We start from the raw sequence: 54,697 nt of genomic DNA, 5'->3' as shown, positions 1-54,697 counted from the left end.
GAATACGATCTCAGCCGCCTGGTCCAGGCGCTCGCGCAACGGGAGCGCACGGTAGTCGGCCTGATGAGTTCGCTGCCGATGACCGGGCAGGCGCCCACCGACGGGCAGTCGGGCAGCAGGCCGTGGGCGATGATGGACAAGCTCTACCAACAGTTCGACATCCGCACCCTGGGGCTCGCCTCGACGGAAATCCCCGCCGACATCTCGGTGTTGATGCTGGTGCACCCCAGGCAATTGTCCGAACAGACCCAATACGCCATCGACCAGTTCGTCCTGCGCGGCGGCAAGCTGCTGGCCTTCGTCGATCCTCTGAGTCTCGCCGATGCGGACGGCGGGAAAGGCTCCGACCTGGCCCCGTTGCTGCGTTCCTGGGGCGTCCAGTTGCGGCCGGATACCCTGCTGGCGGATGCCTCGTTCGCCATGATCAAACCCAACGCCGAACGTCGCCCGGAGCGCAATCCGACCTGGCTGCACCTCCCCGGCGACACGTTCCCCCACGACAACGTGCTGACCACCGGCCTGGAAAGCCTCAACCTCGCCAGCGTCGGCCTGCTCGAACCTCTCGGCGGAGCCTCGACGCGCTTCATTCCGTTGCTGCACAGCTCGGCGCACAGCATGCCGCTGTCGCTGGAGCGCTTCCGCCAATCCTCGACGGAGCAGCTCAACGCCACCCTGGTCCCGACCGGAGAACGCTACGTGCTGGCCGCCAAGGTCGAGGGGCCGGCGACGAGTGCCTTCCCCGCGGACCGCGGGAAGCAAGGCGAAGGCCTGACCGACAGCGCGAACATCCATGTGCTGTTGGTCGCCGATACGGACCTGCTGAGCAATCCGCTCTGGCTCCAGGAACAGCCCGGCCACAACGAGCCGCAGGTATGGGCGGACAACGACCTGTTCGTCGGCAATGCCCTCGACTACCTCTCCGGTTCGGACGCGCTGATCGACCTGCGCTCGCGAGGCCATACGAAGCGCCCGTTCACCCGCGTGGAAGCGCTCCGCCGCGAAGCCGGGATGCGCGCCCAGGAACAGCTCAACGCGCTGCAGCAGAGCCTCAACGATACCGACAAGAACCTGCGGGCCCTGCAGCAATCGATGGACGACGGCGGCCAGGAGGTGACTCCGGAAATGGAAGCGACGCTGCGCCGCTTCATTGATGACAAATTGCGCATCCGCCAGCAACTGCGTCAATTGCAGTTCCAACTGAATGCCGATGTCGAGCGCCTGGCGGAACAGGTGAAACTGGCCAATACGGTCCTGCTGCCGGCGCTCCTCACCCTGCTCCTCCTGCTGCATTGGACCTGGCGCAGCATGCGCCGGAGGAGGGGCTGACATGCGCCTGGGTAGCATAGCGGGACTCGCTCTCGCCCTGGCGCTGTTCGCCGGAACCTTGGGCTGGCTCCACGAACGGCAGCAACCGCCCGCGCAACCGCCTGCGAGCCGCGCCTGGCTGCCAGGGCTGAAACCGCACCAGGTGACCGCGCTGTGCATCGCCACCCCCGGCCAACCGACGATCCGCGCCAGGCGCGATGGCAAGGACTGGACGCTCGCCAGCAAGGACGGCTATCCCGCCTCGGGGGAAACCATCAGGCAGCTGTTGCGCAGCCTGGCCGACGCGCGCCTGCTGGAGGAAAAGAGCGCCTCGCCGGAAAACCGCGAGCGCATGGGACTCTCCGACCAGGGCAAGGGCCAGGCCAGCCGGATCACCCTGGAGCGCGGCGACGCGCCGCCGCTGGTTCTGTTGCTGGGCAAGCGCACCTCGCAGGGCGGGCAGTTGGTCAGGCAGGCCGACGATGAGCGGGCCTGGCTGATCGACCGAACGGTCGGCCTGCCGGTCAACGACCTGGCCCTGCTCGACCCTCGGTTGACCGACCTGCCATTCGAACAGTTGCGCGAGCTGACCCTGTCCTATGGCAACGGTGTACGGCTGAACATTTCCCGAGCCAGCGAAAAGGACGATGGCATCCGCCTGCGACAGTTCCCATCCAGGCCACAGTTGATGGGCGAGGCGGAAGCCGAGCAGGCCGCACGCCTGTTCGCTGCGCTCAGGCTGCTGGAGGTCGCGCCGGCCAAGGCCTCGCGGCAAAAACCGCTGCTGACCTTCACGCTCAAGAGTTTCGCCGGCGGCACGCTGCAGGGCCAGCTTCTGGAACTGGAGCGCCAGTACTGGTTGCAACTGACCGACAGCAAGGGCTTCGCCGACGGGCAGGTCTCAGCCGTCAAGGGTTGGCGCTACCGCGTGGAGGGTCTGAGTCCGGATACCGCTCCCGCGCCCCAGCTACCCAAGGCATCGCCGGTGAAGAAAAGCAAGCCGGCCAAGCCCTCGTCGCCCAAGTGCTGAGCGCTCTCGCCAGGCGCCGCTCGCAGCCGGCGAAATAGAGCCCCGCGGGATGCTGGGCAGGACCGGCCGAGTTTGCTAGAGTAGCGCCTCCTTCACGAGCCCTCGGCTCGTCGATGCAGAATTCCTAAGGCAGGCGCGGCTTATCAGAAGTAAGCCAACCCCACCCCAGAAAAGCCGGCCACAAGCCGGCTTTTTTAATGCCTCCGCACAACCCCAGCCAATCACCGTTCTCTAGGCCTCCAGAAGCTTGCGGAACAGCCCGGCAAGTGTCGCCTGGCGCTCGAAGCCGATACCAGGCGACTGTGGCAATCCCGCCAGTCCCGAGGAAAACGGCAGGGCACCGGCGAAATCGTCGAATGGCCGGAAAGCCGACGGCGTAGCCTCGGCCCAGCCCAGGCGCAGGGCCGCCACCAGGTGCAGGCTGAACAGGTAGCCGGCGTGCGGGCGGAAGGCCGCGCGCGGCCAACCCCGGGCGCACAGGTGGTCGAGTATCGCCAGGTAGCCCGGCAGGCCATAGCAATGCACGGGGTCGAAGACCAGCACGTCGCGCTCCCGCCGCAAGCCGCCGTAGAGGTCCAGCAGGCGAGCCTCGGCCAGGGAGAACAAGGCCTCGCCGGCACCGATGGGGCCCGGATAGATATCCGCTACTTCGGCCTGGGTAGGGAAATCGTGGGGGTCGCAGATGTCCTCGAACCACCACAACCCCAGCGGCGCCAGGGCTTTCGCTGCGTCGACGGCGCCCCCCGCGTCGTAGCGGTTCATCGCGTCGACCGCCAGCCGCGAAGCGTCGCCGAGAACCCGCAGCGCCCTGTCGATACGGCGCCGGTCTTGGTCCAGCCCGGCCGCGCCGATCTTGATCTTGGCGTGGGTGTAGCCGAGATCGACGAAGCGCCGCAGCTCCTCTTCCAGGCGTCCCAGGTCGTCGTGCGGATAGGGGTAGCCGCCGCCGGCGTAGATCGGTACGCGCTGCGGATAGTCTTCCGCCAGCCCCAGGCGTCGCGCCAGGAAGCGATGCAGCGGCAGGCCGGCGGCCTTGGCCGCGGCATCCCACAGGGCCATGTCCAGGGCGCCCACCGCGACGCAGCGTTCGCCGTGGCCGCCGGGCTTCTCGTCGCGCATCATCAGGTCCCAGGCACGCAACGGATCGATGCCACTGCCGTCGTCGCTCGCCAGGCTGTCCGCCGGAGCCCCCAGCAGGCGCGGGGCGAAACGCTCGCGGATCAGCCCGCCCTGGGCGTAGCGCCCTACCGAGGCGTGGCCGTAGCCGACCACACGCCGACCGTCGCGCACGGTATCGGTGAGCACCGCCACCAGGCTGGTGCTCAAACCACCGGTGGCAGCCGCCACGCCGGCGTAACGGGAAAGGGGAATACTGCGTTCCCGGACCTCCTGGATGCGCATCGCCTGTCGGCTCCTCCTCGCTGGACCTCTCTCCACCTTAGCCAATGCCGCCGCCATGGTCGTCCCGATCGGTCGTAGCGACCTTCCGCCGATTTGCCCGGCCCCCGCCCCTCTGCTAGTGTCGCGGGGTTTTGTACACCTCGCCGAGACTCCCCCGATGGCCCGCAAGAAAACCCTCGATTTCGAACAGTCCCTCACCGAGCTGCAAACCCTGGTGGAACGCCTGGAAAGCGGCGAGCTGTCGCTGGAAGAGTCGCTGGGCGCCTTCGAGCAGGGCATCCGCCTGACCCGCGAATGCCAGACGTCGCTGAGCCAGGCCGAACAGAAGGTACAGATCCTCCTCGAACGCGACGGCGAGCTCAGCGAAGCGCCGTTCGATGCGGAAGGCGACGAGGCATGATCGCGGCCTACCAGGCGCGCTGCCAGGCGCGCGTCGATGCCGCCCTGGACGCCCTGTTCGTCGCTCCCCGCGAAGAACTGCAACGCCTCTACGAGGCCATGCGCTACAGCGTGATGAACGGTGGCAAGCGGGTTCGCCCGCTGCTCGCCTACGCCGCCTGCGAGGCCCTCGGCGGTGCGCCGCAGCGCGCCGACGCCGCGGCCTGCGCGGTGGAGCTGATCCATGCCTACTCGCTGGTCCACGACGACCTGCCGGCGATGGACGACGACGACCTGCGCCGTGGCCAGCCGACCACCCACCGGGCCTTCGACGAGGCCACCGCGATCCTCGCCGCCGACGGCTTGCAGGCGCTGGCCTTCGAAGTGCTCGCCGACACCCGGCGCAATCCGCAGGAACATGCCGTCTGTCTGGAAATGCTCACCCGCCTGGCGCGCGCCGCAGGCTCCGCCGGCATGGTCGGCGGCCAGGCGATCGACCTCGGCTCGGTCGGCGTGGCCCTCGACCAGGCGGCCCTGGAAGTCATGCACCGGCACAAGACCGGCGCGCTGATCGAAGCCAGCGTGCGCCTCGGCGCCCTCGCCAGCGGTCGCGCCGAGCCCGCCGCGCTGGCCGTCCTGGAGCGCTACGCCGAGGCGATCGGCCTGGCCTTCCAGGTGCAGGACGACATCCTCGACGTGGAAAGCGACACCGCCACCCTCGGCAAGACCCAGGGCAAGGACCAGGCGCACAACAAGCCGACCTATCCCGCCCTGCTCGGCCTGGAGGCCGCCAAAGGCTATGCCCTGGAGCTGCGCGACCAGGCCCTGGCCGCCCTCGACGGTTTTCCGCCGAGCGCCGACCCGCTGCGCCAACTGGCCCGCTACATCGTCGAGCGACGCAACTGACCGACGGGTCGTCGGAAGTCCCCGGCAAAGGTAGGGGCTCCCTTGCTTGGGCGCGGCCGGTGCATCAGGTAAACTGCTGGCCTCTCCGGATTGCATAACGACAGCCTGATGCCCAAGACGCTCCATGAGATTCCCCGCGAGCGCCCCGCCACGCCCCTGCTCGACCGCGCCTCTTCGCCGGCCGAACTGCGCCGGCTGGGCGAGGCGGACCTGGAAACCCTGGCCGACGAGCTGCGCCAGTACCTGCTGTATACCGTCGGCCAGACCGGCGGTCATTTCGGCGCCGGCCTCGGCGTGGTCGAGCTGACCATCGCCCTGCACTACGTCTTCGACACTCCGGACGACCGCCTGGTCTGGGACGTCGGCCACCAGGCCTATCCGCACAAGATCCTCACCGAACGCCGCGAGCTGATGGGCACCCTGCGCCAGAAGAACGGCCTGGCGGCCTTCCCGCGCCGCGCAGAGAGCGAGTACGACACCTTCGGCGTCGGCCACTCCAGCACCTCCATCAGCGCCGCCCTGGGCATGGCCATCGCCGCCCGCCTGCAAGGCAAGGAGCGCAAGTCGGTGGCCGTGATCGGTGACGGTGCGCTGACCGCCGGCATGGCCTTCGAGGCACTCAACCACGCCTCGGAAGTCGATGCCGACATGCTGGTGATCCTCAACGACAACGACATGTCGATCTCGCACAACGTCGGCGGGCTCTCCAACTACCTGGCGAAGATCCTCTCCAGCCGCACCTATAGCAGCATGCGCGAGGGCAGCAAGAAGGTACTCTCGCGCCTGCCCGGGGCCTGGGAGATCGCCCGGCGCACCGAGGAATACGCCAAGGGCATGCTGGTCCCCGGCACCCTGTTCGAGGAACTCGGCTGGAACTACATCGGCCCGATCGACGGCCACGACCTGCCGACCCTGGTGGCTACCCTGCGCAACATGCGCGACATGAAGGGCCCGCAGTTCCTCCATGTGGTGACCAAGAAAGGCAAGGGCTTCGCCCCGGCCGAACTGGATCCGATCGGCTACCACGCGATCACCAAGCTGGAAGCTCCCGGCAGTGCGCCGAAGAAGACCGGCGGACCCAAGTATTCCAGCGTCTTCGGCCAGTGGCTGTGCGACATGGCCGCCCAGGACGCGCGCCTGCTCGGCATCACCCCGGCGATGAAGGAAGGTTCCGACCTGGTGGCCTTCAGCGAACGCTACCCGGAACGCTACTTCGACGTCGCCATCGCCGAACAGCATGCCGTGACCCTGGCCGCCGGCATGGCCTGCGAGGGCATGAAGCCGGTGGTGGCGATCTACTCGACCTTCCTCCAGCGCGCCTACGACCAGTTGATCCATGACGTCGCCGTGCAGCACCTCGACGTGCTGTTCGCCATCGACCGCGCCGGCCTGGTCGGCGAGGACGGCCCGACCCACGCCGGCAGCTTCGACATCTCCTACCTGCGCTGCATCCCCGGCATGCTGGTGATGACCCCCAGCGACGAGGACGAGCTGCGCAAGCTGCTCACCACCGGCTATCTGTTCGATGGCCCGGCCGCGGTACGCTATCCACGCGGCAGCGGCCCCAACCATCCGATCGATCCGGACCTGCAACCGGTGGAGATCGGCAAGGGCGTGGTCCGTCGGCGCGGCGGCAGGGTCGCACTGCTGGTCTTCGGCGTGCAGTTGGCGGAAGCGATGAAGGTCGCCGAAAGCCTCGACGCCACGGTCGTCGACATGCGTTTCGTCAAACCCCTCGACGAAGCCCTGGTACGCGAATTGGCGGGCAGCCACGAACTGCTGGTGACCATCGAGGAAAACGCCGTGATGGGCGGCGCCGGCTCGGCGGTCGGCGAGTTCCTCGCCAGCGAGGGCCTCGAAGTCCCGCTGCTGCAACTGGGCCTGCCCGACTACTACGTCGAACACGCCAAGCCCAGCGAGATGCTCGCCGAATGCGGCCTGGATGCCGCGGGCATCGAAAAGGCGGTACGCCAGCGTCTCGACCGGCAATAGCGCCAAACCCAGCGACAACGGCGGATAACCGCGTTGCGGTTATTCGCCCTACCCCCCAATTGCCGTAGGGCGAATAACGCCACCGGCGTTATCCGCCGATACACCACCATACCGACATGCCCCGCCGACTGGCAGCGATAACCGCGTTGCGGTTATTCGCCCTCCCCCCCAATTGCCGTAGGGCGAATAACGCCGCCGGCGTTATCCGCCGATACAGCGCGCGATACCGGCAAGCATTCAGCGCGCCCCGGCGAGCGAGCGGCAGAGTTTCTCGGTCGCCGCCAGCATGGCGAAGCTCGGCCGCTCGAGGTTCTTGTCTTCGATCCGGTACAGCTGTCCGCGCCGCGTCGCCGCCAGCGCCGGCCATTGCCGCCAGAGTTCGAGCTGGGCGTGACTGCCGGCGACGATGACCGCCGGATCGCGCGCCAGAACCGCCTCGACGCTGACCTGCGGCGCCGGCTGCGGCAGGTCGCCGAATAGGTTCTCGGCGCCGCAGACGCGCAGCGCATCGCTGATCACCTGGCGTCCGCCAATGGTGTACAGCGGCCGGTCCCAGACCTGGTAGAACACTTTCAGCGGCTTGTCCCGCCGGTAGCGCTCGGCCAGGCGCCGCATGCCTTCGCGGAACCTGGCCGACAACCGCTGGCCGGCCTCGGCCTCGCCCAATGCCTCGCCCAGCGCAGCCAGTTGCAGGGCCAGTTCGTCGAGGCTGTGCGGTTCGGCGATGAAGAGGGCGATGCCGAAGTCCCGCAGGCGCTGCAACTGCGCCTCGGGCACGCTGCCGGGCCAGACCAGGATCAGGTCGGGCTGCAGTTCCAGCAGGCGTTCGAGATTGACCTGGCCGTAGCGGCCGACGGAAGGCAGGTCGCCAATCGCCGCCGGACGCTCGCCGCCATCCAGCACGCCGACCAGGCGGCGCGCTGCGCCGAGTTCGAGGACGCTGTCGGTCAGCGAAGGCGCCAGGCTGACCACCCGCTGCGCCGCCCCGGCGGAAAGGCTGAGGAGCAGGCAGGCGAGCAGCCAGAACGAGCGCATCAACCGAGTTGACGCGGAATACGGTAGAGCCAGAACAGCACCAGGCTGGTGATCCCGAGCAGGATCAGCGCAACGCCGTTGAGCCCGGCGAACACACCCGGCACGCCGATCCAGGCCGGCAGGCTGGCGCCGAACAGGGCCTTGCGGCGCACCTGCGCCAGGCGGGTCCAGGCGGCGGCTTCCTCCGCCGTATCCAGCGCTTTCTGGGTGGCGATGAGACCACGCTTGTAGGCACCGAACAGCGGCAGATTGACGAACATCGACAGCAGCGCGGCGATGAACAGCGGCATCGCCAGGCCATGGGGAAGGGGTTGCAGTTCGCCGAGGAAGAACTCGACCAGGATCAGCGGCAACAGCGCCAACGCCAGTTGCAACCACCAGGCGCGTCCCAGCGCGCCGCGGGCTTGCTGGCGACTCACGTGGTTTCCGCCTCGCCCTGGTGCAGGCTGCCGAGCATGTGCCCGAGCTTGCCGGCCTTGGTCGCCAGGTAGCGCCTGTTGTGCTTGTTCAGGCCCTTTTGCAGCGGCACGCGCTCCGCCACGGTGATGGCGTAGCTTTCCAGTGCCTTGACCTTGCGCGGATTGTTGGTCATCAGGCGCAGGGAGGAAACGCCCAGGTGCGCGAGCATCGGCTGGCACATGGCGTAGTCGCGCTGGTCAGCGCCGAAACCCAGTTGCAGGTTCGCCTCGACGGTGTCGGCGCCGGCATCTTGCAGCTCGTAGGCGCGGATCTTGTTCAGCAGGCCAATGCCGCGACCTTCCTGGCGCAGGTAGAGGAGCACGCCACGGCCCTCCTCGGCGATGGCGGCAAGCGCGCCTTCCAGCTGGAAACCGCAATCGCAGCGCAGGCTGAACAGCGCGTCGCCGGTCAGGCATTCGGAATGCAGGCGGCCAAGCACCGGCGCGCCATCGGCGATGTCGCCCATGCTCAGGGCTACATGTTCCTTGCCGCTCTCCTCGTCGAGGAAGCCATGCATGGTGAATTCGCCGAAGGGAGTCGGCAGTTTGGAGGCGGCGACGAACACGACGGACACCGGGGAACTCCTAGGGAAACGGAAGTCCGCCATTGTACCAGCAGCGTCCGGCGCCCGGTCAGCTCGAAATGCCGCAAATACCTATCGAGATGGACGATGAATAGAACCCGGGGTTATGAGCGAGCGACATTCAATGCTTGGCCTCGATAAGCAGCATCCCCTGTTCCTCGCGCCAGCGCACCCGGTTGAGGAAACTCATGCCGAGCAGGGCTTCGGTCGGATAGCCACCCTCGATCACCGCCGCCTCGACGCCCAGCAACTCGATACCGCCGATCTTCACCCGGTCCAGGGTCACCCGCCAGCCGCGCGAGGTGCCGCTGGCGGTGGAGGCGACCATCGGCTTGCCGTCCACCCGGTAATCGATACCCAGGCGGCGCGCCTCGTTCTCGTTCATGGCGATGCTGGTGGCGCCGGTATCCACCAGGAACTGCATGTTCTGCCCGTTCACCGAACCGGCCACCCAATAGTGCCCGCCGGTGCCGCGAGCGATGCTGAAGCTTTGCCGCTGCGGCGCCGAATAGCCCGCCTCGTTGTATTCGCGGCTCAGTTCGTAGGTGCGCTCGACGCCATCGATCCGCAGCACCGCCTTGCGACTGTCGGCGCTGACCACCTGGACGCCCTGTGGGCCGGTCTGGCCGACCCTGACCAGCTTGCGCTGGCCGTCGACGTTGAGTACCGCCGCGCCGGGGAACAGGCCGACCACGAACACCTGGGGCGCGGCCAGCGAGGGCAACGCGAGAACGCTGGAAAACAGGGCGACGCACAGCCGCAGCATGATCACTCCTTGGGTGGCAGGATTGCCTTCAACGGCGCATAGGGCCAGTTCCAGCGGGCGAAGATCCGTTCCAGCTCGCCGCTGGCATGCAGCTGCCGCATGCGCCGGTCGAACAGCGCCAGCAGCTCACGGCCCCTGGGGGAATCGGAGAAGCCAAGATACAGCGGCAACCGAGTGACGTCGGTGATGCGGTACTCAGCCGCCAGCGCTCCGGCCCCTGCGAGCATTTCCTCCAGTTCCGGACGCGAATCGATGAAATAGTCGACCCGGTGGTTGAGCAGCATCGGCAGCGCCGAGGTGCGGCGCTGCAACTCGCTGTGCGGGGTCAGGGTAGGGAAATAGCGGGCGAAGGCGTAGCCACGCATCCATGACAGGCGGAACCGGCTCAGGCCCTCCAGCGGCGGCGGCGGATTGTCCTTCAGGGAAAGCACGGCGATCGGATCGACGTCATAGGGCCAGCGAGGGTAAAGCGCTTCGTCGATTTCCCCGCGGTAGGCGCCGACCCAGGCGTCGGCCTCGCCGCGCAGGACCAGGCCGACCGCCCGGGTATAGGGCTCGTTGGCGATCCGCAGGCGTACCCCGGCCGGCTCGTAGACGGCCCGCAGCAGGTCCCAGGCCACCCCGCGACCGTCCTCCTGGGTGTAGCGCGTCCAGGTTTCGCTGACCACGCGGATCTCGCCCACGGAGGGTTCGGCGGAAGCGACGCCGGGCAGCAGCCACAGGCAGCAGAACAGGACGAGCAGACGCATGGGAGGCCTCAGACCAGCCAGTGTACCCATCCCCAGACTAGACCCTGCATGACCAGCCAGGCGAATACCCCGGCCAGGACGTCGTCGAGCATGATCCCGACGCCGCCGTGCACGTTGCGGTCCACCCAACTGATCGGCCAGGGTTTGAGAATATCCACGATGCGGAACACGACGAAGCCGATCAGCAGCCACCACCAGCCCTCCGGCACCAGCCAGAGGGTTATCCACATGCCGACCATCTCGTCCCAGACGATGCCTTCGTGGTCGTGCACGCGCAGGTCGTCGGCGACCTTGCCGCACAGCCAGAAGCCGAACAGCATGGTCACTCCCAGCATCAGCCAGTAGCCCCAGTCCGGCAGCATCTGCCACAGCGGGATGAACGGGATGGCCACCAGCGACCCCCAGGTGCCCGGCGCCTTGGGCAGGGTGCCGGAGCCGAAGCCGAAGGCGAGGAAATGCCAGGGATTGCGCCAGACCGACGGCGGCACCGGCTGCGCCGGCGCCTGATCAGGATGCTCAGTCACGTTGGGTTCCGAAATGTTGGTAGCCGGCCACGGCCGGTATGAGTTCCTTTCCATCGGCGTCGAGCAGGTGCACCCCCTGCCCCGCCTCGACCCGGCCGATGACGGCCATGGCCGGCCACGCGGCGCGAATCTCGTCAAGGTACGCAGGCGGCAGGGTGAAGGCCAGCACGTAGTCGTCGCCGGCGGCCAGTTGCTGGCGCAAGGCTTCCTCGCCGGCGAGCAGGCCGCTCAACGCGGCGCTTGCCTGCAAGCGCTGGCATTCGACCAGCAGGGCGACGCCGGAAGCGCGGGCGATATGCCCGCAGTCGGCGAGCAGCCCGTCGGAGATGTCCAGGGCGGCGCTGGCCTTGCCGCGCAGGGCGAGGCCCAGACCGAATTGCGGGGCCGGCGTCCAGTAGCGCGCCAGCAGCGGTTCGGCCACCTCGGCGGGCGCCGATCTTCGCTCCAGCACCAGTTCCAGCGCCGCTCCAGCCTCGCCGAGCGGGCCCCCGACGCAGAGCAGGTCGCCCGGGCGCGCACCGGCGCGGGTCAGCGCCTGGCCGGCCGGCACCCTGCCGAATACGGTCAGGGTCATGCTCAGCGGGCCGCGCGTGGTGTCGCCGCCGACCAGGGCCAGGCCGCACTGCCGGGCCATGGCGTCGAGGCCGCGGGCGAAGCCCTGCAACCACTCGGCTTCGGCCTTCGGCAAGGTCAGGGCCAGGGTGAAGGCCAGGGGCGCGGCGCCCATCGCCGCCAGGTCGCTGGCGGAGACCGCCAGGGCGCGCTGGGCAAGAAGGAAAGGGTCGCAACCGGCGGGAAAATGCACACCTTCCACCAGGGTGTCGGTGGAGACCGCCAGCTGTTCGCCGGCAGGCGGCGCCAGCAGGGCACAGTCGTCGCCGATGCCGAGGGCCACCTCCGTCGCCGGCGCCGCGCAGGCGGCCGCGGCGAAGAAGCGGCGGATCAGCTCGAACTCACCCATGACGCCGCCGGCGCGGGATCAGCGCTTGCCGCCGCGCAGCTCGGCGGCGCGCAGGCGCGGCGCCAGCTTGTCGAGCACGCCGTTGACGAACTTGTGGCCGTCGGTGGCGCCGAAGGTCTTGGCCAGCTCGATGCCCTCGTTGATCACTACCTTGTAGGGCACGTCGATGCGGTTGCGCAGCTCGTAGGTGGACAGCCGCAGGATGGCCAGCTCGACCGGGTCGATCTCGGCCAGCGGGCGGTCCAGGCAGGGCTCGAAGGTGGAGTCCAGCTCGCTCTTCTGCCGCGGCACGCCGTGCAGGATCTCGTGGAAGTAGGCGCCGTCGACCTCGGAGAAGTCGTTGTCGGTGCGGAACTGCGCCTCGATCTCGTGCAGGGGCTGGCCGGCGATCTGCCAGGAGTACAGGGCCTGGACGGCCAGGCTGCGGGCCTTGCGGCGAGCGGCGGTCTTGCCTTTCGGCGGCTTGGCTGCCGGGTTGCCGCTGTCTTGATTGCTCACTTGGCCTCCAACTGCGCCAGCAGGCTGACCATTTCCAGGGCCGACAGCGCGGCTTCGGCGCCCTTGTTGCCGGCCTTGGTGCCGGAGCGCTCGATGGCCTGCTCGATGGAGTCGACGGTGAGGACGCCGAAGGCGACCGGGATGCCGAACTGCAGGGACACCTGGGCCAGGCCCTTGGTGCACTCGCCGGCCACGTATTCGAAGTGCGGGGTGCCGCCACGGATCACCGCGCCGAGGGCGATGATGGCGTCGAAGCCGCCTTGCTGGGCGACCTTCTGGGTCACCAGCGGGATCTCGAAGGCACCCGGGGCGCGGATGATGGTGATCTCGCTTTCAGCCACGCCGTGGCGGACCAGGGCGTCGACGGCGCCGCTGACCAGGCTTTCCACGACGAAGCTGTTGAAGCGGCCGACCACCAGGGCGTAGCGGCCTTTGGGAGCAATGAAGGTACCTTCGATGGTCTTCAGGGTCATGAGCAGGTCTCATCTGTTAAAGAGCCGGGGCGCCGTTGCGCCCCGAGCGAAAAGGGTCGAAAGGTCGGTCCAGCATAGCGCCCGCCGCGATCTTGCACGCGGCGGGCGGGACAGGCCTTATTCGGCGGGCAGGTATTCTACAACTTCCAGGTCGAAACCGGATATCGCATTGAAGCGCATCGGCGCACTCAGCAGGCGCATCTTGCGCACGCCGAGGTCGCGCAGGATCTGCGAACCGGCACCAACGGTGCTGTAGGTGGTGGTGGCCTTGGGCGCCGGGGCCGGCGCCGAAGCGATCTCGCGGACATGGGCGAGCAGGTCGTCGCCGCCGATCTGGTGGCCGAGCAGCAGCACCACGCCGCTGCCCGCCTCGGCGACCTTGGTCATCGCCGCGCGCAGGCTCCAGCGGCCCGGCTGGTTGACCTGCAGCAGGTCGCGCAGCGGGTCCATGCTGTGCACGCGGACCAGGGTCGGCTCTTCCGCACAGACCTTGCCGAGGGTCAGCGCCAGGTGCACGTCGCCCTCCACCGAGTCGCGGTAGGTGATCAGGTTGAAGTGGCCCAGTTCGCTGTCCAGCGGCTGCTCGGCGATGCGCTCGACGGTGCGCTCGTGGATCAGCCGGTAGTGGATCAGGTCGGCGATGGTGCCGATCTTGATCCCGTGCTCGGCGGCGAACGCCTCCAGTTCGGGCCGGCGAGCCATGCTGCCGTCGTCGTTCATCACCTCACAGATCACCCCGGACGGCTCGAACCCGGCCATCCGCGCCAGGTCGCAGGCCGCCTCGGTGTGCCCGGCGCGAGCCAGGGTACCGCCTGGCTGGGCCATCAGCGGGAAGATGTGGCCGGGGCTGACGATGTCGGCGGCCACGGCGTTCTTCGCCGCCGCAGCCTGCACGGTGCGGGCGCGGTCCGCGGCGGAGATGCCGGTGGTGACGCCCTCGGCGGCCTCGATGGAGACAGTGAACTTGGTGCCGAAGCCGGAGCCGTTGCGCTGCACCATCAGCGGCAGGCCGAGGCGCTCGCAACGCTCGCGGGTCATCGGCATGCAGACCAGGCCGCGGGCATGCTTGACCATGAAGTTGATGTCTTCGGTGCGGACGCATTCGGCGGCCATGATCACGTCGCCTTCGTTCTCGCGGTCCTCGTCATCCATCAGGATGACCATCTTGCCTTGGCGGATGTCTTCGATCAGTTCGTCGATCGTGTTGAGTGCCATGGGCACCCCCTTATGCAATTCGTGGGTTACTTGAGAAAACCGTTCTCGGCGAGAAACGCTTCGCTGATGCCGGAGGCGCTGGGCTCGGCGGCCTTGTCGCCAAGCAGCAGGCGCTCCAGGTAACGGGCCAGCAGGTCGACCTCGAGGTTGACCCGGCGTCCGGGCTGGTACTCGGCCATGATGGTTTCGCTGAGCGTATGCGGGACGATGGTCAGCTCGAACTCCGCGCCGTTCACCGCGTTCACCGTGAGGCTGGTGCCGTCGACGGTGATCGAGCCCTTGTGCGCGATGTACCTGGCCAGTTCGCGCGGGGCGCGTACGGTGAACTGGATGGCGCGGGCGTTCTCCTCGCGCTTGAGCACCTCGCCGACACCGTCGACGTGGCCGCTCACCAGGTGTCCGCCGAGGCGGGTGGTCGGCGTCAGGGCCTTTTCCAGGTTCACCCGGCTGCCCACCTTCAGGTGCTGGAAGGCGGTGCGCGCCAGGCTCTCGCGGCTGACGTCGGCCCAGAAGCCATCGCCGGGCAGTTCCACCGCGGTCAGGCAGACGCCGTTGACCGCGATGCTGTCGCCGAGCTTGACGTCGCCCAGGTCGAGCTTGCCGGTGGCGATGTAGACCCGCAGGTCGCCGCCCTTGGGCGTCATCGCGCGGACGCTGCCGATCGACTCGATTATGCCGGTGAACATGCGACCTCCCGTTTTTCCGCCGCACAGGCGCGCAGCATGGCCGGCGCGACGCCGAGCGGCCTGCGTGCCATAACGCGGGTATTCCAAGATGAAGACATATGACGAACTCCTGTTTCGTGAAAAACAGGGCTTTTTGGATCGAAGGGGATCTTGCGGGCGCACAGGGTACGCCCAGGCAGGCAATCCCGTTCTCTCTTTATCCGGACTATGACCGTCGGCCCCGGAATCGCACCGGGTCTGCTGACCTTGTCGTCCGGCGGTGGCCGGTCCGGCAAGCGCTCGCGGGCTAGGCGCCTTGCGCGCCATTACCGCCGGTGGGGACTTTCACCCCGCCCTGAGAACGTTACGGCCACCGAGATGGCCGTGTGGCGTTTTACCACAGTTGCGCAGCTTGTGCATCGTCCGCCGCGTCGTCGCGCAGCGAAGTTCAGGCGTCCTGCGGGCGGGGCCGCGCGGTGACCAGCCAGTCGTCGCCCACCGCGCGGATGTCGTCGATCCGCAACTGCGCCGCATCGGCCATCCGCGCCAGCGGCCAATCGAGCAAAGGGCGGGCGCTGGAGCCGAGGAACTTCGGCGCGACGAACAGCCGGTACTCATCCACCAGCCCCAGCCGGGCGAAGGCGCCGGCCAGGCGCGGGCCGGCCTCCACCAGCACTTCGTTGGCGCCGCGCGCTGCCAGTTCCACGAGCAGCTTGTGCAGGTCGACATGCCCCTCGGCGGAGGGCAGCGCCAGCAGTTCGTGACCGGCGTCCTGGAAGCGTTCGCGCGCCGAGGCGGCGGCGCAGGTCGCCACCAGTGCCGGACCGGCCTGGTAGAACGCCGATTCCAGCGGCACCCGCAGGCGCCCGTCGACCAGCACCCGCAACGGCTGGCGAGCCGCGGCGAGCGCGGTAAGCTCGGCGTTCAGGCCCAGTTCGTCGGGGCGAACGTTGAGCCGCGCATCGTCCGCCAGCAGCGTATCGGCGCCGGACAGCACCACGCTGGAGCGAGCGCGCAAGCGCTGCACCGCCGAACGCGCGGCGGGGCCGGTGATCCACTGGCTTTCCCCGCTGGCCATGGCGGTGCGCCCGTCCAGGCTCATCGCCAGCTTGACCCGGACGAACGGCAGGCCATGCTCCATGCGCTTGATGAAACCGATGTTGAGTTCCCGCGCCTCGGCCTCGAGGACCCCGCTCTGCACCGCGATACCGGCCTGCATCAGACGCAGCAGGCCGCGACCGGCGACCTCGGGGTTGGGATCCTGCATCGCCGCGACCACCCGCGCCACCCCGGCACCCACCAGCGCGTCGGCGCACGGCGGGGTGCGGCCGAAATGACTGCAGGGCTCGAGGGTCACGTAGGCGGTGGCGCCGCGTGCATTCTCGCCGGCCTGGCGCAGGGCATGGACCTCGGCGTGCGGCTCGCCGGCGCGGACGTGCCAGCCCTCGCCGACCACCTGGCCGTCCTTGACCAGCACGCAGCCGACGCGCGGATTCGGATGGGTGGAGTACAGCCCCTGGCGCGCCAGTTCCAGGGCGCGGGCCATGTACAGCGGGTCGGCGGCGTTCATTCCTTGGTCGGCTCGCGGGCGAGGCGTTCGATCTCCTCGCGGAATTCGTTGAGGTCCTGGAAGCGCCGGTAAACCGAGGCGAAGCGGATGTAGGCGACTTCGTCGAGCTTCTGCAGCTCGGCCATCACCAGTTCGCCCAGCACCCGCGACTTGATCTCGCGCTCGCCGGTGGCGCGCAACTGATGTTTGATGTGGCCGATGGCCGCTTCCAGGCGCTCGACGCTGACCGGACGCTTCTCCAGGGCGCGCTGCATGCCGGCGCGCAGCTTGTCCTCGTCGAACGGCTGGCGGCTGCCGTCCTGCTTGATCAGGCGCGGCATGACCAGCTCGGCGGTCTCGAAGGTGGTGAAGCGTTCGCCGCAGGCCAGGCACTCGCGGCGCCGGCGCACCTGATCGCCCTCGGCGACCAGTCGCGAGTCAATCACTTTGGTGTCATGGGCACCGCAGAAGGGACAATGCATGGTGCTGATACAGGCGTAGCTGAAGGAAGCCGCATGGTAGCGCATCCGCGCCCGACCGAGCACCCGCAGAATCGACCGGCGCCGGCACGATGGGAGAGGCGGGAAGAATCGGACGTTGCGGCCTACGCGAAGCGCGACAAGAATCACACTTTGCGCTATACAAGCGCCGCCCGGATTCCACCGCTATGGAGCAGCCCATGACCCTGCGCTCGATCGCCCTGCTGGCCGTCCTTCTCCTCGCCGCTTGTTCCAGCGACAAGCCGAAGCCTGCGCCAACGCCGCAAGCTTCGCGCAGCGTGACCATGGTCGAGCCGGTGCTGCCGGCCCACCTGCGCGAGCTGAGCGGAACGCTGAGCAGCATCCAGGGCAGCCTGCCACGCGGCAGCGAGGTGCAGATGGCACTGCTGGTGATCGACGAGCGCGACCGCCCACAGCGGCTGCTGGCCAGCGAGACGGTGCTGGCCACCGGCGAACTCATGCCCTTCCGCCTGCCGTTCAACCCCGAGTCCTTCCCGCCGGCTGGCGGCGCGCTGCGCGTCGAACTGCACGCGCGGGTGATCCAGTCCGGCCAGTTGGCCTGGCGCCTGCATCCGTTGCGGATCGCCCAGCCGACCACCCAGTCCCTCGGCGAACTGCGCCTGGTACGCGCGCCGTGACGGCACCGCAAGCCCTGACCCAGGCGCTGGGCGAGCTGCTCGGCGACGCCCGGCTCAGCGCCACCGCGCTGCCCGGCACCGACCTGCGCCTGTGGCTGATCGACGCGCAGAACATGGACCGCCAGTTCAGCCCGGAGGAGACCCGCCGCATCCTCGAGGAGCCGCCGTACTGGTGCTTCTGCTGGGCCAGCGGGCTGGTCCTGGCGCGCTGGCTGGCGGCGCGCCCGCAGTGGGTCCGCGGCAAGCGCGTGCTGGACTTCGGCAGCGGCTCCGGGGTGGCGGCGATCGCCGCGGCCCGCGCCGGCGCCGCCGAGGTGGTGGCTTGCGACCTGGATCCCCTGGCGCTGGCAGCGAGCCGAGCGAACGCCGAACTGAACGGAGTGGAGCTGAGCTATTCGGCGGACTTCTTCGCCGAGGACGATCGCTTCGACCTGATCCTGGTGGCCGACGTGCTCTACGACCGCGCCAACCTGCCGCTGCTCGACCAGTTCCTCAGCCGCGGCCGCCAGGCGCTGGTCGCCGACTCGCGGGTCCGTGACTTCCGTCATCCGCTGTACCGGCGCCTGGACGTGCTCGACGCCTGTACCTGGCCGGACCTCGCCGAACCCGCCGAATTCCGCCTGGTCAGCCTGTATCACGCCGAACGCGGGCAAGCCTGAGGCACGGGCTTGTTTGCGCGCGGCGCGCCCCCACTTATAGTGGTCACCACCTTGCGTTTCCGAGAATCGACATGAGCGATACGCCCTACATCTTCGACGTCACCGGCGCCAACTTCGAGCAGTTGGTCATCGAGAACTCGTTCCACAAGCCGGTCCTGGTGGACTTCTGGGCCGACTGGTGCGCCCCGTGCAAGGCGTTGATGCCGCTGCTGGCGCAGATCGCCGAGTCCTACCAGGGCGAATTGCTGCTGGCCAAGGTCAACTGCGACGTCGAGCAGGACATCGTGATGCGCTTCGGCATCCGCAGCCTGCCGACCGTGGTCCTGTTCAAGGATGGCCAGCCGGTCGACGGTTTCGCCGGCGCCCAGCCCGAATCGCAGATCCGCGCCCTGCTGGAACCCCATGTGAAAGCACCGGCGCTGCCCGACGAAGACCCGCTGGAAGTGGCCCAGGCGCTGTTCGTCGAAGGCCGCATCGGCGACGCCGAAGCGACCCTGAAAGCCCTGCTGGCGGAGAACAACGACAACCCCGCGGCGCTGATCCTCTACGCCCGCTGCCTGGCCGAGCGCGGCGAACTGGAAGAGGCGCAGGCCATCCTCGACGCGGTGAAGAGCGACGAGCACAAGCAGGCCCTGGCCGGCGCCCGCGCGCAACTGACCTTCCTGCGCCAGGCTGCCGACCTGCCCGACAGCGCAGAGCTGAAGAGCCGTCTGGCGGCCGATGCCGACGACGACGAGGCGGCCTACCAGTTGGCCGTCCAGCAGCTCGCCCGGCAGCAGTACGAGGCGGCCCTGGACGGCCTGCTCAAGCTGTTCCTGCGCAACCGCGACTACCAGGACGACCTGCCGCGCAAGACCCTGGTGCAGGTCTTCGACCTGCTCGGCAACGACCACCCACTGGTCACCGCCTACCGCCGCAAGCTGTACCAGGCGCTCTACTGAGTCGCCGAGCCCCGTCCGCGGGGCTCAGTCCTCCAGCCAGACGAACACCTGGGTGCCGTCGACCACCTCGACCTTGACCCGGGCGTCGTGCCGCAGGCGCACCAGCAGTTGCTTGGCGGCGCCGGCGTTGCCGCTGAACGCCTCCAGCTCCGCCAGCAACTGTGGCCCCTCGATCCGCCCGCTGCCGCGCAGCAGGTCCTGGGCGGTCTGCCACAGGCGATCCACTGGCGCTGCCGGCGCCCTGGCCGCCGCGATCTGCGGCTCGCCCAGCGGCGGCGGGGGCACGTGTTGCGCCAGCTGGCGCCAATCCTCGGCGTCCAGTTCCAGGGTCAGGTCCACCGGCCAGTCGCCGATGCTTCCGCGAATCCGCACCATCTCGTTTCTCCACAAGCGAATCGCGCCATGCTCCCACGTCGGCGCGTAGGGGCCAAATCGGCCAGGCTAGGCAGGCGGAAAAATTCGTTATAACGTAACAAACTCTTTTCCTTCCTTGCCGGAGTCCCGTTCATGCGCCCACTGCTGTTAGCCCTCGTCTTGCTGCCGTTCGCCGCCCATGCCCATGACGACCACGACCATGACCACGCCCACGGCAGCCTGGGCAAGCACGAGCACGGCGTCGCCCAGTTGAACGTGGCGCTGGACGGCAAGACCCTCGAACTGGAGCTGGACAGCCCGGCGATGAACCTGGTCGGTTTCGAACACGCCGCCAGCACCGACGCGGACAAGGCCGCCGTGGCCAAGGCCCGCGCGCAGCTGGAAAAACCGCTGGAGCTGTTCGCCCTGCCGGTCACCGCCGGCTGCTCGGTGGCCAGCCAGGAACTGCGGAGTCCGCTGTTCGGCGACAAGGCGCCGGCCCACGCGCACAAGGAGAAGGCAGGCCACGAACACGAACACGGTCATGCCGATATCCACGCCCATTACCAGCTCAGTTGCGAGAAGCCCGAGCTGCTCAAGCTGCTGACCCTCGCCGAGTTCTTCAAGCGCTTCCCCGCCACCCAGAAAATTCAGGTACAACTGATCGGTCCCGACGGCCAGAAAGGCGCCGACCTGGCCCCGGCCAGCGCCGAGCTGAAGCTGTAGGATCGTTCCGGAAGCGCCGCGAGGGATTCGGCGCGGCGCCCCTCCATCCATTCTCGAGGCTCCGGCGGAGCGTTCCGCCCCTACCCCCATGAGCGCACTGATCACCCTGACCAACCTCGGCTTCGCCTGGCCCGGCCAGGCGGAGTTGCTGGACATTCCCAGCTTCCATCTCGAACGCGGCGAGAGCCTGTTCCTCAAGGGGCCTTCCGGCAGCGGCAAGACCACCCTGCTCGGCCTCCTCGGCGGCGTGCAGAAGCCCGGCCGCGGCAGCATCCGCCTGCTCGGCGAGGACCTGGAAAAGCTGTCCGCCGCGCGCCGCGACCATTTCCGCGTCGACCACACCGGCTACATCTTCCAGCAGTTCAACCTGCTGCCATTCCTCTCGGTACGCGAGAACGTCGAGCTGCCCTGTCACTTTTCCGCGTTGCGCCGTCAGCGCGCCCGCGAACGCCACGGTAGCCCGGCGCAGGCCGCCAGCCATCTGCTCGGCCAGCTCGGCCTCGGCGGCGAACTGCACGAACGCCGCGCCGACAGCCTGTCCATCGGCCAGCAGCAGCGGGTCGCCGCCGCCCGCGCGCTGATCGGCCAGCCGGAGCTGGTGATCGCCGACGAGCCGACCTCGGCGCTCGACGCCGACAGCCGCGAGGCGTTTCTCCAGTTGCTCTTCGCCGAATGCCGCGAGGCCGGCGCCAGCCTGCTGTTCGTCAGCCACGACCAGAGCCTGGCCGGGCTGTTCGACCGCAGCCTGTCCCTTTCCGATCTCAACCGCGCCGCCCGGCCGGCAGGACTCTGAGCATGTATCTCTTCCGACTGGCACTGGCCAGCCTGGCCAACCGCCGTTTCACCGCCCTGCTGACGATCTTCGCCATCGCCCTCTCCGCCTGCCTGCTGCTGGCGGTGGAGCGGGTCCGCACCGAGGCCAAGGCCAGCTTCGCCAGTACCATTTCCGGAACCGACCTGATCGTCGGCGCGCGCTCCGGCTCGGTGAACCTGCTGCTCTACTCGGTATTCCGCATCGGCAACGCGACCAACAACATCCGCTGGGACAGCTACCGGCACTTCGCCGAAAACCCGCGGGTGAAGTGGGCGATCCCGATCTCCCTCGGCGACTCGCACCGCGGCTACCGGGTAATGGGCACCGATGCCGGCTATTTCGAGCACTACCGCTACGGCCGCGGCCAGGACCTGCAACTGGCCGAGGGCCGCGCCTTCGGCCAGGACCTGTTCGACGTGGTGCTCGGCGCCGAGGTGGCCGAAGCCCTGCACTACAGGCTCGGCGAGAAGATCGTGCTGGCCCATGGGGTGAGCACGGTGAGCCTGGTCAAGCACGACGACAAGCCGTTCACCGTGGTCGGCATCCTCCAGCGCACCGGTACCCCGGTGGACCGCACCCTGCACATATCCCTCGCCGGCATGGAGGCGCTGCACGTCGACTGGCGCAACGGGGTGCCGGCGATGGGCGCCGGGCGCGTCAGTGCCGAACAGGCGCGGCACATGGACCTGCAACCACAGGCGATCACCGCGTTCCTGGTCGGCCTGAAGAGCAAGGTGGCGACCTTCGCCCTGCAACGCGAGGTCAACGACTATCCCGGCGAACCGCTGATGGCGATCCTCCCCGGTGTCGCCCTGCAGGAACTGTGGGGCCTGATGGGCACCGCCGAGAAGGCACTGTTCGTGGTCTCGCTGTTCGTCGTCCTCACCGGCCTGATCGGCATGCTCACGGCGATCCTCACCAGCCTCAACGAGCGCCGCCGGGAGATGGCCATCCTGCGCTCGGTGGGCGCGCGCCCCTGGCACATCTTCGGCCTGCTGCTGGCCGAGGCCTTCAGCCTGGCGCTGGCCGGCGTCGCCCTCGGCCTCGGCCTGCTCTACCTCGGCATCGCCGCCAGCCAGGGCTACGTCCAGGCCAACTACGGCATCTACCTGCCGCTGGCCTGGCCGAGCGACTATGAGTGGAGCCTGCTCGGGGCTATCCTGGCGGCCGCCGTGCTGATCGGCTGCGTGCCGGCCTGGCGCGCCTACCGCCAGTCCCTGGCCGATGGCCTGTCGATCCGCCTATGACCCGGAGATATTCCCCGATGCTGCGCTCCCTGACCGTCCTCCTGCTGGCTTTCGCCCTGCTCCTGGGCAGTGCCGTGGCGCGCGCCGCGCCGCGCGAACTGACCTGGTCGCAACTGATCCCGGCCGGCGCCCCGCCCGCCCCGGCGCCGCTGCCGATCCACGACCTCGCCAACGCCCTCAGCGAAGCCGGCCCGGCGGCCAGCCAGCAGAGCCCCAACGCCCCGGTGGTGAAGGCACTGGACGGCATCGAGGCCAAGCTGCCGGGCTACATCGTGCCGCTGGAAATCAGCGAGGCCGGGCTGGTCACCGAGTTCCTCCTGGTGCCCTACTACGGCGCCTGCATCCACGTACCGCCGCCGCCGTCGAACCAGATCGTCTACGTGAAGACCGCCAAGGGCGTGCAGATGGACGAGTTGTACCAGCCGTTCTGGGTCGAGGGCACCTTCAAGGTGGAGAACGCCAGCAGCGAGCTGGCGGCGGCCGGCTACCGCATGCAGGCGAGCAAGGTGACGCCCTACGAATACGAAGGTAGCTGAACGACATGCGACAATCCGCCGCGCCGTTTACGTTGCGGCGGTCACATTTGCTCCTAGGATTGATTGAGCTGTGTCAAGGAAGGCAACTGTTAGCTGGCTGACCATTAGCAGCACCAACACTTTCTAATACAAGGAATGGAGCTCATCATGCGTAAGTCCTGGCTTACCGCTTCCCTGCTGGCCCTCACCGTCGCCTCCCCGTTCGCCGCTGCGGATATTCAAGGACACAAGGCCGGTGACTTCATCATCCGTGGCGGCTTCGCCACCGTCGATCCCGACGACAGCAGTTCCGACATCAAGCTGGACGGCGCCAAGCAGCGCGGTACCAAGGCGACCGTCGACAGCGACACCCAGCTCGGCCTGACCTTCACCTACATGTTTGCCGACAAGTGGGGCGTGGAACTGGTCGCCGCCACTCCGTTCAACCACCAGGTCGACGTCAAGGGCCTCGGCCCGGGCCTGGACGGCAAGCTGGCCGACATCAAGCAACTGCCGCCGACCCTGCTGCTCCAGTACTACCCCATGGGCGGTACCAACAGCGCCTTCCAGCCTTACGGCGGCCTGGGCGTGAACTACACCACCTTCTTCGACGAAGACCTCGCCAGCAACCGCAAGGCGCAGGGTTTCAGCAGCATGAAGCTGCAGGACTCCTGGGGCCTGGCCGGCGAACTGGGCTTCGACTACATGCTCAACGAGCACGCGCTGTTCAACATGGCCGTCTGGTACATGGACATCGACACCAAGGCCAGCATCAACGGCCCGAGCGCCCTGGGCGTGAACAAGACCAAGGTCGACGTGGACGTCGATCCGTGGGTCTACATGATCGGTTTCGGCTACAAGTTCTGAGTCGTAGACTGTCGCGGGGCTTGCGCCCCCAACGGAAAAAGGCGCCTTCGGGCGCCTTTTCTCATCCTGCGGAAACGGGCCCATGTACCTCTGGCTGAAGACCCTGCACATCACCTTCGCCCTCAGCAGCGCCGCCCTGTTCGTCTGGCGCCTGGCCTGGAACTGGTCGGGGCGCAAGGCCAGCGGCATCCGCCGCTGGGGACCGCACCTGGTGGACACCCTGCTGCTGCTCACCGCGCTCGGCCTGGTGCACCTGGCGATGCCCTGGCCGCTACCGCTCTGGCTGCTGGCGAAGCTGGGGCTGTTGCTGGGCTACATCATCTGCGCGGCGTTCGCCCTGCGGATGGCGCGGGGCCCCGGCAAGGGCCTGCTCAGCGTCCTCAGCCTCGCCCTGCTGGGCGGGATCTTCTACCTGGCGCTGAACAAGCCCTGGTGGTGATCAGCGGCCGAGCAGGCGCGCCAGGCCCACGCCCATCGGCGTCGGCTGGTCGAAGCGGAAACGCCGCAGCAGGCGCTCGTTGTTCGCCCGCGAATGCCTGATGTCACCGGCTCGCGCGTCGGCGTGGGTCACCGGCGGCAGGCCACCGAGCACCTGGCCGATCTCTGCCAGCAACTGCTTCAGGCTGATGCTGCGATTCAGGCCGACGTTCACCGCCCCGGGCTCCACTGCCGTCGCCTCCAGCGCCTGGACCAGGAAATCGACCAGGTCGGCGACGTAGATGAAGTCGCGGGTCTGCTCGCCGTCGCCGAACACGGTGATCGGCGTCCCCTTCAGGGCGCGCTCGGTGAATATGCTGATCACCCCGGAATAGGGCGAGGACGGGTCCTGGCGCGGCCCGTAGACGTTGAAGAAGCGGAAGATCGCCGGCTCCAGCCCATGCTGGCGGCGATAGAAATCGAGGTAGTACTCGCTGGCCAGCTTGTCCGACGCGTAGGGCGTCAGCGGCGACTTCGGGGTGTCTTCGTCGATCGCCGTGCCTTCGCCGTTCTGCCCGTAGACCGCTGCGCTGGAAGCGAACACCACGCGCTTCACGCCCTGCTCGCGCATCGCTTCGCAGAGGTTCAGGGTGGCGATGAAATTGCTCTGGTGGGTGGCGACCGGGTCGTCCACCGAGGCCTGTACCGAGGCGACCGCGGCCAGGTGGGCGACCGCCGCGCAGCCCTTCAGGGCGGCCGCCAGGGTCGCCGCGTCGGCGGCGTCGCCTTCGAGCAGCTCGACCCGTTCGTCGTCCAGGGGCAGGTTGTCGCGCTTGCCGGTGGACAGGTTGTCCAGCACACGCACGCGGTAGCCGCGCGCCAGCAGCGCGTCGGTCAGGTGGGAGCCGATGAAACCGGCGCCGCCGGTGATCAGGATGGGGCGTTCAAACATGCCTGTAGTACCTGTCCAATAGAGCCGGCAAACCTGCGCGCCAGGCGCGCGGCTTGATGCCGAAGGTGTGGAGGATCTTCTTGCAGACCATCACCGCGTGCTGCGGTTCGTCGAGCGCGTCCGGGCGCGCGGCATGGGCCTCCGCCGAAGGCTCCTGGATCAGGTTGGAGCGATAGGTACGCGCCTCGTTGAGGATCACCTGCCCCAGCGCCAGGGTGGTGGTCGCTTCCAGTCCGCCGTAGTGGTAGGTGCCCCACAGCGGCGCCTGGCAGTCGAGCTGCTTGAGCACCGAGAGCACCACCCGCGCGGCGTCGTCCACCGGCGTCGGGTTGCCGCGCCGGTCGTCGGCGAGGAACAGCGGCTGCGGTTGTTCGGCGCGGCTGAGGAAACGTCCCAGCAAGCCGTTCGGGCTTTCGTCCAGCAGCCAGCCGAAGCGGATCAGCACATGTCGCGGGCAGGCCGCGCGCACGCTCTGCTCCATGCGCCAGAGCGCCTGGCCACGCAGGCCCAGCGGAAGGGTCTCGTCCTTCTCGCTGTAGGCGGTGGCGCGGGCGCCGTCGAAGACCCGGTAGCTGGACGGCTGGACCAGCAGGATCTCGTAGTGCTGGCAGAGTTCCGCGAGGCGCTCGACGGCGCGCTCCTGGGCGCCCAGGCGCTCCGCCTCGACCTGCTCGGCCTGGAACCAGTCGTGGTAGAAGGCGAGGTTGATCACCGCGTCGGGGCGCGTTTCGTCCAGCAGGGTGGTGAGGCTGGCGGCATCCCAGCCCTGCTCGGGTGGTCTGGGCGCGAGGAAACCGATGTCTTCCTCCGCCCCTAGGCGGATCAGCGCCTGTCCAAGGGCATTACCGCCGCCCAAAAGCATCAGGCGCATTCGCATGGTGTAGGGGGGCACTCGAAATCTGATAGTGAATAGCGACGCGGCGCACGCCCCAAGGCAATGACATCCTGCGCCTCGCTGGCGACATGAAAGGTGCGGGCATCGGGTGCTGCTTGTCGCGGCAGGTACCCCGGACAGCGCCGCCGTTATTTTCATGCAACCTGACACGCCGCATTCTTGCTGTGCCTCCGGTGAAGCGTCAAGCATTCACCGGGCCAGCTCCGCCAGCGGCGCGGATCGGCGGGACGAATGGCAGTGCGCGGCGGCGTCAGGCCGGCAGCGCGCCGGCCCGATAGTCCTTGGGCGAAACCTCGAACTGCTTCTTGAACGCCCGGCTGAAATGCGCCGAGTCGCTGAAACCCCACTTGAAGGCGATGGAGGTGATCGATTCGCCGCGCAGCCGTGGGTTGCCGAGGTCGGCGGCGCTGCGGCTGAGGCGCTGGCGGAGAATGTAGCGGCAGACGCTGTCGCCCTGCTCCTCGAACAACCGGTACAACTGGCGCACCGAGATGCGCAGGCGGCCGGCGAGCATGTCCGGACTCAGGCGCGGCTCCTGCAGGGATTGCTCGATCAGACGCTCCGCGTGCCGGCGCAGACTGTAGCCATAGAGCCCGGCCAGCGGTCCCTCCAATTCCTCGCCGGCGTGCTGTAGCGCCGGCCCGAGCAGGGCGATCAGCGCCTCCTGCAACGCCCCGCCCTCGTCCGCCACCGCCCACGGCTGCAGTTCTCCGGCGCACACCTGCTGCACCAGCAGGCCGAGCAGGCGACCGCTGGCGCAGTTCGGCGAGAGTTTGCCGAAGGCCCGCTGGCTGGGCGGCAGGTGCCGGCATACCTGGTCGCGGGAGAGATGGAACGAGGTGTGTTCGATGAGTCCGTGGGGAATGATCTCGCAGCCGCCCGCGGAGTCCATCAGCGCCATTTCCCCTGGCGCCAGCTCTATGCTGTCCCCACCCTGGCGCAGTTGCGCATGGCCGCTGCGCTGGACGACCAGGAAGCAGTGACGGTCGTCGTCATGATCGGCATGGGTGGCCTGGCGGGCGATGCGCCCGGCGTTGGTGCGGATCTGCGCCAGCTCCAGGCCGCCGAGGTCCTGCCGCGAGATATCGCCGATGAACAGCGTCCGGTTCAGCGCGGGCTGCGATTCGAAGCGCCCGCAGACCTGGCGCAACGCCTGGTTCCAGGCTTCGAAGCTGTTGTGTGCGGAAAACAGGGTATGCACCGGGCACCTCCTGACGGCAACGGCCATCGTTATTGTTGTATGGCGCGGCAATTACCGAGCCACGCAGCGCTGCCGATATGATTAACATGTTATCGATATACCCACAAGCTAGCGCAAATGGACCGGCGGATACGCATCCGGGAGAGCCGGCAAGGGCCGTTCAGGCGGGAGAAAGCAGGCGCTGCAATTGGGCGAAGGCGCCCAGCAGGGCCAGGCGCTGCTCGGCGACCAGAGGGATGTAGCGGCGATAGGCGGGGAAGCGGTTGACCACCTCGCACGCCCCCAGGTGTTCCAGGCTCACGGTCCAGCCCCTGTCGTCGCGGCAGAGGCGCAAGCTCCGGAAGTCCAGCGGCATGAGCTGCTCCAGCAAGGCCCGGTCGCCCCCCTGCAAGGCCTCCCGCAACGGCTCGAGCCCGCTCCCGCTGCGCACCTTGCAAAGGATACCGCGACGCCGCAAGCAACCGGCGTGACGCAGCTCCAGGCTGGCCGGCGGCCCCCCGGGCGCCGCCACGAACAGGCTGAACTCGGTGCTGACGATATGCATGAACAGGTGCGCCTGGACCCGCTCGCGAACCTCGAGGCTCAGCTCTTTCGTACGCAGCAACAGCCTGCCGTCCTGCGCCTCGCCGTCGCACGCAGCCAGGTTGCGCCGCACCAGGGCCAGGGTGGCTCCGGGGCGATAGGCGGCTGGCCGCCAGTCGCGCCAGTGGCGCTCATACCAGCGCGCCCAGGCGGACATGCGCCTTCTCCCGCTGCTGCTGGTCCTCTTCGGCGAATTCCTTCTCCAGCACCTCTTCCACCGCCAGCGGACGGAACGGATTCACCCGCTGTACGCACAGGGTCCAGAACAGGGCGTAGGCGGCCGCCAGGCCGAGCATCAGGGCGAACGGCAGGTAGATGTCGGCGGGGTTCATACCCGGCGGCGTGATGTAGAACATCCCCAGCAGGATTCCGGCGCTGGAGAACAGCTGCGGCAACGGGAACAGCGGCGAGCGGTAGGCGCGCGGCAGGTCCGGGCGACGGATGCGCAGCAGCACCACGGAGAGGGTCACCAGCAGGTAGGCGGTGCCCCAGGCGCAGACCGCCGCCAGGACCAGGTGGATGATCCCTTCGCTGTCGCCGCCCAGCCACCAGGCGTGCAGGCAGGGAATCGCCGCTGCCACGGCGATGCACAGCAATGGTGTCTTGAAGCGCGGGTGCAGGTAGGTGAAGGCCTTCGGCAAGGCGCCATCCAGCGCCATCCCGTAGAGAATCCGCGGCAGGCCGGCCATCAGGGTGTTGATGGTGGCGGCCCCGGCGAACAGCAGGCCCACGCCCAGCCAGATGCGTCCGAACGGTCCCATCACCTGCTCGGCGAATCGCGGGATCGCCATCGGCGTCTCCAGCAGGTGCAGGCCGCCGCCGAGGTCGAGGTTTTCCACCTGCCGGCGCATCGCCGCGCCATAGAGGAACATGCAGCAGGCCACCCCGACCAACCCCAGGGCCATCGCCCGCGGCAGGGTCCGCGAAGCGTGGCGCACCTCCGGCGCCAGCGGCGTGACGAATTCGCAACCGACGAACATGAACATCGCCATGCCCACCAGCGACAGCAGGGTCGGCAGGTCGTCGCCGACCATCGAGGCCCCGAACCAGCCCTGCAACTCCACCGCGGGCAGGCGCAACAGGCCGGCCACGGCGAAGATCATCAGGGTGCTCCACATGCCGAAGGTGAGGATCACTTCGGCGCGACCGAAGGCGGTGATCCCCAGCGCATTCAGCAGGCCGAAGCAGAGCACCATGCCGACGCCCACCAGCCAGGCGCCGCCGCCCGGCTCGGTGAGGGTATTCAGCGACTCGAAGTTGACCAGCGCCATGGTGCCGCTGAGCATGGTCTCGGCGGTGCCGGCGAACACATGGACGATCAGGTAGGCCGACAGCGTGCCGGTGATCGCGAAGAAGCGCCCGAGGCCGCACGACAGGTAGTCGTAGACCGAGCCACGGGTCGGCAGCAGGCAGGCGGCCTCGGCGAAGGTGGTGGACTGCGCCAGCATCAGCAGCAGCGCCACCAGCATCGCCACGGCGAAGGTTCCGCCGCCCAGGCCGAAGCCGGTGGTGGCGGTGAGGATCACCGGGCTGGCCATGATCAACCCGACCGAACTGGCCAGGGCGGTGGGGAAACCAACCCGCCCGCGGAGCAGGTGCTGGGTGAGTCTGGAGTTGGACATCGACGTATCCTCGACGGCAGCGTTGCTGTTGTTGTTCTTGCGTCAGGCCCTGCCAGGGCGCGCCAGGCGCCCTGCGGGACGCGCCGGCGTCCCGTACGCTCCGCCGGCAGGCGAAGCGTGTCGAACAAAAGGCTGCCGCGGAGGGCAGCGAAAGAGCCGAACGAATCGGCTCACCCCGATTTCATCGATATCAGTAGGCGATGCACACCGACTTGTTCTCGGTGTACGCCTCGATCGCCGCATGGCCCATCTCGCGACCGATGCCGGACTGCTTGAAGCCGCCGAACGGCATCGACGGGTCGAGCAGGTTGTGGGCGTTCACCCATACCGTGCCGGCCTTGATCCTGGGCACCAGGTCCATGACCTGGCGCAGGTCGTTGGACCAGATGCTCGCACCGAGCCCGTAGATGCTGTCGTTGGCCAGACGCACCGCTTCGTCGAGATCGTCGAAGGGCGTCGCCACCAGCACCGGCCCGAAGATTTCCTCGCGCACCACCTGCATCCCCGGGGTGACGTCGGCAAGGATCGTCGGCTGCACGTAGAACCCCGTCTCGCCCTGGCGCGCCCCGCCGCAGACCACGCTGGCGCCCTCAGCCACCCCGCTTTCGATCATCCCCAGCACCCGCTCCTGCTGCCTGGCCGAGACCAGCGGGTTGATCTGCGTGGTCGGATCCAGGCCGGGGCCGATGCTCAGGTCGCCGGCGATGGCCGCCAGGCGCTCCAGCACCTGGTCGAAACGCTTGCGCTGCACATAGAGGCGCGAACCAGCGGTGCAGACCTGCCCCTGGTTGAAGAAGATCGCGCCGGCGGAACCGGCGGCAGCCATGTCCAGGCTGGTGTCATCGAGGATGATCACCGGGGATTTGCCGCCGAGTTCGAGGGAAAAACGCGTCATGTTCTCCACCGCCGCATGCCCGATCAGCTTGCCCACCGGGGTCGAGCCGGTGAACGCCAGCTTATCGATGCCCGGGTGCGCCGCCAGTGCCGCGCCGGCCTCGGCGCCCGTGCCGGTGACGATGTTCACCACCCCTGGTGGAATCCCCGCCTCCAGGCACAACTGGCCGAGGCGCAGGGCGGTCAGCGGGGTTTCGTCGGCCGGTTTGAGGACTACGGTGCAGCCGCAGGCCAGGGCCGGGACGATCTTCCAGATCGCCATCAGCAAGGGGAAATTCCACGGCACGATGGCTCCAACCACGCCCACCGGCTCCGGCACCGTGTAGGCTCGGTAGCGCGCGCCTGGGACCGCGGCGATCGACAGGTCGAGGCTGCGGCCCTCGATCTTGGTCGCCCAGCCGGCCATGTAGCGGATGAACTCGACCGAGGCGCCGACCTCCAGGGCCCGCGACAGGTTGATCGACTTGCCGTTGTTCAGGGTCTCCAGCTGCGCCAGTTGCTCGCCATGCGCCTCGATCCGTTCCGCCAGTCGCAGCAGCAGGCGCTCGCGATCGGCCGGGCGCTGGCCTGCCCAGCTGCCTTCGAACGCGCGCCGCGCGGCAGCGACTGCCCGGTCGACGTCTTCGGCGCCGGCGCGGGCCACGCGCGCCAGCTCGGCGCCGGTCGCCGGGTCGTACAGCGGCATGTCGGCGCCGGAACGCGCCGGCCCGGACTCACCGTCGATCAGCAGGCCATGGGGACTGCGCAAGAAAGCGCTGACGGACGGGTCGATGGCAATACTCATGTGTGCTCCTCGGCTTGGCGACGGCGCTGCGTCATGCATGCGCCTACTACCCGGGAATACTCTGGACCCGCCGCTCCCCCGCTCGCTTGCTCCAGCCTGCCGGGTTTCTTGCCGCTGCCTGCCAAGCCAGGCAGAGAGAGACAAGACGGCGCGCCGGGGCATGGACATTCTGCCCGGCAGGCAGGACAGTGGACGTCCCGCCGCCTCGTCCCACGGGAGTCCCGCGCCATGCCTTCGACCCTGTCGCCCGACCTCGGCCCGCGCTGCATGCAGGCCTTCACCCAGGTGGTGCCGGCCAGCCTGTGCGTGTTCTATCGCATCGACGAGGATTGCCGCGCACACGATTTCCAGCTCCTGCGGATGCCGGCCGGCATGCACCGCGACTACCTGCGCCACTACCGCGACTACGATCCGCTGCAGCCGCGCCACTGCCTGGCCAGCGCTTCGCCGGTGGTGCCGCTGCGCCAGGGCATCGCCCGCCAGCCCGCGGAGGACAGCGCGCTGTACCAGGGCTTCCTGCGACGCCACGGGATCTGCGACGTGGTCGAGGTGCTGGCGCATGCGCATCAGCGTCCGGTGGCGGCCCTGTCGTTGCTGCGCGACGCCCGCCTAGGGGCCTTCTCCGACCAGGAGCTGCGACAGTTGCGCGCCCTGCATGGCCTGATGGAGCTGGCGGCGCAGGCATGCGCCACGCCAACGGCCAGCGCCGAGCGCCTGCAAGGCCTGACACCGAGGGAACGGGAGATCGCCCTGCTGCTGCGCGACGGCGTCAGCAACAAATGCCTGGCGCAGTGCCTCGGACTCGGCCTGCCGACGGTGAAGACCCACCTGCTCAACCTGTTCCGCAAGACCGGCGCGCGCAGCCGCACCGAGCTGGTGAAGCGACTCTTCCTCTAGCCGCGCGCGGCCTGGGGGCTGCGCGCCTCCAGCCAGAAGAGGAACTGCCGCACCGCCAGCGGCTTGCCGCTCTCGTGCAGGCCGCGCAGGCGCTCGCGGTGGCGCCTGAAGGAAAAACCGGGAAATACCCAGGGCAGGTTCAACAGGTACCAGGCCAGGGCGCCGACATCGGCGAAGTGCAACACCTCCCAACCTTCGCCGCCTGCCACCGGCGGCAACTCCGCGGCCTCCAGCTGGGCCCGGGCGAAACCCAGGTTCCAGTGCGGCGCCTCCGGCGTCGGCGCCGGTTCGCCGAGCAACGCATAGAACTCGCGGTTGAAGTCGCCGGCCACCTGCTGGGTGAGGAAACAGCCGCCGGGCGCCAGCACCCGCCGGACCTCCGATGGCAGATAGGACTCGTGGCGGTTGCCGACCAGGTCGAAGGTGCCATCGGCGAACGGCAACGCCCCGCCGCCATCGCCCTCCCGGCCCTGGCGATGGTTGTCCGGCGCGCCCTCCACCTCGACCACGCGGATGCCCAGGGGCTCCAGGCGACCCCGGGCAATCTCCAGGTTGGGCGCCCAGCCCTCGGTAGCCACGGTGAGCGGCGGACGATACGGCAGCCGGCTCAACCATTCGCCGCCGCCGGTGCCCATGTCCAGCAGGCTGGCGGCGGCCCGGCAGCGCTCCAGCATGCGCCCCGGGAAATCCCATGGCGGCGGTTCCAGGCGGATGCGTCCGCCATAGTCGTATTCCCAGCCGCGCATCGGTGTGCGGCCGGCTTCCGCCAGCAGCGCGTCGAATTCGTCGCCCGTCGCCATTTCGCCGTTCTCCCAGAGACCGCCCGCTACCATCCCCGAGTCTCCTCGCCAAGGCAAGCCCATAGAGAATGTAAAGCTTGCTTGACAAAGAAGAGCACCCCGGCCAATGTAAAGCTCCCTTTACATGGACGGTTCAACCATGACCCACAAACGTTTCTTCCTCGAACTGCTTCTCGCGCTGGTCGGCTATGCCGCTGCCGTTCTGATCAGCGGCCAGTTGCTGGCAGGCACGGAACCGGGCGCCAGCCGGGTCTTCCTCGCCCTGCTGCCGGTGCCACCGATGGTCGCCCTGGCGCTGGTGGTGATCCGTTACCTGCGGCGCCTCGACGAAATGGCCCGGCGCATCCATCTCGAAGCCCTCGCCCTGGCCTTCGTCGGCACCGCCCTGCTCACCTTCGCCTACGGTTTCCTCGAAACCACCGGCTTTCCGAAACTCTCGATGTTCTTCGTCTGGCCCCTGATGGGCGCGTTCTGGGCCATCGGCTGCGTCCTGGGACTGAGGCGCTACGCATGAGGAACCGGGTTCGCGAGTTGCGCGCGGAGCGCGGCTGGTCACAGGCGGAGCTGGCCGGAAAGCTGGAGGTATCGCGGCAGACGGTGAACGCCATCGAAACCGGCCGCTACGACCCAAGCCTGCCCTTGGCCTTCAAGCTCGCCCGGGTGTTCGGACTGGCGATAGAAGCGATCTTCGACGACCGGGAAGGCCAGCTGGACTGAGTCCGGTCCCGCTGCCGAAAATGTCCGGGGCGCCCCCTGGCGACCCCGGCGGCGAGCCCCCCTTACCCTGTACCAAATGGCAGTTGCCGCATTTCCCCTCGGGGCTAGCCTTGGACCAGGCCTATCGCCAGCCTTCCCCCTGGTCCCCGCTCGATACGCTGAAAAACCACGGATAACGTCTTTTCAACCGGCAAGACAGGAGTCTCAGCCATGTCGAAAGATTCTGTTCTTGGCTTATTCAGGCAACACGCAGATACCCATCCCGAACGCCCCGCCCTCGTCGATCGCGAGCGCTCGTTCAGCTACCGCGAACTCGACCGACTCAGCGACCGGCTGGCCGCCCACCTGGCCAGGCGCGGCGTCGCCCGGGGCGAGCGGCTGCCCCTGCTGGCCGAACGCTCGGCCGAACTGGTCATCGCCATCCTGGCGGCCGCCAAGTGCGCAGCGGCCTACGTACCGGTGGACCGTCGGCAACCCGACAGGCGCAAGCAGGAAATCCTCCGCCAGTGCCAGGCCCCCGTGGCCCTCGCCACCCAGGCCGAGGACCTGCCGGGGCAACCGGTGGAGGTCATCGCACAGGTGCTCGCGACGAGCGCGGCGGGTGCCGCGCCGAGGCCGGCGCTCGACGGCAGCGAAGCGCTGTATGTGATCTTCACCTCGGGCACCACCGGCGAACCCAAGGGCGTGGTGATCGAGAGCCGCTCCCTGAGCAACCTCGTGGACTGGCACAACCGGCGCTTCGAGATGGACCAACGGAGCCGCACCACCCTGATGGCCGGCGTCGGCTTCGACGTTTGCCAATGGGAAATCTGGTCCACCCTGTGCGCAGGCGCCTGCCTCCACCTGGTGCCCGACGAGGTGCGCCCGGACCCGGCGGCGCTGCTGGCATTCTTCGCCGAGCAGCGGATCAGCCATGCCTTCGCGCCTACCGTGATGGTCCCTGCGCTGGTGGAGCAACCCGCTCCGCCGTCGCTGGCGCTGCGCTACCTGTTCTGCGCCGGGGAAAAACTGCCGCCGGTCGCAACCGGCGGGCTGCCCTATACCGTGGTGGATTACTACGGCCCGACCGAAGCCACGGTCTTCGCCACCTGCCGCATCGTCGACGCCGAAGCTCATCGGCGGCCCGCCTCGATCGGCACGCCCATCGACGGTTGCGAGGCATTCATTCTCGACGCCGACGACCGGCCTTGCCATGGCGACCGGCCCGGCGAGCTGAACCTGGCGGGCGTCTGCCTGGCGCGCGAATACCTGCGCGACCCGGACATGACCGCCAGGCGCTTCCACTACTCGCAGGCACTGCGGCGCCGGCTCTATCGCACCGGCGACAAGGCCCGCTGGCTGGCCGACGGCAGCCTGCAGTTCCTCGGTCGGCTGGACGACCAGGTGAAGATCCGCGGCCACCGCGTCGAACTCGGCGACGTCGAAGCCGCGCTGCTGCGCCAGCCGGCGATCCATGGCGCGGTGGTGCTGGCGCATGCCGACCCACGCTGCGGTAGCCAGCAATTGAGCGCCTTCGTGGTCCCCCGCCAGCGGGGCGGCGATGCCAGGGCCGTGCTCGCCGCCATCAAGACCGCCCTGCGCCAGGAACTGCCCGACTACATGCTGCCCAGCCGCTATCTGTCGCTGGACAGCCTGCCGACCACGGTCAACGGCAAGATCGACCGCCAGGCCCTGCGTCGACGCCTGGAGGAACAATGCCAGGAACGACTCGACGAGCAACGCTTCGGCACCCCCGGCGAACTGCAAGTGGCCCTGGCCTGGCAGGAAGTGCTGGGGCATACCGACTTCGGCCTGGACGACAGCTTCTTCGAGGTCGGCGGCCATTCCCTGCTGGCCGCCGCCCTGGTGCGCGAACTGAGCCGACGCTTCGGCAACCGTGCCTACATCCACGACATCTACCGCACCCCGAGCGTACGCCAACTGGCGGCCAGCCTGGCGCGGCGCGCCGGCGAAGCGCCGCCGGCGCTGGACAGCGAACCGGCCCAGGAGCTGCAACGGGACGTGCGCCTGCCCGCCGACGTGGATTTCAGCCGGCCCATGGACACCGCCCAATTGCTCGCGCCACGGCACATCCTGCTCACCGGCGCCAGCGGGCTGATGGGCGCCCACCTGCTCGCCGAGCTGCTGGCCAGCCGCGAGGCCGACCTGCATTGTCCGGTCCGTGCGCAAAACGACGCCCACGCCCTCGAACGCCTGCGCCAGGCCGCCCGGCAGCACCGCATCGAACTCGCCGAGTCGGACTGGCGACGGGTCAGGGCCTACGCCGCCGACCTCGCAGAACCAGGTTTCGGACTACCGGCGGAAACCTACCGCGAGCTGGCCGGCAGCGTCGACCAGGTCTTCCATTCCGCCAGCGCGGTGAACTTCATCCAGCCATACAGCTACATGAAGCGCGACAACGTCGAGGGGCTCGGCCAGGTCCTGCGCTTCTGCGCCAGCGGCCGCTGCAAGCCGCTGATGCTGCTGTCGAGCATCTCGGTGTACAGCTGGGGCCACCTGCATACCGGCAAGCGCCTGATGCGCGAGGACGACGACATCGACCAGAACCTGCCGGCGGTGGTCACCGACATGGGCTACGTGCGCAGCAAATGGGTGATGGAAAAGATCGCCGACCTCGCCGCCGAACGCGGCCTGCCGCTGATGACCTTCCGCCTCGGCTACGCCACCTGCCACAGCCGTACCGGCGCCCATGCCGACTACCAGTGGTGGAGCCGGCTGGCGCGGACCTGCCTGGAGTACCGGGCCGTGCCGCTCCTGCGCGAGCTGCGCGAGGGCCTGACCACGGTGGACTACATGGTAGAGGCGATCAGCGTCATCGCCCGCCAGCCTTCGGCGCTGGGCAAGAAATTCAACCTGGTGCCGAGCATTCCGCGCTGCCTGACCCTGGACGAGTTCTTCGACCGTCTCGGGCGACGCGCCGGGCGTCCCCTCCGGCAGATGCCGTTCGACGACTGGGTAAGTCTCTGGGAAGACAATCGCGACGCCCCGCTCTATCCCCTGCTGAGTATGTTCCGCGACAACATGTACGCCGGCCGCAGCACCGTCGAGTTGTACCAGGATACCTATCTCTGGGACTGCACCAACGTCGAGGAACACCTGCGCGGGAGCGCCGTGCGCGAGCCGGAGTTCGACGACCGCCTGCTCGACCTGTACCTCGCCGGCCTGGGCGGCAGCGCCATGCGGTAAGGTCGAGGCCGCCGCGGCCGGTCGCCGCGGCGGTTACCGCAGCGGGACGCGCTTGGGTATCCTGTCCGCTTTATCGCCCGGAGAACCTCATGCACAACGTTCTGATCGTCGGCGCCTCGCGCGGCATCGGCCTGGGACTGGCGGATGCCTTCCTGCAACGCGGCGCACAGGTATTCGCCGTCGCCCGGCGACCGCAAGGCTCTCCCGGGCTGCAGGCACTGGCGGAGCGAGCCGGGGAGCGCTTGCAAGCGGTGACCGGCGACCTCAACCAACGCGACTGCGCCGAACGCATCGGCGAGGCGCTGGGCGAGCGGCGGATCGATCGCCTGATCGTCAACGCCGGCATCTACGGCCCGCAGCAACAGGATGTGGCGGAAATCGACGCCGAGCAGACCGCCCAGCTGTTCCTGACCAACGCCATCGCGCCGCTGCGCCTGGCCAGGGCACTGTCCGGGCGGGTTAGCCGGGGTGGCGTGGTGGCGTTCATGAGTTCGCAGATGGCCAGCCTGGCGCTGGGCCTGTCGGCCACAATGCCGCTCTACGGCGCCAGCAAGGCGGCGCTGAACAGCCTGGTACGCAGCTGGGAGGGCGAGTTCGAGGAGTTGCCGTTCAGCCTGTTGCTCCTGCATCCCGGCTGGGTGCGTACCGAAATGGGCGGCGACAGCGCGCCGCTGAGCGTCGAGGAAAGCGCCGCCGGACTGGTCGCGGCGGTGGAGGATGCCGCGGGCGTGAATGCCTGTCGCTTCGTCGATTATCGGAACCAGCCGCTGCCCTGGTGAAGCGGGCCGATCCGTCAGGGCATCCGGCAATAGCCCTCGGCCGCATACCTGATGAGGTCGGCATCGCGCTTGATGCCGAGCTTCTTCATGGCACTGACCTTCTGCGTACTGATGGTCTGCACGCTGCGATGCGAGCGCTCGGCGATTTCGGTGATGGTCAGTCCGGAGCCGAACAGACGGACGATTTCCGCCTCCCGGGGCGTCAGCCGTTCGTTGTGCGAGGAAAGCACCTGGTTGACGAAGATGTCCCTGATCGACGGCGAGAAATACTGGTTTCGCGAATAGGCCGCGCTCACCGCCGCCAGCAGGTGACTGGTCGAGTCGGACTTGCTGAGGATGCAATTGATACCCTGCTTGAGAATGGCCCGGATAAGACCCGGATTGTTCAGCATGGTAAAGACGACCAATTGCAGATGCGGATAACGTCGTCGCAGCAATGACAACAATGCCAGTCCATCGCCATATTTCCCGCCCGGCATCGTATAGTCGACGATAACGACATCGCAGTCGCCTTCGTCGAGCCGGCCGATCAACTCGGTAGAATTGGAAACTTGACCGAGCATCTCCAAAGAACCGCACTGACTCAGTTCGTAGGAAATACCCAGCGAAATGGCGGGATGATCATCCGCAACCATTACGCGAATGCGATGTAGGGACATCCTTGCGTCTCCTTAAGCGGTACACGGCAGGCGAAAGCGTTACCAGGAAACCTGTGGTCTCGGTCATGCCTGCCGCAGGCAGGCGGCCGCCGCTCGGCCGGCAAGGAGGAAAGCGCGGTCCGGAATCCGCCGACGCCACTGCCCCGGTTCAAAGTGAACATGTGTATTTTCTAGTGAAACCGACGATATTTAATATAGTAAAACTACTATTTTTTCGCCTCGCAAACTAACAACAAAGACACTTGAAACAGCCCCCGAAAAACGTATACGTAGACACTTATGAAAAACGATGAAATACGAAACGGACAAGCCAGAGCAGCAAAAAATTTGAAAAAAGAGTTCCGTGACAAGCTGAAACTATCGCCTGGAAAATAGCGTTCTTTTATTTGCGCGAAATCCTACCGAGGAAACTTGCATATCCCTCAGAAAGCCTTCGCCCATACGCAATATCGGTATTCCGCGTGCGGGAATGGCATGTGCGCACGAGACCCAGGACGAGCAGCGGAGCGATATGCAGAGCGCCTTCGGCGATCTGCAACCACTGGAGGTGAGGGGCCGAGCCTTCGCAAGGGCTGGCGCGAAAGCGGCCGACGGCGCTTCCCGAGGCGGGGCGGGAAACGCCGGGGAAAGAACGGCGGCGCCGCTCAGGGGAAGGTAAACGTGAACTCGGCGGCGCCGTCGGCGACCCCGGCCTTCAATTCGCCCTCCGCGCCGATACGGATGTAGGCGGCACTCAGCGGGAGGTCGGCGCTGTCGCCGACACGCCGCATCGGGTAGGGCGTGCCGTCGAAACGTATCCGCTGCTGGTCCAGGCCGTTCTTCACGACGATGCCGAACCCCGCCGCGCCGCCGCTCTTCAAGCTGAGGATCGTCGGGTCCGCTTGCTGCGCCGAGACATACTTGTCGCGGAAAGCGATTTCCGGCTTGGCCAGCGCCGCACACTCGCTGAGAGAAATATCGAAGGAACGCTCCGTGGAGGTGTCGTTGACCCGCGGGAAGTTCTTCAACGCGACGCTACCCAGTTTGACGTTGATTTCCCGTCCCACCTCGACCTTGCATTTCTTCGGGATCGGCGGCGGCGGGGGACCGCCGCCGATCCCGATGGAGGCCGGGCCGATCAGCGAATAGGGCTTTCGGCAAACCCCGGTGGGGTAGTTGTCCGCAGGCACCGCCAGGACGCTGCCGATGGACGCTTCGCCCTTCAGCCTGTCCACCGCCCAGAGATTCAGGGTGGCGCTGCCGGATACGCTGGTTACCTTCAGGTCGCCGGCAGGCAACTCGCCGGGGTCGACCGTCAGGACCAGTTCCTGTAGGTAGTCGCTGGTCGTGCTTCCGGAAAAGCTCGTGACTCGCTTGTCCAGCGCATGGGGCTGGTTGTCGACCGGAATCACCCGCTTGACGCCGTCCTGGGCATCCACCGAGATCCGATAGCCGATGCCTTTGACGTCGGACGCCACCGTGCCGTAGGGCCCCGGATAGCCCACCCCGGACCAGTTCCCCCCGAGGACCAGCTCATGCGCCTCCTGGGAAGCCTGGGGCTTGTAGCTCAGGAACAGGCTCACCGGCCTGGCGAACAGCACCGTGCCTTTCGCCGTGCCGCTGGTCAGCTCGTTCACCACACGCCAGGGCATGCCCTGGCCATTGCCGAACGAGCAGTTCAGGGCGATGTCGTTCAGGGCCCAGGCCTGGCCGCCGGTCAGGCAGCAGAGACCGAGAACGAGCGCCTGCCGAGCCTGCGCGCCAGGCCGGCGGCGCAGGGAAACGCGGCCAGGAAATAACCTCATGCTCATGGAACTCTCCAAGATTGCGCCTGCGGAAGAGGGCCGCACTCCAGGCGAAAGCGGCCCCTGCCGGCCTTACCAGATGTTGCCGTAGTCGATACCGGCAGGCGGCAGGAGCGCCGCCTCGCCGATCACGTAGTTGCCGCCCAGGACCCCACGGTTCTCGCCGACCTGCGCACCGTAGATCTGGCCGTAATGGGACTGAGGCTTGAAGTCGATCTTGCCGCTGACGCCGGAGTACTCGATCGATCCCAGGTTGACACCGGCCAGCCCGCCCATGGAGACGTAGTAGTCGCCACTGACGGTTCCTTCCGACATGGACGAAACGATGCGTCCCTGGATCTGGTTCTCGCCGACCAGGCCGCCGATGCGGCTGCGCCCGCCGCCGCTGACGGTACTGCTGCTGCGCGCCGACAGGATCGAACCGGCGTTGCTGCCGACCAGGCCGCCAACCGACGCACTCGCAGCGACGCTGACCCTGCCGCTGGCATCCACGTTGAACAGTTCGCCGCCGTTGTGGCCGACGAGCCCGCCCACCAGGCTGTTGAAGCCGCCGCTCACGTCGCCGCGCGAGATCGCATGGGCGACGGAACCGCCGAGGTTGTGTCCAATCAGCCCGCCGACGCGACTGTTGCTGCCGCCGCTGACCTTGCCCGTCGCCTCGGCGGTCTCGATGGCACCCTGGCTGTTGTTGCCGACCAGCCCGCCCAGATCCGCGCCCCCCTGGTCCATGACGCTGCCGCCGGCTTTCAGGTTTCCGAGCATGCCGTTGCCTTCTGCCTTGCCGATCAACCCTCCGGTCGCCAGGCCGCCCTTGCTGTACACCGACCCGCTCGCCTGCGAGCGGAATATCTCGCCGCCGGAACTCAGGCCGACCAGCCCGCCGGTATACCCCGCGCCGCCGGCCTCCACCTGGCCGCTGGCGCTACTATCGGAGACGTGGCCGAACATGTTGTAGCCGACCAGGCCGCCGACGTTCAGGCCGGGCCGGTAGGTCTCGACCTTCCCCTGGCTGCCGGACGCCCTGATCGTGGCCTTCGCATTCAGTCCGACCAGGCCGCCGACGCCGCCCAGGCTGTTGCGCTCGGTGGACTGTGCAGCCACATGGACGTTGCTGTGGGCGTTCTCGATGACCGCCTCCGGCCCCCAGGCGGTGGTGAAGTTCTCCCCCACCAGACCGCCGACCGCCGTGCTCGCCGCATAAGCGGTGACGCCGCCGCTGACGGATGCGTTCGTGATCTGCCCGTTGATATTGCGCCCGACCAGGCCGCCCAGTGCGTTGGAGCGCAGTCGGCTGCCGACGACCGAGACCCCGCTGGCGCTGACGTTGGCGATACGCCCGCTGTTGATCCCGACCAGGGCGCCGAGCGAAGACGGACCGGAGCCGTAGGTGTTATCGGATACCCGCAGGTTGTTCAGTTTCAGGTTGCTCAGGGTGCCCGAGGAGCGGGCGAACAGCCCGACATTCGGCCCGGTGTTGCTGATCGAGAGATTGCCGATGCTGTTGCCGAGACCGTCCAGGGTGCCGCTGAAGACGCCGGCGGGCCCGCCGATGGACTGCAGTGCCGTGCAGTAATAGCTGCCGCCCAGGATATTGCCGCCGAGCACGTACAGGCCGTCCAGGTTCTTGTTGATCGCCTGCAACTGCGCCAGGTTCTGCACCACCGTGTAGTAATAGCCGCCGGAGACGTAGGTCGCGTTGGCCCCGGCCAGGGAGACCGACGCCGTGCCGTTCACCCGGTGGCCTTCGCCGGCATCCATGGCCAGCGCGCTGCCAGCCCCGCCGAGAACGATCTTGTCATTGATATCGATAGCGCCTTCGGCCTTCAGCTCCAGCCCAGCCTTGGCGCCACTGGCATTCAGCCTGCCATTCAGCGTCAGGTCGGCCGCGGAGCCCAGCCCCAGCCGGTTGCCCGATGCCCAGCTCACCGAGCCGTCGAGGTCCAGGTCGCCCTTGGTCGAAACCAGTTCGATATTGGTGCTCGCCAGGTTCCGCGACAGGGTGTCGGCATGAACGGTGACGCCATCCGACACCGCCGATGGGCGCACGTCGATCTTGTCGGCAGCAATCTTCCAGGTGCCGTTGAGGCCATTGCTGGCGAGCGTGTTCACCTGGGTGCCCAGGGCCACCTCCACCGCCTGCCCCCGGACCTCGACCGTCCCGCCGTGCCCCGGTCCGTTCAACGCATTGGCGGACAAGGCGCCTCCCACCATGACCTTGCCGTCCGGGCCGCCATCGAGCACGATCCGCCCGTTCTTGCCGCGCAGCGAGCGGGCCTCGATGGCACCCTGGGTGTTCACCACCGTGTTGAGCAGCGCATTGGCGGTCCTGGCCGCCATCAGGACTCGCCCCCCGTCGGCCTTGAGCAGGCCGCCGTTGCTTGCCAGCGCATTGGCGACCCCGGCGTCGACGCGGATGTCGAGCAGCTTGTTGCCGTCGAAATTCAGCGTCAGGTCGCTGCCCGCGCCGAGCCCGACACCGCCCATCTGCGCCAGGACCGTCCCGCGGTTGTCGACCTGCGCGCCGAGCAGGGCGATGCTGCCGCCTTCCGCCGCGGTGATGGCGCCTCCCTGGTTGAGGACACCGTTGGTAGAGGGACCCGTGAAACGGTATCTGGAGGAGTTGCCGTTGAACTCGGCATCCGTGATGTCCAGCGTGGAAGCCACCAGGCCGCCGACATTGACCTGGGCGCCGCGACCGAAGAGCACGCCGTTGGGGTTGACCAGGAAGACCTGGCCGTTGGCATCGATCCGGCCCTGGATATCGCTGGCCTTGGTGCCGATCACCCGATTCAGGGCAATCGAGCTACTGCTCGGCTGGTTGAAGATCACCCGCTCGCCGGCGGCAACGCTGAAGGAGTCCCAGTTGGCGATCAGCTTGTCGACCTTCTGGTTGACCGACAGGCTGTTGCCGCCCGACAGGTGTATCTCCCCGTTCGCGCTCCCGCCGACCACCGTTCCCCCGCTTGGCAGCGCATAGGCCGGAGCCAGGGCCGTGGCGCCCAGCAGGGCCAGGACGGAGGCGATCGCCGCCTTGGCGCCGGCGGGCTTGCCGCGCCTGCGACTGCCTTCGCTGACGACGTTCCAGCAGCCCTGGGATACGTTCCAGACCAGTGCATAGCATTTGTTCATGTGCTTCCTTCCTCCAGTGAAACCCCGCGACCTATTCGCAGGGCCGTGCTACGGCAGGAGCCCAACTCCCCGGGCCCTGCCGAACTCCTACGGGTATCTCTCTGCCGGCGCGTCGCCGCGCTCGATCTGGCCGTCATCCCCCACCGCATCGAAATGGACCCGCACCGCCTCGCCGGGCACGGCCGGCAGACTCAACGGGGTAACGGCGAAAGGCGGCAAGGTGACGCTGCCGAGGGACATGGCGAGGTCGCCCTCGCCCAGCTCCAGGCGCACCAGGGAAACGTGATAGGGACTGCGGTTGTCCGCCTCCAGCAGCGCCCGCTGCCCCGGCCGTACCGCCGGACGCAGGCGCCAGACGACCTGGCGCGCGGCGGATCGCGGATCGCCGGCCAGACCCTGCGGACGGAACAGGAGCTTCATCCGCAGGCGGTAGCTCACCAGCAGCAGGTTGCCGCTGCCGTCCTCCCGCCCCGGCACCTCCAGCAGGTTGACCCAGAACAGCGATTCCCGGTCGTCCGGCAGCGGCTCGCCGGTATGGCGAAGCTGGAGCGCCTGGGTCTCCTGCGGGTCCATGCGCAACAGCGGCGGCGACAGGATGAACGGCACCGTGACAGCGCTCGGGTCCGCCGTCTCGTCGCCGCGATCGAGCCAGGCCTGGACCAGGGCCGGGCGCGTCCCGACGTTACCGACGCGAATCGTCAGCGCGGAAACGCCCGCCGGATAGATGAAACGGGTCCCGATCACGGACAGCGAGGCGGAGGCATCGGCCACCAGCGCCACCAGCAGGACCCAGGCCGTGCCGCATCGTCCCAGGCCGACGCCGGTCACAGCGTGCGCTCCCGGTCGGCGGCCGACGCCGGGCGACATGCCAGTTGCAGGACGGGAGGCGTCGTCTCGCGCGGGCCCAGCGCATAGTCGACCAGGCACTGCTGCTGCGGCTCGTTGCCCCAGCGCACCCGAACCGAGCCGCGATCCTGCTCGACCCGCAGCACCAGGCGGCTGCCCTGGCCGACGGCGCCCACCGACTGCCCGCTGTGGGCATCGAGCACTTCCGCGGCGAACGGCAGGGGCTCGCCGCTGGGCATCCGGCTATCCACCAGCAAGGGCCTCGCTACCCGCGTCGGATAGTCGAGGCGCACCACCGCTCCGGCGGTGGGCGCCACGTTGCGCGAACTGGACCTCAGTTCGATCTCGTCGGCCATGCCGTTGGGGTCGAGGTCGACGCTGTTCAACTGGTAGGGCAGCAGGTTGGGAATCACCGCATAGCCGTGGCGGTCGATCCGGCTTCCCGAGTAGCCGGCAGCCGCGCCCCTGGCGTTTGGCGCGTGGACCAGGCCGATCGTCTCGCCCAGGGTTTGTGCCGCGGTGATCCCGCCGCTGTGCGCGACCAGGCCCCCCGCGGCCTTGACCGACAACTGCCGATAGCCCGGTCCCTGCGAGAGGCTGGAGCCGAGTTCGACCTGCGGCAGTCGATAGTCGAGGCTGGCGCTCTTCGAGGTCTGCCGGCTGTCGCGGTCATGGGAGGCCGACAGCGAGTAGGAGGCCTCGCCACGCTTGCCCAGCATGCCGGAAACCCCGCTGGTGAGCTGGGTTCCGCTGTTGCTGTCGCGGGTCAGGTAGCTGCTCAGGGTCGGCGACCCGCGTCCCGCGCCGCCCAGCGGAATGGACAGGTTCAGGCTGAACAGCGTGCTGGTCTCGCCGCGCTTGTCACCGCTGGAAAAGCCTTCGTAGTGGCTGCGCAGGCGTTGCGCGGAAATGGAGTAACTGACGTCGCGCCACTGGTTGCTGTAGCCGACGGAGAAGTTGACCGCCCGCCCGCCGCCGCTCCAGTAGCGCTGCGAGGAGCCGTTCAGGTACAGGTTGCCGCCGTTGCCCAGTTGCTGGCTGATGTTGGCGTCGAGACGGTTGCGCAAGCGCGAGAACGACTCCAGCGGCTCGCCTCGCTCTACCCGGTCCTGCATGAAGGCCGCGTCGCGCAGGCCGAGATAGCCACCGGTGGAGTAACGATAGGCGAGCAGCGAAAAGTTGGTGCCGGTGTTCGGTAGGTTCTTGCTGTAGGCGAGACGGTAGCTGGAGCCGCTAAGGCGGTCGTCGCCGGGAACCTCGGTACGCGCCAGCGTCACGTCACCGGAGAATCCGCCCACCGGCGTGTTCAGCGCCGCGCCCATCAACCCGGACATGTAGCTGCCGGTGAAGGCCCCGCCCGCGTATGCGGTGACGTCGTTGCCCAGGCCGCGCTGGTAGACGCCCTGCAGCATGTTCGGCCGACGCTCCAGGCTGGGATCGTTGAGCCGCCCGGCCGTCAGGCTGTAGCGCGTGGTCCCGGGGCGCAGCAGTTGTACGGTGGTGGCGAACGGCACGATGAAACTGCGGACTTCCCCGCTGGCTTCGGTCACCCGCACTTCCAGGTCCCCGCCATAGCTGGCGGTCTGCAGTTCGTCGAGAGCGAACGCCCCGGGTGCCACCGTGGTTTCGTAGATGAGGTAGCCGCGCTGGTAGACCGATACCCGCGCATTGGTACTGGCGGTCCCACGGACCACCGGAGCGTAGTAGCGCAGCGAATCCGGCAGCATCCGGTCATCGCTGGAAAGCTGCACGCCACGGAAGGACACCGCATCGAAGAACTCGCTGCTGGTGGAGTTTTCTCCCAGCAACAACTGCGCACGCCAGGCCGGCAGGTCGGTCTGCACATAGGTGGCGCTGCGCTGGTAGTGGCTGCCCATGCGGCGCGACCAGGTGGCCGTGCCGTTGTGGCGCAGGCGCGCCCGCCCGAAATTGAAGCCGGCGTTCATCCCGGCATAGCCGCTGGTGGCGCTCCTGCCGTGGTTTTCCCTGACGTGGAGATTGCTGTTGTAGTTGAGCAAGGCGGCGGAAATGCCGCTGTCCCAGCTCGCCGGATCGACATAGGTCTTCGACGAATCCAGGCTCAGGTAATAGCTGGGCACCGAGACATAGACCGACTGCTCGGCGATATCGAGCTTGACCCGGGCCCCCGGCACATAGCGCTCGAGCGGGTCGCAGTGCAAACCTTCGGGCAGAGGATCGCGAGCCGAGGAACGATCCTGGCCACGCGCGCTCTTCTCCAGGTCGATGCCCGCCCGCTCCAGCAGGCCCCGGTCGTAGCAGAAGACCGCGCTTTCCCGCCCCGGCTGGCGGCGCAGCTCGACTTCCTCGACACCGCGCCATCGGCTGTTGAGCAGCAGGTCGAGGCGATAGCGGCCTGGCTCGATGACGTCGCCGCGCTCGAAACGCGACGTATCGATCGAGCGTCCGCCCGGCCCCAGGGCCAGCATCTGCGCGTCGAAGACGATCCGCCGCGACGGTGCGTCCAACCCGCCGGCCGGTGACGCAACGGCCACCGCGGGCGCCTGCGGCTGTTTCGCCGGTGCTCCCGCCCTGGCCTCCTTCGCTTTCGCCCCGGCTACGCCGGCGGCGCCGACGGAGGACCAGGACTGGCAGGAGGACAGCGAAGGAAACAGTGCCAGCAGACAGGCGAATCGCAGGGAACGAACGGCGATCCCTCCCTGTATCGCCATTCGCAACAGGGCGACCTGCCCACCGTAAGCGGGAGCGGACAAGCACCTATGAAGAGAAACTTTGGGCATATGTAATCCCTGCAGCGATTTTAAAATCGCCACTCATATGTCGGGCCGTAAGTAAAAAGCGGGGAAACGGAGGGGTTATTTGCCGAGTGCCCTATCGAGGGTATTGCGGCCACCGTAATCGTTGATGACTTCGTATCTGACGGAAGCGGCTTCCATGTTCTTCGGATTTCCCTGCCAGTCGAACTCCTTCGTCGAGAATGGCGCGACCATTCCCTTTCCCACGGACATGACACGGCCATCGACAATCAATTCGACGCTGGCGAACGAAACGTAGTAAGGCGTCGGATTATTTACCTGTACTACGGTCTTTTTTCCTGCTCCCCCTGACTCCAGAAACTTCCATTGAAGTTTCCCGGCAGCCGAATCGACACTCTTCAACTGGCTGGGTCGAAAGAAGAGTTTGAAGCGCGAACGAAAGGAAAACTGCAATGCATTGTTTTCGTCTTCGTCCCTGGGCGGAACTTCCAGGATATTCAGCCAGAACAGCGATTCGCGATCCGTCGGCAACGGGGCCTTCAGGTAGGCGATGCGCAATACGGCGCCGCCATTGGGGTCCACTCGCGTCACGGCCGGCGTGACGCTGAAGGGGACCTGCAGTTCCTCGGGGGGAACGTCCTGCCGGCCATCGTCGATCCAGGCTTGCGCCAGCACGGGAGTGCCGGAGGTATTGCTGACCCGCAAGGTGACCTCGCGCTCGCTGGCCGGAAAGACGACGCGAGTGCCCTGTGCGATCAGCCCGGCATGAGCCGTTCCGGCGCACAGGGCGATGGCCACGGCGCTTGCCGCCACGAAAGAATGAAAACGATGCATTAGCGGCGCCATGGCCTCACCTCTTCGTCCGTCGACCGCCGCTTACTCGTACGCCAGGAGGTAGCGGATATGGGACAGGCCGGTACCCGCGGTCACGGTCTTCTCGGTGGACACATAGGAGGCCTTGTACTTCAGGGTCGCCGTGTTCTTCAGGACGGTTGCCTTCTGCGGGGCGGCCTCGACCGAGCCCAGCGGGATCTTCGTGGTGTTGGCCGCCGAATTGTTGAAGATCTGGATCTGCACGCCCTTGGCTTCCGACGGACCCATCAGCATCAGGTTGCCGCTGATGCGGTCGACGTTGGTGACCGGGTCGAAGGCGATGGAAACCTTCTTGTCATTGGTGCAGCCGGCACCGGAGAGGACCAGGTCGAACTCCTGGAAAGTGGAGTTGGTTCCGACGGCGGTGAAATGGGTCGGGGCCACGATGCCCAGGTCGACGTTGGTGACGTTGCCCGCACCCGGCGCCTGGCCGTTGATATCGCACGCGACGTCGGTGATGTTGCCCGAGAAGTTGACGACCCCATCGACCGCATGGGCCACGGGGGACATCAGCGCGAGAAGGGTGCCCGACGCAACGAGGGGCGCAAGAATTGCACGTTTGAACTTGTTCATCTTGTTTCCTTTGGAGTTGTGGAACTTCCTGGCTGCCTTGGAGAGCCGATGCAGTACGGACCGGCAAGGTAGCCAAGCCTTTGCGCGCAACCGGGACGGCCGCCTAGAGTGCCTCCGGCCATTACGCGACAGCCGAAGATTGCACCCTGATAAACGCAGACCCAAATACTAGAAACAAAGACCGAATTAAAAAATAATAATCATACGAAAATATATGTAGTCCATTTCCGAGAACAGTTAGCAACACAAGAACACATTCAGAAAACACCTATAAAAGAACAGGAACCCATTAATTAAAAAATCAAAAAGAAGGAACGACAACTAACCGAAGACTTCATCTTCGATAACTTGCCCTTCGCCGCTCCGTGCTATCCCCCTGGCATATCGACCTATCAACCATCCGGTCGATATCGGGATACTCGAAGACAGGCCAGCATGGGTTTCCCACGACGAGGAGAACCCTATGTCCGCCCACTCGCATTCCGGATGGATCACCGTCGGCGCCCTGGCCGACGGCTTCGCCCCGGACAACCACGTCCTTCCCGCCTGCGGCGATCTCGCCGGGCTCGAACGGGTCCTGCACTTCGCCAACGGCTGGGTCATCGAACATGCCTTCGACTCGCAGCGCCTGCGCTGGCGCCTGGCCGACGGCAGTGCCAGCGGTGAATCGGACTACCGCGCCAGTTCGCTGCGGGAAAACCTCTACCTGGTGGATTTCCTCAAGCAGGAAAACGGCCGGCCGGTCTCGGTCAGCCTGGTGCTGGACTTCGACAACCAGGCGTTCACCGCGGTGCTCGGCCATCTGCCCGACCGCGCGGCCTGCGAACAGGGCCTGTTCGCCCGGGCCCTGGCCGGCCGGGAACTGACCGGCGTCGAGGCCGAGTTCCTGCATGGCAGCCTCGACCGCCCGTGGCAGCCCGGCGCCTGCCCGCACGTCCCCAGCGACGAGTTGGTCGGCCTGCGCAACCGCTACGTCTACAGCGCCAGCGAGGCCTACGAACACGTCTACCTCAATCCCGCCTTCTACACCTGGCAATGCCTGCGCGGCGCCGAGCGAGGGCTGGCCGATACCGACCGCTGCCACTGCTACCGACTGGCCGAACGCCTGTACCTGTTCGTCTGGCGCGAGAAGATCGTGCCGACCCTCGGCGTGCTGCTGATCGACCTGGAAGCCGGGCGCACCGACGGCAAGATCTTCGGCTACCAGGACGACGACTTCGCCACCCCGGTGAACTTCCCGGTCGGCGCCCTGGCCCAGGTGCTCAACCAGACCCGCCACGACCTGTGAGGACGCCCATGGACACCACCTTCGGCCTCGACCTGGCCCGAGTCGAAGCGCTGTTCAAGCGCGAGCTGCGACGCTTCGACGAACTGCATCCGCGCTCCGCCCAGGCCTACCGGGAAAACCGCCGCCACTGGCTGTACGGCGCACCGTTGCACTGGATGCAACAGTGGCCGGGCAACTGCCCGCTGCTGGTGAAAGAGGCCCAGGGCGCGCGCGTCACCGACATCGACGGCCAGCAGTACGTCGACTTCGCCCTCGGCGATAGCGGCGCCATGTTCGGCCACGCCCAACCGGCGGTGGCCGACGCCATCGCCCGCCAGGCGCGGCGCGGCTCGACCCTGATGCTGCCGACCGAGGACAGCCTGTGGGTCGGCGCCGAACTGGCGCGGCGCTTCGGCCTGCCCTACTGGCAGGTGACCACCTCGGCCACCGACGCCAACCGTTTCGTCCTGCGCCTGTGCCGGATGCTCAGCGGACGCGACAAGGTGGTGGTGTTCAACTGCAACTACCACGGCAGCGTCGACGAATCGCAGGTGGAATTCGACGCCGCCGGGCGCATGGTTCCGCGCGCGGGCGTTCACCCCAATGGCGTACGCCACGACGCCACCACCCGCCTGGTGGAATTCAACGACCTCGACGCGCTGGAGGCCGCCCTCGCCCATGGCGACGTCGCCGCGGTGCTCACCGAACCCTTCATGACCAACGTCGGCATGGTCCCGCCGGCCGAAGGCTTCCACGCCGGCCTGCGCGAACTGACCCGCCGCCACGACGTGGCGCTGATCATCGACGAGACCCACACCATCTCCTGCGGTCCCGCCGGCTATAGCGGCGCGCATGGCCTCGAGCCGGACTTCTTCGTCCTCGGCAAATGCATCGCCGGCGGCATTCCCAGCGCCGTCTGGGGATGCAGCCAGGCGCAGGCGGAGCGGATCTGGGCGGTACTGCCGCACTTCCGACCGGGGCAGGCGATCAACCATTTCGGCTTTGGCGGCACCCTGGCCGGCAACGCGCTGCAACTGGCGGCGATGCGCGCGACCTTCGCCGGAGTGATGACGGAGGACGCCTATCGGCACATGTTCCAGCTCGCCGCGCAGCTCGAGGCGGGCGTCCGCGCGACGCTCGAGGAACTGCGCCTGCCCTGGCACGTGACGCGCATCGGCGCGCGCGTCGAGTACCTGTTCATGACCCACGCCCCACGCAACGGCGGCGAGGCCCACCACGCACGCAACGGCCTGGTCGAGGCCTGCCTGCATCTCTACCTGCTCAACCGCGGCGTGCTCTTGACGCCATTCCACAACATGGCGCTGACCTGCCCGGCGACCCGCGCGGAGGACGTCGAACTGCACGACCGCCTGCTCCGCGATTGCCTGGGCGAACTGTTGGAGCGCCCATCGTGAGGCGCTTGGAGAACCGCGTCGCGCTGGTCACCGGCGCCGGCCAGGGCATCGGCCGGGCCACCGCCGAATGCTTCGCCGCCGAAGGCGCCAGGGTGCTGCTGGCGACCCGTACCGCCAGCCGCGGCCAGGCCGTCCTGGAGGCGATCCGCCTGGGCGGAGGCACGGCCGAGCTGCTGGCCGTCGACCTGAGCGAGCACGACGCCGCGAGACGAGCGGTGAGCGCGACCCTGAAGCGCTTCGGCCAGTTGGACATCCTCCTGCACAACGCCGCTGCCTTTCCCCAGTGCGCCCTCGCGGAACTGGACGAAGGCACCCTGGAACGGACCCTGGCGGTGAACCTGAAAAGCTGCTTCCGGCTGACCCAGGCCGCCCTTCCCGCCCTGCGCCGCAGCGTGGCCGGGCGCGTCCTGGTGACCTCCTCGGTGACCGGTCCGCGCACGGCGATCCCTGGGCTCTCGCACTATGCGGCGAGCAAGGCCGGGGTCAACGGTTTCATCCGCGCCGCCGCGCTGGAGCTGGCCGGCGACGGCATCACCGTCAACGGCGTCGAGCCCGGCCTGGTCGCGACCCCGGCGCTGGGCAACCTCGGCGACGCCGCCGCGCTGGCCGCGCACATCCCCCTCGGGCGCGTCGGCCAGCCGCTGGACATCGCCCACGCCATGCTCTTCCTCGCCTCCGACGAGGCGAGCTACATCACCGGGCAGACCCTGGTTGTGGATGGCGGCGCGTTGCTGCCGGAGAACGGCGGGCTGGCCTGAAGCCGCTGGCGTTCGCCCTCTCCCTCAAGAGAGAGCGCCTTCCGGCGTATCCGGCAAACCCTTCCGCCGGCTCCGGTAGGGCGAATAACCGCTCGCGGTTATCCGCCAGGCGAGGTCCGGCATCTCGCTGAACCTCCCGGCAGGCCTCGATGCAGCCGCCCCCACAACTGCCGCTCGCCCTACCCCACGGACAAGGGCCGGCCATTTGCCGGGCGATTATCGAAAGCCCCTGCAAAATGGATGAATAAGAATGACTCTCAGCAGGTTAGTATCGGAAATCCCCAACCGAGAGGATTCGCTTCATGTTCCGCTCCACCTCCCATGTCCGTACCGAATCGGCCGCACGCTACGTCAATCGCCTGTGCAAGCACTGGGGCCACAAGTTCGAAGTCGAACTCACTCCCGAGCGCGGCTTCATCGACTTCGGCGACTCCAACTGCGAGCTGCTCGCCCACCCCGACCATGTCCTGATGATTCTCAACAGCCCCGACGAGGACAGCCTCGCCCACATGCAGAACGTGGTCGCCGATCACCTGCAACGCATGGCCAACAGCGAAAGCCTGGAGATTGCCTGGCAGCCCGCCGAAAGCTGAACGCGCCGCCACCCGGCCGCCCTTCGCGGCCGGGCGCCGGGCGTCACGCGGGGCCATGGAAAGTGCAATTCATTCCTCGGAAAAGCCATTCAGCTCGCTCCGCCCCCGTCCCATCATCCCCTCCAGGCGCTCTCGCGCAGATAACAACAATGACTGGAGACGATGATGAAACCCGAAGATTTCCGTGCCTCTGCCACCCGTCCGTTCACCGGCGAGGAGTACCTCGCCAGCCTGCGCGACGACCGTGAGATCTACATCTACGGCGACCGCGTAAAGGACGTCACCAGCCACCCCGCCTTCCGCAACGCGGCCGCCTCCATGGCCCGGCTCTACGACGCCCTGCACGATCCGCAGAGCAAGGAAAAGCTCTGCTGGGAGACCGATACCGGCAACGGCGGCTATACCCACAAGTTCTTCCGCTACGCGCGCAGCGCCGACGAACTGCGCCAGCAGCGCGACGCCATCGCCGAGTGGTCGCGGCTGACCTACGGCTGGATGGGCCGCACCCCGGACTACAAGGCCGCCTTCGGCAGCGCCCTCGGCGCCAACCCGGGCTTCTACGGGCGTTTCGAGGACAACGCGAAAACCTGGTACAAGCGCATCCAGGAAGCCTGCCTGTACCTCAACCATGCCATCGTCAACCCGCCGATCGACCGCGACAAGCCGGTGGACCAGGTCAAGGACGTGTTCATCTCGGTGGACGAGGAAGTCGACGGCGGCATCGTCGTCAGCGGCGCCAAGGTGGTCGCCACGAATTCCGCGCTGACCCACTACAACTTCGTCGGCCAGGGTTCGGCGCAACTGCTCGGCGACAACACCGACTTCGCCCTGATGTTCATCGCGCCGATGAACACCCCCGGCATGAAGCTGATCTGCCGCCCCTCCTACGAACTGGTGGCAGGCATCGCCGGATCGCCGTTCGACTACCCGCTGTCCAGCCGTTTCGACGAGAACGACGCGATCCTGGTGATGGACAAGGTGTTCATCCCCTGGGAGAACGTACTGATCTACCGCGACTTCGAACGCTGCAAGCAGTGGTTCCCCCAGGGCGGCTTCGGCCGGCTGTTCCCGATGCAGGGCTGCACCCGCCTGGCGGTCAAGCTCGACTTCATCACCGGCGCCCTCTACAAGGCCCTGCAATGCACCGGCTCCCTGGAGTTCCGCGGCGTGCAGGCGCAGGTCGGCGAAGTGGTGGCCTGGCGCAACCTGTTCTGGTCGCTGACCGACGCCATGTACGGCAACGCCAGCGAATGGCACGGCGGCGCCTTCATGCCCAGCGCCGAGGCCCTGCAGGCCTACCGCGTGCTGGCGCCGCAGGCCTACCCGGAGATCAAGAAGACCATCGAGCAGGTGGTCGCCAGCGGCCTGATCTACCTGCCCTCCGGCGTTCGCGACCTGCACAATCCGCAGCTCGACAAGTACCTCTCCACCTATTGCCGCGGCTCCGGCGGCATGGGCCACCGGGAGCGGATCAAGATCCTCAAGCTGCTCTGGGACGCCATCGGCAGCGAGTTCGGCGGCCGCCACGAGCTGTACGAGATCAACTACGCCGGCAGCCAGGACGAGATCCGCATGCAGGCCCTGCGCCAGGCGATCGGCAGCGGGGCGATGAAGGGCATGCTCGGCATGGTCGAGCAGTGCATGGGCGACTACGACGAGAACGGCTGGACCGTGCCGCACCTGCACAACCCGGACGACATCAACGTGCTCGACCGCATCCGCCAATGACGCCCGCGTCGCGTCCGGAGGTTATTCCCATGTCCCAGCTCGAACCCAGGCAGCAAGCCTTCCGCAACGCCATGGCGCATCTTTCGGCGGCGGTCAACGTGATCACCAGCAACGGCCCGGCCGGACGCTGCGGGATCACCGCCACCGCGGTCTGCTCGGTCACCGACAGCCCGCCGACGCTGATGCTCTGCATCAACCGCAACAGCGAGATGAACGCGGTGTTCAAGGCCAACGGCCGGCTCTGCGTGAACGTTCTCAGCGGCGAGCACGAAGAGGTGGCCCGCCACTTCGCCGGCATGACCGAGGTCCCGATGGAACGCCGCTTCGCCCTCCACGACTGGCGCGAGGGCCTCGCCGGGTTGCCGGTGCTGCACGGCGCCCTGGCCAACCTGCAGGGACGCATCGCCGAGGTCCAGGAGATCGGCACCCACTCGGTGCTGTTGCTGGAACTGGAGGACATCCAGGTCCTCGAACAGGGCGACGGCCTGGTCTACTTCAGCCGCAGCTTCCATCGCCTGCAGCGAGCCTGCCGAGCCGCCTGACCCCTCTCTCCGGAGCCGCCCCACAGGCGGCGTCCGGCCCTCCTCAGCCCTGCACTAGGGCGAAAAGCTGGCTGCGAAAATGGATGTCCAGGCGGGCAAAGGCGCGGTTGCGGTAGGTTTTCACCGTGCTTTCCTTGAGCCCCAGCTCGGCGGCGATACCGGCATGGCTCAACCCGCGCAGCAGGTGCAGGCAGACCGCCAGCTCCTGGGGTGTCAGGTCCGTCGCCCGGTGCAACAGCGCCAGCCGCCACTCGTCGGTCGCGCTGCGTCCCCGGCGCAAGGCCAGGTGCCCCCTCAGCAGTTGCAGCAGGGCCGGCAC

The 54,697-nt window shown here is 67.6% G+C and carries 55 protein-coding genes and 1 riboswitch (2 of these 56 only partly in view); of the genes, 25 read left to right on the top strand and 30 right to left on the bottom strand.

Annotation, left to right across the window (positions count from 1 at the left end):
• Together AC4OR5_RS26375 and AC4OR5_RS26370 are read left to right on the top strand one after the other, a co-directional pair.
• Positions 1–1,326, top strand: partial view of a GldG family protein gene (locus AC4OR5_RS26375; protein ID WP_034016675.1) — the 3' portion only. 477 nt of this gene lie to the left of the window's left edge; the window shows 1,326 of its 1,803 coding nt (coding positions 478–1,803); its start codon lies off the left edge, out of view; its stop codon occupies positions 1,324–1,326.
• Position 1,327: 1 nt separating this feature from the next.
• Positions 1,328–2,335, top strand: coding sequence for a DUF4340 domain-containing protein (locus AC4OR5_RS26370; protein ID WP_003137639.1), 1,008 nt, complete (start codon positions 1,328–1,330; stop codon positions 2,333–2,335).
• A 231-nt stretch (positions 2,336–2,566) separates the two neighbouring features.
• On the opposite strand, the gene AC4OR5_RS26365 is transcribed toward AC4OR5_RS26370, so the two are convergent.
• Positions 2,567–3,736, bottom strand: a complete 1,170-nt coding sequence (locus tag AC4OR5_RS26365; RefSeq protein ID WP_058160154.1) for a mandelate racemase/muconate lactonizing enzyme family protein — start codon at positions 3,734–3,736, stop codon at positions 2,567–2,569.
• 157 nt (positions 3,737–3,893) lie between these two features.
• Here AC4OR5_RS26365 and AC4OR5_RS26360 point away from each other — a divergent pair, with 157 nt between their 5' ends.
• The 3 genes from AC4OR5_RS26360 to dxs all read left to right on the top strand — a co-directional run bounded on the left by AC4OR5_RS26360 (position 3,894) and on the right by dxs (position 7,012).
• Positions 3,894–4,136: an exodeoxyribonuclease VII small subunit gene (locus AC4OR5_RS26360; RefSeq protein WP_003093283.1), complete on the top strand. Its 243-nt coding sequence runs from the start codon at positions 3,894–3,896 to the stop codon at positions 4,134–4,136.
• Positions 4,133–5,020, top strand: coding sequence for a (2E,6E)-farnesyl diphosphate synthase (gene ispA, locus AC4OR5_RS26355; RefSeq protein ID WP_491952853.1), 888 nt, complete (start codon positions 4,133–4,135; stop codon positions 5,018–5,020). Before AC4OR5_RS26360 ends, ispA begins: the two co-directional genes overlap by 4 nt.
• Positions 5,021–5,128: 108 nt before the next feature.
• Positions 5,129–7,012 (top strand): 1-deoxy-D-xylulose-5-phosphate synthase, encoded by a 1,884-nt coding sequence (dxs, locus tag AC4OR5_RS26350; protein ID WP_003102816.1) that lies wholly within the window; start codon positions 5,129–5,131, stop codon positions 7,010–7,012.
• Between the two features lie 237 nt (positions 7,013–7,249).
• Here the strand turns inward: dxs and AC4OR5_RS26345 are convergent, their stop codons facing one another.
• The 13 genes from AC4OR5_RS26345 to nrdR all read right to left on the bottom strand — a co-directional run bounded on the left by AC4OR5_RS26345 (position 7,250) and on the right by nrdR (position 16,971).
• A complete protein-coding gene (locus AC4OR5_RS26345; protein WP_003102817.1) occupies positions 7,250–8,047 on the bottom strand; it encodes a cobalamin-binding protein in 798 nt (265 codons plus the stop codon).
• Positions 8,047–8,466 carry a hypothetical protein gene (locus AC4OR5_RS26340; RefSeq protein WP_003093296.1) on the bottom strand — a complete coding sequence of 140 codons (420 nt, stop codon included), beginning with the start codon at positions 8,464–8,466 and terminating at the stop codon, positions 8,047–8,049. The genes AC4OR5_RS26345 and AC4OR5_RS26340 overlap by 1 nt, the downstream gene beginning before the upstream one ends.
• The gene (gene ribA / locus AC4OR5_RS26335; protein WP_021265272.1) at positions 8,463–9,080 is read right to left on the bottom strand and encodes a GTP cyclohydrolase II; all 618 of its coding nucleotides are present in this window, start codon (positions 9,078–9,080) and stop codon (positions 8,463–8,465) included. The genes AC4OR5_RS26340 and ribA overlap by 4 nt, the downstream gene beginning before the upstream one ends.
• 130 nt (positions 9,081–9,210) lie before the next feature.
• Positions 9,211–9,855: a TIGR02281 family clan AA aspartic protease gene (locus AC4OR5_RS26330; protein ID WP_003110509.1), complete on the bottom strand. Its 645-nt coding sequence runs from the start codon at positions 9,853–9,855 to the stop codon at positions 9,211–9,213.
• A gap of 2 nt (positions 9,856–9,857) precedes the next feature.
• Complete coding sequence (locus AC4OR5_RS26325) at positions 9,858–10,604, bottom strand: substrate-binding periplasmic protein (RefSeq protein ID WP_003093303.1); 747 nt, start codon at positions 10,602–10,604, stop codon at positions 9,858–9,860.
• A gap of 8 nt (positions 10,605–10,612) precedes the next feature.
• Positions 10,613–11,128, bottom strand: coding sequence for a phosphatidylglycerophosphatase A family protein (locus AC4OR5_RS26320; protein ID WP_003093304.1), 516 nt, complete (start codon positions 11,126–11,128; stop codon positions 10,613–10,615).
• The gene (thiL, locus tag AC4OR5_RS26315; RefSeq protein WP_058134677.1) at positions 11,121–12,089 is read right to left on the bottom strand and encodes a thiamine-phosphate kinase; all 969 of its coding nucleotides are present in this window, start codon (positions 12,087–12,089) and stop codon (positions 11,121–11,123) included. The genes AC4OR5_RS26320 and thiL overlap by 8 nt, the downstream gene beginning before the upstream one ends.
• Before the next feature lie 18 nt (positions 12,090–12,107).
• Complete coding sequence (gene nusB / locus AC4OR5_RS26310) at positions 12,108–12,587, bottom strand: transcription antitermination factor NusB (RefSeq protein ID WP_003093308.1); 480 nt, start codon at positions 12,585–12,587, stop codon at positions 12,108–12,110.
• Positions 12,584–13,060 carry a 6,7-dimethyl-8-ribityllumazine synthase gene (ribH, locus tag AC4OR5_RS26305; protein ID WP_003093311.1) on the bottom strand — a complete coding sequence of 159 codons (477 nt, stop codon included), beginning with the start codon at positions 13,058–13,060 and terminating at the stop codon, positions 12,584–12,586. The genes nusB and ribH overlap by 4 nt, the downstream gene beginning before the upstream one ends.
• 117 nt (positions 13,061–13,177) lie before the next feature.
• On the bottom strand, positions 13,178–14,275 hold the full coding sequence (ribBA, locus tag AC4OR5_RS26300; RefSeq protein ID WP_058160155.1) for a bifunctional 3,4-dihydroxy-2-butanone-4-phosphate synthase/GTP cyclohydrolase II: 1,098 nt from the start codon (positions 14,273–14,275) through the stop codon (positions 13,178–13,180).
• Positions 14,276–14,301: 26 nt separating this feature from the next.
• Entirely contained in the window at positions 14,302–14,961 is a 660-nt protein-coding gene (locus AC4OR5_RS26295; RefSeq protein ID WP_003093316.1) for a riboflavin synthase, read from the bottom strand.
• A gap of 183 nt (positions 14,962–15,144) precedes the next feature.
• Positions 15,145–15,307, bottom strand: a riboswitch (FMN riboswitch).
• Positions 15,308–15,388: 81 nt separating this feature from the next.
• Complete coding sequence (gene ribD / locus AC4OR5_RS26290) at positions 15,389–16,510, bottom strand: bifunctional diaminohydroxyphosphoribosylaminopyrimidine deaminase/5-amino-6-(5-phosphoribosylamino)uracil reductase RibD (protein ID WP_058160156.1); 1,122 nt, start codon at positions 16,508–16,510, stop codon at positions 15,389–15,391.
• On the bottom strand, positions 16,507–16,971 hold the full coding sequence (nrdR, locus tag AC4OR5_RS26285) for a transcriptional regulator NrdR (RefSeq protein WP_058160171.1): 465 nt from the start codon (positions 16,969–16,971) through the stop codon (positions 16,507–16,509). The genes ribD and nrdR overlap by 4 nt, the downstream gene beginning before the upstream one ends.
• Positions 16,972–17,156: 185 nt before the next feature.
• Between nrdR and AC4OR5_RS26280 the strand changes: the two genes are divergently transcribed.
• The 3 genes from AC4OR5_RS26280 to trxA all read left to right on the top strand — a co-directional run bounded on the left by AC4OR5_RS26280 (position 17,157) and on the right by trxA (position 19,227).
• Complete coding sequence (locus AC4OR5_RS26280; RefSeq protein WP_003132387.1) at positions 17,157–17,627, top strand: YbaY family lipoprotein; 471 nt, start codon at positions 17,157–17,159, stop codon at positions 17,625–17,627.
• The gene (locus AC4OR5_RS26275) at positions 17,624–18,286 is read left to right on the top strand and encodes a class I SAM-dependent methyltransferase (protein ID WP_023105815.1); all 663 of its coding nucleotides are present in this window, start codon (positions 17,624–17,626) and stop codon (positions 18,284–18,286) included. Before AC4OR5_RS26280 ends, AC4OR5_RS26275 begins: the two co-directional genes overlap by 4 nt.
• 71 nt (positions 18,287–18,357) lie before the next feature.
• Positions 18,358–19,227, top strand: a complete 870-nt coding sequence (gene trxA, locus AC4OR5_RS26270; RefSeq protein ID WP_058160157.1) for a thioredoxin — start codon at positions 18,358–18,360, stop codon at positions 19,225–19,227.
• Between the two features lie 24 nt (positions 19,228–19,251).
• Here trxA and AC4OR5_RS26265 read toward each other — a convergent pair whose 3' ends face one another.
• On the bottom strand, positions 19,252–19,602 hold the full coding sequence (locus AC4OR5_RS26265) for a hypothetical protein (protein ID WP_023092434.1): 351 nt from the start codon (positions 19,600–19,602) through the stop codon (positions 19,252–19,254).
• A gap of 132 nt (positions 19,603–19,734) precedes the next feature.
• Between AC4OR5_RS26265 and AC4OR5_RS26260 the strand changes: the two genes are divergently transcribed.
• The 6 genes from AC4OR5_RS26260 to AC4OR5_RS26235 all read left to right on the top strand — a co-directional run bounded on the left by AC4OR5_RS26260 (position 19,735) and on the right by AC4OR5_RS26235 (position 24,189).
• Positions 19,735–20,307, top strand: a complete 573-nt coding sequence (locus AC4OR5_RS26260) for a DUF2796 domain-containing protein (RefSeq protein ID WP_034075853.1) — start codon at positions 19,735–19,737, stop codon at positions 20,305–20,307.
• A gap of 88 nt (positions 20,308–20,395) precedes the next feature.
• The gene (locus AC4OR5_RS26255) at positions 20,396–21,100 is read left to right on the top strand and encodes an ABC transporter ATP-binding protein (protein ID WP_003093325.1); all 705 of its coding nucleotides are present in this window, start codon (positions 20,396–20,398) and stop codon (positions 21,098–21,100) included.
• 2 nt (positions 21,101–21,102) lie between these two features.
• Positions 21,103–22,368: an ABC transporter permease gene (locus tag AC4OR5_RS26250; protein WP_034016664.1), complete on the top strand. Its 1,266-nt coding sequence runs from the start codon at positions 21,103–21,105 to the stop codon at positions 22,366–22,368.
• Between the two features lie 17 nt (positions 22,369–22,385).
• Positions 22,386–22,904 (top strand): DUF3299 domain-containing protein, encoded by a 519-nt coding sequence (locus AC4OR5_RS26245; RefSeq protein ID WP_003137628.1) that lies wholly within the window; start codon positions 22,386–22,388, stop codon positions 22,902–22,904.
• A gap of 147 nt (positions 22,905–23,051) precedes the next feature.
• Complete coding sequence (gene oprG / locus AC4OR5_RS26240) at positions 23,052–23,750, top strand: outer membrane protein OprG (protein ID WP_003093337.1); 699 nt, start codon at positions 23,052–23,054, stop codon at positions 23,748–23,750.
• A gap of 82 nt (positions 23,751–23,832) precedes the next feature.
• Positions 23,833–24,189: a SirB2 family protein gene (locus AC4OR5_RS26235; RefSeq protein WP_031638621.1), complete on the top strand. Its 357-nt coding sequence runs from the start codon at positions 23,833–23,835 to the stop codon at positions 24,187–24,189.
• On the opposite strand, the gene AC4OR5_RS26230 is transcribed toward AC4OR5_RS26235, so the two are convergent.
• The 6 genes from AC4OR5_RS26230 to AC4OR5_RS26205 all read right to left on the bottom strand — a co-directional run bounded on the left by AC4OR5_RS26230 (position 24,190) and on the right by AC4OR5_RS26205 (position 31,097).
• Entirely contained in the window at positions 24,190–25,119 is a 930-nt protein-coding gene (locus AC4OR5_RS26230) for an NAD-dependent epimerase/dehydratase family protein (protein ID WP_003093339.1), read from the bottom strand.
• Positions 25,112–25,996, bottom strand: a complete 885-nt coding sequence (locus AC4OR5_RS26225) for a dTDP-4-dehydrorhamnose reductase (RefSeq protein ID WP_003113045.1) — start codon at positions 25,994–25,996, stop codon at positions 25,112–25,114. The genes AC4OR5_RS26230 and AC4OR5_RS26225 overlap by 8 nt, the downstream gene beginning before the upstream one ends.
• A 268-nt stretch (positions 25,997–26,264) precedes the next feature.
• Entirely contained in the window at positions 26,265–27,215 is a 951-nt protein-coding gene (feaR, locus tag AC4OR5_RS26220; protein ID WP_079992409.1) for a transcriptional regulator FeaR, read from the bottom strand.
• A gap of 160 nt (positions 27,216–27,375) precedes the next feature.
• On the bottom strand, positions 27,376–27,954 hold the full coding sequence (locus AC4OR5_RS26215; RefSeq protein WP_003132379.1) for a DUF3156 family protein: 579 nt from the start codon (positions 27,952–27,954) through the stop codon (positions 27,376–27,378).
• Entirely contained in the window at positions 27,929–29,419 is a 1,491-nt protein-coding gene (locus AC4OR5_RS26210; RefSeq protein ID WP_003093348.1) for an APC family permease, read from the bottom strand. The genes AC4OR5_RS26215 and AC4OR5_RS26210 overlap by 26 nt, the downstream gene beginning before the upstream one ends.
• Positions 29,420–29,609: 190 nt before the next feature.
• A complete protein-coding gene (locus AC4OR5_RS26205) occupies positions 29,610–31,097 on the bottom strand; it encodes an aldehyde dehydrogenase family protein (RefSeq protein WP_003161702.1) in 1,488 nt (495 codons plus the stop codon).
• A 228-nt stretch (positions 31,098–31,325) separates the two neighbouring features.
• Between AC4OR5_RS26205 and AC4OR5_RS26200 the strand changes: the two genes are divergently transcribed.
• Positions 31,326–31,994 (top strand): helix-turn-helix transcriptional regulator, encoded by a 669-nt coding sequence (locus AC4OR5_RS26200; RefSeq protein WP_003113042.1) that lies wholly within the window; start codon positions 31,326–31,328, stop codon positions 31,992–31,994.
• Here AC4OR5_RS26200 and AC4OR5_RS26195 read toward each other — a convergent pair.
• Positions 31,991–32,827, bottom strand: coding sequence for a class I SAM-dependent methyltransferase (locus AC4OR5_RS26195; RefSeq protein ID WP_003113041.1), 837 nt, complete (start codon positions 32,825–32,827; stop codon positions 31,991–31,993). The two genes, AC4OR5_RS26200 and AC4OR5_RS26195, sit on opposite strands and share 4 nt — an antisense overlap.
• Before the next feature lie 106 nt (positions 32,828–32,933).
• Here AC4OR5_RS26195 and AC4OR5_RS26190 point away from each other — a divergent pair, with 106 nt between their 5' ends.
• From AC4OR5_RS26190 to AC4OR5_RS26175, 4 genes are all read left to right on the top strand, one after another.
• Entirely contained in the window at positions 32,934–33,308 is a 375-nt protein-coding gene (locus tag AC4OR5_RS26190) for a hypothetical protein (protein WP_023092424.1), read from the top strand.
• Entirely contained in the window at positions 33,305–33,511 is a 207-nt protein-coding gene (locus AC4OR5_RS26185; protein ID WP_003093358.1) for a helix-turn-helix transcriptional regulator, read from the top strand. The genes AC4OR5_RS26190 and AC4OR5_RS26185 overlap by 4 nt, the downstream gene beginning before the upstream one ends.
• Positions 33,512–33,721: 210 nt before the next feature.
• A complete protein-coding gene (locus AC4OR5_RS26180) occupies positions 33,722–36,697 on the top strand; it encodes a non-ribosomal peptide synthetase (RefSeq protein ID WP_003137623.1) in 2,976 nt (991 codons plus the stop codon).
• A gap of 89 nt (positions 36,698–36,786) precedes the next feature.
• A complete protein-coding gene (locus AC4OR5_RS26175) occupies positions 36,787–37,476 on the top strand; it encodes an SDR family oxidoreductase (protein ID WP_003093362.1) in 690 nt (229 codons plus the stop codon).
• Positions 37,477–37,490: 14 nt separating this feature from the next.
• Here AC4OR5_RS26175 and AC4OR5_RS26170 read toward each other — a convergent pair whose 3' ends face one another.
• The 7 genes from AC4OR5_RS26170 to AC4OR5_RS26140 form a co-directional block, all read right to left on the bottom strand.
• Positions 37,491–38,135, bottom strand: a complete 645-nt coding sequence (locus AC4OR5_RS26170) for a response regulator (protein ID WP_003093364.1) — start codon at positions 38,133–38,135, stop codon at positions 37,491–37,493.
• Between the two features lie 644 nt (positions 38,136–38,779).
• Complete coding sequence (locus AC4OR5_RS26165; RefSeq protein ID WP_015502353.1) at positions 38,780–39,925, bottom strand: fimbrial protein; 1,146 nt, start codon at positions 39,923–39,925, stop codon at positions 38,780–38,782.
• A 66-nt stretch (positions 39,926–39,991) separates the two neighbouring features.
• Positions 39,992–43,048, bottom strand: a complete 3,057-nt coding sequence (locus AC4OR5_RS26160; protein WP_058160159.1) for a two-partner secretion domain-containing protein — start codon at positions 43,046–43,048, stop codon at positions 39,992–39,994.
• Between the two features lie 87 nt (positions 43,049–43,135).
• On the bottom strand, positions 43,136–43,876 hold the full coding sequence (locus tag AC4OR5_RS26155) for a fimbrial biogenesis chaperone (protein ID WP_043104620.1): 741 nt from the start codon (positions 43,874–43,876) through the stop codon (positions 43,136–43,138).
• A complete protein-coding gene (gene cupB3 / locus AC4OR5_RS26150; protein ID WP_003119109.1) occupies positions 43,873–46,407 on the bottom strand; it encodes a fimbrial biogenesis outer membrane usher protein CupB3 in 2,535 nt (844 codons plus the stop codon). Before cupB3 ends, AC4OR5_RS26155 begins: the two co-directional genes overlap by 4 nt.
• Positions 46,408–46,728: 321 nt before the next feature.
• Positions 46,729–47,475: a molecular chaperone CupB2 gene (gene cupB2 / locus AC4OR5_RS26145; RefSeq protein ID WP_003093375.1), complete on the bottom strand. Its 747-nt coding sequence runs from the start codon at positions 47,473–47,475 to the stop codon at positions 46,729–46,731.
• Between the two features lie 30 nt (positions 47,476–47,505).
• Positions 47,506–48,075, bottom strand: a complete 570-nt coding sequence (locus tag AC4OR5_RS26140; protein ID WP_034028083.1) for a fimbrial protein — start codon at positions 48,073–48,075, stop codon at positions 47,506–47,508.
• Between the two features lie 463 nt (positions 48,076–48,538).
• Here AC4OR5_RS26140 and AC4OR5_RS26135 point away from each other — a divergent pair, with 463 nt between their 5' ends.
• From AC4OR5_RS26135 to hpaC, 6 genes are all read left to right on the top strand, one after another.
• On the top strand, positions 48,539–49,363 hold the full coding sequence (locus AC4OR5_RS26135; RefSeq protein WP_023125282.1) for a molybdenum cofactor biosynthesis F family protein: 825 nt from the start codon (positions 48,539–48,541) through the stop codon (positions 49,361–49,363).
• 8 nt (positions 49,364–49,371) lie between these two features.
• Positions 49,372–50,757: an aspartate aminotransferase family protein gene (locus AC4OR5_RS26130; RefSeq protein WP_058160161.1), complete on the top strand. Its 1,386-nt coding sequence runs from the start codon at positions 49,372–49,374 to the stop codon at positions 50,755–50,757.
• Entirely contained in the window at positions 50,754–51,515 is a 762-nt protein-coding gene (locus tag AC4OR5_RS26125; RefSeq protein ID WP_079992410.1) for an SDR family oxidoreductase, read from the top strand. Before AC4OR5_RS26130 ends, AC4OR5_RS26125 begins: the two co-directional genes overlap by 4 nt.
• 302 nt (positions 51,516–51,817) lie before the next feature.
• A complete protein-coding gene (locus AC4OR5_RS26120; protein ID WP_003093387.1) occupies positions 51,818–52,108 on the top strand; it encodes a DUF2218 domain-containing protein in 291 nt (96 codons plus the stop codon).
• A gap of 165 nt (positions 52,109–52,273) precedes the next feature.
• The gene (gene hpaB / locus AC4OR5_RS26115; protein WP_023105800.1) at positions 52,274–53,836 is read left to right on the top strand and encodes a 4-hydroxyphenylacetate 3-monooxygenase, oxygenase component; all 1,563 of its coding nucleotides are present in this window, start codon (positions 52,274–52,276) and stop codon (positions 53,834–53,836) included.
• A 29-nt stretch (positions 53,837–53,865) separates the two neighbouring features.
• Positions 53,866–54,378, top strand: coding sequence for a 4-hydroxyphenylacetate 3-monooxygenase, reductase component (gene hpaC, locus AC4OR5_RS26110; RefSeq protein ID WP_031638605.1), 513 nt, complete (start codon positions 53,866–53,868; stop codon positions 54,376–54,378).
• A gap of 43 nt (positions 54,379–54,421) precedes the next feature.
• On the opposite strand, the gene AC4OR5_RS26105 is transcribed toward hpaC, so the two are convergent.
• A protein-coding gene (locus tag AC4OR5_RS26105; protein ID WP_223218622.1) for a helix-turn-helix transcriptional regulator crosses the window boundary here: on the bottom strand, positions 54,422–54,697 show its 3' end. It continues 516 nt past the right edge of the window; only the last 276 of its 792 coding nucleotides appear in the window; its start codon lies off the right edge, out of view; it ends in the stop codon at positions 54,422–54,424.

Source organism: Pseudomonas sp. YA1 (assembly GCF_058680555.1).
Note: the sequence above shows the minus strand (reverse complement) of the source record. Positions and strands in the feature narration are given on the sequence as shown.

What these genes read in the sequence shown, in the direction of transcription:
- AC4OR5_RS26370 (WP_003137639.1), top strand. Translation starts at nt 1,328, where the DNA reads ATGCGCCTGGGTAGCATAGCGGGACTCGCTCTCGCCCTGGCGCTGTTC.
- AC4OR5_RS26365 (WP_058160154.1), bottom strand. Translation starts at nt 3,736, where the DNA reads ATGCGCATCCAGGAGGTCCGGGAACGCAGTATTCCCCTTTCCCGTTAC.
- AC4OR5_RS26360 (WP_003093283.1), top strand. Translation starts at nt 3,894, where the DNA reads ATGGCCCGCAAGAAAACCCTCGATTTCGAACAGTCCCTCACCGAGCTG.
- ispA (WP_491952853.1), top strand. Translation starts at nt 4,133, where the DNA reads ATGATCGCGGCCTACCAGGCGCGCTGCCAGGCGCGCGTCGATGCCGCC.
- dxs (WP_003102816.1), top strand. Translation starts at nt 5,129, where the DNA reads ATGCCCAAGACGCTCCATGAGATTCCCCGCGAGCGCCCCGCCACGCCC.
- AC4OR5_RS26345 (WP_003102817.1), bottom strand. Translation starts at nt 8,047, where the DNA reads ATGCGCTCGTTCTGGCTGCTCGCCTGCCTGCTCCTCAGCCTTTCCGCC.
- AC4OR5_RS26330 (WP_003110509.1), bottom strand. Translation starts at nt 9,855, where the DNA reads ATGCTGCGGCTGTGCGTCGCCCTGTTTTCCAGCGTTCTCGCGTTGCCC.
- AC4OR5_RS26325 (WP_003093303.1), bottom strand. Translation starts at nt 10,604, where the DNA reads ATGCGTCTGCTCGTCCTGTTCTGCTGCCTGTGGCTGCTGCCCGGCGTC.
- thiL (WP_058134677.1), bottom strand. Translation starts at nt 12,089, where the DNA reads ATGGGTGAGTTCGAGCTGATCCGCCGCTTCTTCGCCGCGGCCGCCTGC.
- ribH (WP_003093311.1), bottom strand. Translation starts at nt 13,060, where the DNA reads ATGACCCTGAAGACCATCGAAGGTACCTTCATTGCTCCCAAAGGCCGC.
- ribBA (WP_058160155.1), bottom strand. Translation starts at nt 14,275, where the DNA reads ATGGCACTCAACACGATCGACGAACTGATCGAAGACATCCGCCAAGGC.
- AC4OR5_RS26295 (WP_003093316.1), bottom strand. Translation starts at nt 14,961, where the DNA reads ATGTTCACCGGCATAATCGAGTCGATCGGCAGCGTCCGCGCGATGACG.
- ribD (WP_058160156.1), bottom strand. Translation starts at nt 16,510, where the DNA reads ATGAACGCCGCCGACCCGCTGTACATGGCCCGCGCCCTGGAACTGGCG.
- nrdR (WP_058160171.1), bottom strand. Translation starts at nt 16,971, where the DNA reads ATGCATTGTCCCTTCTGCGGTGCCCATGACACCAAAGTGATTGACTCG.
- AC4OR5_RS26280 (WP_003132387.1), top strand. Translation starts at nt 17,157, where the DNA reads ATGGAGCAGCCCATGACCCTGCGCTCGATCGCCCTGCTGGCCGTCCTT.
- trxA (WP_058160157.1), top strand. Translation starts at nt 18,358, where the DNA reads ATGAGCGATACGCCCTACATCTTCGACGTCACCGGCGCCAACTTCGAG.
- AC4OR5_RS26265 (WP_023092434.1), bottom strand. Translation starts at nt 19,602, where the DNA reads ATGGTGCGGATTCGCGGAAGCATCGGCGACTGGCCGGTGGACCTGACC.
- AC4OR5_RS26260 (WP_034075853.1), top strand. Translation starts at nt 19,735, where the DNA reads ATGCGCCCACTGCTGTTAGCCCTCGTCTTGCTGCCGTTCGCCGCCCAT.
- AC4OR5_RS26255 (WP_003093325.1), top strand. Translation starts at nt 20,396, where the DNA reads ATGAGCGCACTGATCACCCTGACCAACCTCGGCTTCGCCTGGCCCGGC.
- AC4OR5_RS26250 (WP_034016664.1), top strand. Translation starts at nt 21,103, where the DNA reads ATGTATCTCTTCCGACTGGCACTGGCCAGCCTGGCCAACCGCCGTTTC.
- AC4OR5_RS26245 (WP_003137628.1), top strand. Translation starts at nt 22,386, where the DNA reads ATGCTGCGCTCCCTGACCGTCCTCCTGCTGGCTTTCGCCCTGCTCCTG.
- oprG (WP_003093337.1), top strand. Translation starts at nt 23,052, where the DNA reads ATGCGTAAGTCCTGGCTTACCGCTTCCCTGCTGGCCCTCACCGTCGCC.
- AC4OR5_RS26235 (WP_031638621.1), top strand. Translation starts at nt 23,833, where the DNA reads ATGTACCTCTGGCTGAAGACCCTGCACATCACCTTCGCCCTCAGCAGC.
- AC4OR5_RS26230 (WP_003093339.1), bottom strand. Translation starts at nt 25,119, where the DNA reads ATGTTTGAACGCCCCATCCTGATCACCGGCGGCGCCGGTTTCATCGGC.
- AC4OR5_RS26225 (WP_003113045.1), bottom strand. Translation starts at nt 25,996, where the DNA reads ATGCGAATGCGCCTGATGCTTTTGGGCGGCGGTAATGCCCTTGGACAG.
- AC4OR5_RS26215 (WP_003132379.1), bottom strand. Translation starts at nt 27,954, where the DNA reads ATGTCCGCCTGGGCGCGCTGGTATGAGCGCCACTGGCGCGACTGGCGG.
- AC4OR5_RS26210 (WP_003093348.1), bottom strand. Translation starts at nt 29,419, where the DNA reads ATGTCCAACTCCAGACTCACCCAGCACCTGCTCCGCGGGCGGGTTGGT.
- AC4OR5_RS26205 (WP_003161702.1), bottom strand. Translation starts at nt 31,097, where the DNA reads ATGAGTATTGCCATCGACCCGTCCGTCAGCGCTTTCTTGCGCAGTCCC.
- AC4OR5_RS26200 (WP_003113042.1), top strand. Translation starts at nt 31,326, where the DNA reads ATGCCTTCGACCCTGTCGCCCGACCTCGGCCCGCGCTGCATGCAGGCC.
- AC4OR5_RS26195 (WP_003113041.1), bottom strand. Translation starts at nt 32,827, where the DNA reads ATGGTAGCGGGCGGTCTCTGGGAGAACGGCGAAATGGCGACGGGCGAC.
- AC4OR5_RS26190 (WP_023092424.1), top strand. Translation starts at nt 32,934, where the DNA reads ATGACCCACAAACGTTTCTTCCTCGAACTGCTTCTCGCGCTGGTCGGC.
- AC4OR5_RS26185 (WP_003093358.1), top strand. Translation starts at nt 33,305, where the DNA reads ATGAGGAACCGGGTTCGCGAGTTGCGCGCGGAGCGCGGCTGGTCACAG.
- AC4OR5_RS26180 (WP_003137623.1), top strand. Translation starts at nt 33,722, where the DNA reads ATGTCGAAAGATTCTGTTCTTGGCTTATTCAGGCAACACGCAGATACC.
- AC4OR5_RS26175 (WP_003093362.1), top strand. Translation starts at nt 36,787, where the DNA reads ATGCACAACGTTCTGATCGTCGGCGCCTCGCGCGGCATCGGCCTGGGA.
- AC4OR5_RS26170 (WP_003093364.1), bottom strand. Translation starts at nt 38,135, where the DNA reads ATGTCCCTACATCGCATTCGCGTAATGGTTGCGGATGATCATCCCGCC.
- AC4OR5_RS26165 (WP_015502353.1), bottom strand. Translation starts at nt 39,925, where the DNA reads ATGAGCATGAGGTTATTTCCTGGCCGCGTTTCCCTGCGCCGCCGGCCT.
- AC4OR5_RS26160 (WP_058160159.1), bottom strand. Translation starts at nt 43,048, where the DNA reads ATGAACAAATGCTATGCACTGGTCTGGAACGTATCCCAGGGCTGCTGG.
- cupB2 (WP_003093375.1), bottom strand. Translation starts at nt 47,475, where the DNA reads ATGGCGCCGCTAATGCATCGTTTTCATTCTTTCGTGGCGGCAAGCGCC.
- AC4OR5_RS26140 (WP_034028083.1), bottom strand. Translation starts at nt 48,075, where the DNA reads ATGAACAAGTTCAAACGTGCAATTCTTGCGCCCCTCGTTGCGTCGGGC.
- AC4OR5_RS26135 (WP_023125282.1), top strand. Translation starts at nt 48,539, where the DNA reads ATGTCCGCCCACTCGCATTCCGGATGGATCACCGTCGGCGCCCTGGCC.
- AC4OR5_RS26130 (WP_058160161.1), top strand. Translation starts at nt 49,372, where the DNA reads ATGGACACCACCTTCGGCCTCGACCTGGCCCGAGTCGAAGCGCTGTTC.
- AC4OR5_RS26120 (WP_003093387.1), top strand. Translation starts at nt 51,818, where the DNA reads ATGTTCCGCTCCACCTCCCATGTCCGTACCGAATCGGCCGCACGCTAC.
- hpaB (WP_023105800.1), top strand. Translation starts at nt 52,274, where the DNA reads ATGAAACCCGAAGATTTCCGTGCCTCTGCCACCCGTCCGTTCACCGGC.
- hpaC (WP_031638605.1), top strand. Translation starts at nt 53,866, where the DNA reads ATGTCCCAGCTCGAACCCAGGCAGCAAGCCTTCCGCAACGCCATGGCG.